General features: G+C 66.0%; 58 protein-coding genes and 4 pseudogenes. 42 read left to right on the plus strand and 20 right to left on the minus strand.

What is annotated here, in order from left to right; genetic code table 11:
* The first annotated feature begins 228 nt into the window (after positions 1-228).
* A pseudogene (locus LRS12_RS00005) lies at positions 229-1,538 on the plus strand (replication-associated recombination protein A).
* 41 nt (positions 1,539-1,579) lie between these two features.
* On the opposite strand, the gene LRS12_RS00010 reads toward LRS12_RS00005, so the two are convergent.
* From LRS12_RS00010 to LRS12_RS00025, 4 genes are all read right to left on the minus strand, one after another.
* Complete coding sequence (locus tag LRS12_RS00010) at positions 1,580-2,587, minus strand: alginate lyase family protein (RefSeq protein WP_257842719.1); 1,008 nt, start codon at positions 2,585-2,587, stop codon at positions 1,580-1,582.
* 232 nt (positions 2,588-2,819) lie between these two features.
* Positions 2,820-5,723, minus strand: coding sequence for a TonB-dependent receptor (locus LRS12_RS00015; protein WP_257842720.1), 2,904 nt, complete (start codon positions 5,721-5,723; stop codon positions 2,820-2,822).
* A gap of 105 nt (positions 5,724-5,828) precedes the next feature.
* On the minus strand, positions 5,829-7,700 hold the full coding sequence (locus LRS12_RS00020; protein ID WP_257842721.1) for a hypothetical protein: 1,872 nt from the start codon (positions 7,698-7,700) through the stop codon (positions 5,829-5,831).
* Complete coding sequence (locus LRS12_RS00025) at positions 7,700-8,869, minus strand: glycoside hydrolase family 105 protein (protein ID WP_257842722.1); 1,170 nt, start codon at positions 8,867-8,869, stop codon at positions 7,700-7,702. The genes LRS12_RS00020 and LRS12_RS00025 overlap by 1 nt, the downstream gene beginning before the upstream one ends.
* A 204-nt stretch (positions 8,870-9,073) precedes the next feature.
* Here LRS12_RS00025 and LRS12_RS00030 point away from each other — a divergent pair, with 204 nt between their 5' ends.
* From LRS12_RS00030 to LRS12_RS00040, 3 genes and pseudogenes are all read left to right on the plus strand, one after another.
* A complete protein-coding gene (locus LRS12_RS00030) occupies positions 9,074-9,949 on the plus strand; it encodes a DUF4861 domain-containing protein (protein ID WP_257842723.1) in 876 nt (291 codons plus the stop codon).
* 4 nt (positions 9,950-9,953) lie between these two features.
* Complete coding sequence (locus tag LRS12_RS00035) at positions 9,954-10,706, plus strand: FadR/GntR family transcriptional regulator (protein WP_257842724.1); 753 nt, start codon at positions 9,954-9,956, stop codon at positions 10,704-10,706.
* Positions 10,707-10,782: 76 nt separating this feature from the next.
* Positions 10,783-11,020, plus strand: a pseudogene (locus LRS12_RS00040) (hypothetical protein).
* A gap of 163 nt (positions 11,021-11,183) precedes the next feature.
* Here LRS12_RS00040 and flgH read toward each other — a convergent pair.
* The 4 genes from flgH to LRS12_RS00060 are packed head-to-tail and all read right to left on the minus strand — an operon-like array spanning position 11,184 to position 14,007.
* Positions 11,184-11,963 (minus strand): flagellar basal body L-ring protein FlgH, encoded by a 780-nt coding sequence (gene flgH, locus LRS12_RS00045; RefSeq protein ID WP_257842725.1) that lies wholly within the window; start codon positions 11,961-11,963, stop codon positions 11,184-11,186.
* 14 nt (positions 11,964-11,977) lie between these two features.
* Complete coding sequence (gene flgA, locus LRS12_RS00050) at positions 11,978-12,457, minus strand: flagellar basal body P-ring formation chaperone FlgA (protein ID WP_257842726.1); 480 nt, start codon at positions 12,455-12,457, stop codon at positions 11,978-11,980.
* Positions 12,457-13,239: a flagellar basal-body rod protein FlgG gene (flgG, locus tag LRS12_RS00055; protein WP_257842727.1), complete on the minus strand. Its 783-nt coding sequence runs from the start codon at positions 13,237-13,239 to the stop codon at positions 12,457-12,459. The genes flgA and flgG overlap by 1 nt, the downstream gene beginning before the upstream one ends.
* Positions 13,240-13,263: 24 nt before the next feature.
* On the minus strand, positions 13,264-14,007 hold the full coding sequence (locus LRS12_RS00060; RefSeq protein ID WP_257845393.1) for a flagellar hook-basal body protein: 744 nt from the start codon (positions 14,005-14,007) through the stop codon (positions 13,264-13,266).
* A gap of 408 nt (positions 14,008-14,415) precedes the next feature.
* Between LRS12_RS00060 and LRS12_RS00065 the strand changes: the two genes are divergently transcribed.
* From LRS12_RS00065 to LRS12_RS00085, 5 genes are all read left to right on the plus strand, one after another.
* On the plus strand, positions 14,416-14,688 hold the full coding sequence (locus LRS12_RS00065) for a flagellar basal body-associated FliL family protein (protein WP_257842728.1): 273 nt from the start codon (positions 14,416-14,418) through the stop codon (positions 14,686-14,688).
* Entirely contained in the window at positions 14,685-15,704 is a 1,020-nt protein-coding gene (fliM, locus tag LRS12_RS00070) for a flagellar motor switch protein FliM (RefSeq protein WP_257842729.1), read from the plus strand. The genes LRS12_RS00065 and fliM overlap by 4 nt, the downstream gene beginning before the upstream one ends.
* Complete coding sequence (locus LRS12_RS00075) at positions 15,701-16,039, plus strand: DUF6468 domain-containing protein (RefSeq protein ID WP_257842730.1); 339 nt, start codon at positions 15,701-15,703, stop codon at positions 16,037-16,039. Before fliM ends, LRS12_RS00075 begins: the two co-directional genes overlap by 4 nt.
* Positions 16,039-16,623 (plus strand): MotE family protein, encoded by a 585-nt coding sequence (locus tag LRS12_RS00080; protein WP_257842732.1) that lies wholly within the window; start codon positions 16,039-16,041, stop codon positions 16,621-16,623. Before LRS12_RS00075 ends, LRS12_RS00080 begins: the two co-directional genes overlap by 1 nt.
* A 93-nt stretch (positions 16,624-16,716) precedes the next feature.
* On the plus strand, positions 16,717-17,367 hold the full coding sequence (locus LRS12_RS00085) for a GAF domain-containing protein (protein WP_257842733.1): 651 nt from the start codon (positions 16,717-16,719) through the stop codon (positions 17,365-17,367).
* On the opposite strand, the gene LRS12_RS00090 is transcribed toward LRS12_RS00085, so the two are convergent.
* Positions 17,364-17,774 (minus strand): hypothetical protein, encoded by a 411-nt coding sequence (locus tag LRS12_RS00090; RefSeq protein ID WP_257842734.1) that lies wholly within the window; start codon positions 17,772-17,774, stop codon positions 17,364-17,366. The two genes, LRS12_RS00085 and LRS12_RS00090, sit on opposite strands and share 4 nt — an antisense overlap.
* Before the next feature lie 102 nt (positions 17,775-17,876).
* Between LRS12_RS00090 and LRS12_RS00095 the strand changes: the two genes are divergently transcribed.
* Together LRS12_RS00095 and LRS12_RS00100 are read left to right on the plus strand one after the other, a co-directional pair.
* Positions 17,877-18,122: a hypothetical protein gene (locus tag LRS12_RS00095; protein WP_257842735.1), complete on the plus strand. Its 246-nt coding sequence runs from the start codon at positions 17,877-17,879 to the stop codon at positions 18,120-18,122.
* Positions 18,119-19,864 carry an endoglucanase gene (locus LRS12_RS00100; protein WP_257842736.1) on the plus strand — a complete coding sequence of 582 codons (1,746 nt, stop codon included), beginning with the start codon at positions 18,119-18,121 and terminating at the stop codon, positions 19,862-19,864. The genes LRS12_RS00095 and LRS12_RS00100 overlap by 4 nt, the downstream gene beginning before the upstream one ends.
* Before the next feature lie 276 nt (positions 19,865-20,140).
* Here LRS12_RS00100 and LRS12_RS00105 read toward each other — a convergent pair whose 3' ends face one another.
* The 6 genes from LRS12_RS00105 to LRS12_RS00125 all read right to left on the minus strand — a co-directional run bounded on the left by LRS12_RS00105 (position 20,141) and on the right by LRS12_RS00125 (position 26,492).
* Positions 20,141-22,075: a methyl-accepting chemotaxis protein gene (locus LRS12_RS00105; protein ID WP_257842737.1), complete on the minus strand. Its 1,935-nt coding sequence runs from the start codon at positions 22,073-22,075 to the stop codon at positions 20,141-20,143.
* 68 nt (positions 22,076-22,143) lie between these two features.
* Positions 22,144-22,629, minus strand: a complete 486-nt coding sequence (locus LRS12_RS00110) for a flagellin (RefSeq protein WP_257842738.1) — start codon at positions 22,627-22,629, stop codon at positions 22,144-22,146.
* The gene (locus tag LRS12_RS00115) at positions 22,626-23,045 is read right to left on the minus strand and encodes a hypothetical protein (RefSeq protein ID WP_257842739.1); all 420 of its coding nucleotides are present in this window, start codon (positions 23,043-23,045) and stop codon (positions 22,626-22,628) included. Before LRS12_RS00115 ends, LRS12_RS00110 begins: the two co-directional genes overlap by 4 nt.
* Before the next feature lie 11 nt (positions 23,046-23,056).
* A complete protein-coding gene (locus LRS12_RS19810; protein ID WP_308222943.1) occupies positions 23,057-23,956 on the minus strand; it encodes a flagellar basal body rod C-terminal domain-containing protein in 900 nt (299 codons plus the stop codon).
* Positions 23,953-25,122 (minus strand): flagellar basal body protein, encoded by a 1,170-nt coding sequence (locus LRS12_RS19815; RefSeq protein ID WP_308222944.1) that lies wholly within the window; start codon positions 25,120-25,122, stop codon positions 23,953-23,955. The genes LRS12_RS19810 and LRS12_RS19815 overlap by 4 nt, the downstream gene beginning before the upstream one ends.
* A gap of 65 nt (positions 25,123-25,187) precedes the next feature.
* The gene (locus LRS12_RS00125; protein WP_257842740.1) at positions 25,188-26,492 is read right to left on the minus strand and encodes a flagellar hook protein FlgE; all 1,305 of its coding nucleotides are present in this window, start codon (positions 26,490-26,492) and stop codon (positions 25,188-25,190) included.
* A gap of 177 nt (positions 26,493-26,669) precedes the next feature.
* Here LRS12_RS00125 and LRS12_RS00130 point away from each other — a divergent pair, with 177 nt between their 5' ends.
* The 11 genes and pseudogenes from LRS12_RS00130 (at position 26,670) to LRS12_RS00180 (ending at position 37,460) form a co-directional block, all read left to right on the plus strand.
* Positions 26,670-27,065 carry a flagellar biosynthesis repressor FlbT gene (locus LRS12_RS00130; RefSeq protein ID WP_257842741.1) on the plus strand — a complete coding sequence of 132 codons (396 nt, stop codon included), beginning with the start codon at positions 26,670-26,672 and terminating at the stop codon, positions 27,063-27,065.
* A gap of 11 nt (positions 27,066-27,076) precedes the next feature.
* Positions 27,077-28,413, plus strand: a pseudogene (fliI, locus tag LRS12_RS00135) (flagellar protein export ATPase FliI).
* Positions 28,397-28,834, plus strand: coding sequence for a hypothetical protein (locus LRS12_RS00140; RefSeq protein WP_257842742.1), 438 nt, complete (start codon positions 28,397-28,399; stop codon positions 28,832-28,834). Before fliI ends, LRS12_RS00140 begins: the two are co-directional and overlap by 17 nt.
* Positions 28,834-29,802, plus strand: a complete 969-nt coding sequence (locus tag LRS12_RS00145; RefSeq protein ID WP_257842743.1) for a peptidoglycan-binding protein — start codon at positions 28,834-28,836, stop codon at positions 29,800-29,802. The genes LRS12_RS00140 and LRS12_RS00145 overlap by 1 nt, the downstream gene beginning before the upstream one ends.
* Before the next feature lie 87 nt (positions 29,803-29,889).
* A pseudogene (locus LRS12_RS00150) lies at positions 29,890-30,369 on the plus strand (protoglobin domain-containing protein); the annotation flags it as partial.
* A 328-nt stretch (positions 30,370-30,697) separates the two neighbouring features.
* Positions 30,698-31,237 (plus strand): methyl-accepting chemotaxis protein, encoded by a 540-nt coding sequence (locus tag LRS12_RS00155; RefSeq protein WP_257842744.1) that lies wholly within the window; start codon positions 30,698-30,700, stop codon positions 31,235-31,237.
* Positions 31,238-31,374: 137 nt separating this feature from the next.
* Positions 31,375-32,406, plus strand: coding sequence for a sigma-70 family RNA polymerase sigma factor (locus LRS12_RS00160; RefSeq protein ID WP_257842745.1), 1,032 nt, complete (start codon positions 31,375-31,377; stop codon positions 32,404-32,406).
* A 28-nt stretch (positions 32,407-32,434) separates the two neighbouring features.
* Entirely contained in the window at positions 32,435-32,911 is a 477-nt protein-coding gene (locus LRS12_RS00165; RefSeq protein WP_257842746.1) for a hypothetical protein, read from the plus strand.
* Positions 32,912-32,988: 77 nt separating this feature from the next.
* Positions 32,989-34,089 (plus strand): helix-turn-helix domain-containing protein, encoded by a 1,101-nt coding sequence (locus LRS12_RS00170; protein ID WP_257842747.1) that lies wholly within the window; start codon positions 32,989-32,991, stop codon positions 34,087-34,089.
* 108 nt (positions 34,090-34,197) lie between these two features.
* Positions 34,198-36,846, plus strand: a complete 2,649-nt coding sequence (locus tag LRS12_RS00175) for a PAS domain S-box protein (protein WP_257842748.1) — start codon at positions 34,198-34,200, stop codon at positions 36,844-36,846.
* Entirely contained in the window at positions 36,846-37,460 is a 615-nt protein-coding gene (locus LRS12_RS00180; protein WP_257842749.1) for a response regulator transcription factor, read from the plus strand. The genes LRS12_RS00175 and LRS12_RS00180 overlap by 1 nt, the downstream gene beginning before the upstream one ends.
* A gap of 46 nt (positions 37,461-37,506) precedes the next feature.
* On the opposite strand, the gene flaF is transcribed toward LRS12_RS00180, so the two are convergent.
* Positions 37,507-37,866 (minus strand): flagellar biosynthesis regulator FlaF, encoded by a 360-nt coding sequence (gene flaF / locus LRS12_RS00185; RefSeq protein ID WP_257842750.1) that lies wholly within the window; start codon positions 37,864-37,866, stop codon positions 37,507-37,509.
* A gap of 170 nt (positions 37,867-38,036) precedes the next feature.
* Between flaF and motA the strand changes: the two genes are divergently transcribed.
* From motA to LRS12_RS00250, 13 genes are read left to right on the plus strand one after another with little or no spacing between them, the layout of a single operon-like run.
* Positions 38,037-38,921: a flagellar motor stator protein MotA gene (motA, locus tag LRS12_RS00190; protein WP_257842751.1), complete on the plus strand. Its 885-nt coding sequence runs from the start codon at positions 38,037-38,039 to the stop codon at positions 38,919-38,921.
* Positions 38,896-39,228, plus strand: a complete 333-nt coding sequence (locus tag LRS12_RS00195) for an STAS domain-containing protein (protein WP_257842752.1) — start codon at positions 38,896-38,898, stop codon at positions 39,226-39,228. The genes motA and LRS12_RS00195 overlap by 26 nt, the downstream gene beginning before the upstream one ends.
* Complete coding sequence (locus tag LRS12_RS00200) at positions 39,225-39,590, plus strand: response regulator (protein ID WP_257842753.1); 366 nt, start codon at positions 39,225-39,227, stop codon at positions 39,588-39,590. The genes LRS12_RS00195 and LRS12_RS00200 overlap by 4 nt, the downstream gene beginning before the upstream one ends.
* A complete protein-coding gene (locus tag LRS12_RS00205) occupies positions 39,587-41,743 on the plus strand; it encodes a chemotaxis protein CheA (RefSeq protein ID WP_257842754.1) in 2,157 nt (718 codons plus the stop codon). Before LRS12_RS00200 ends, LRS12_RS00205 begins: the two co-directional genes overlap by 4 nt.
* Positions 41,740-42,231, plus strand: a complete 492-nt coding sequence (locus LRS12_RS00210) for a chemotaxis protein CheW (RefSeq protein WP_257842755.1) — start codon at positions 41,740-41,742, stop codon at positions 42,229-42,231. Before LRS12_RS00205 ends, LRS12_RS00210 begins: the two co-directional genes overlap by 4 nt.
* A gap of 1 nt (position 42,232) precedes the next feature.
* Positions 42,233-43,111 carry a protein-glutamate O-methyltransferase CheR gene (locus LRS12_RS00215; protein WP_257842756.1) on the plus strand — a complete coding sequence of 293 codons (879 nt, stop codon included), beginning with the start codon at positions 42,233-42,235 and terminating at the stop codon, positions 43,109-43,111.
* On the plus strand, positions 43,108-44,160 hold the full coding sequence (locus LRS12_RS00220) for a chemotaxis response regulator protein-glutamate methylesterase (RefSeq protein WP_257842757.1): 1,053 nt from the start codon (positions 43,108-43,110) through the stop codon (positions 44,158-44,160). The genes LRS12_RS00215 and LRS12_RS00220 overlap by 4 nt, the downstream gene beginning before the upstream one ends.
* Positions 44,161-44,550: a response regulator gene (locus LRS12_RS00225; protein ID WP_257842758.1), complete on the plus strand. Its 390-nt coding sequence runs from the start codon at positions 44,161-44,163 to the stop codon at positions 44,548-44,550.
* Positions 44,547-45,080 carry a chemotaxis protein CheD gene (locus LRS12_RS00230; RefSeq protein WP_257842759.1) on the plus strand — a complete coding sequence of 178 codons (534 nt, stop codon included), beginning with the start codon at positions 44,547-44,549 and terminating at the stop codon, positions 45,078-45,080. The genes LRS12_RS00225 and LRS12_RS00230 overlap by 4 nt, the downstream gene beginning before the upstream one ends.
* 11 nt (positions 45,081-45,091) lie before the next feature.
* Positions 45,092-45,409, plus strand: a complete 318-nt coding sequence (locus tag LRS12_RS00235) for a hypothetical protein (RefSeq protein ID WP_257842760.1) — start codon at positions 45,092-45,094, stop codon at positions 45,407-45,409.
* A gap of 2 nt (positions 45,410-45,411) precedes the next feature.
* The gene (locus LRS12_RS00240; RefSeq protein WP_257842761.1) at positions 45,412-46,263 is read left to right on the plus strand and encodes a flagellar motor protein MotB; all 852 of its coding nucleotides are present in this window, start codon (positions 45,412-45,414) and stop codon (positions 46,261-46,263) included.
* Between the two features lie 10 nt (positions 46,264-46,273).
* The gene (locus LRS12_RS00245) at positions 46,274-46,723 is read left to right on the plus strand and encodes a hypothetical protein (RefSeq protein ID WP_257842762.1); all 450 of its coding nucleotides are present in this window, start codon (positions 46,274-46,276) and stop codon (positions 46,721-46,723) included.
* Complete coding sequence (locus tag LRS12_RS00250; protein ID WP_257842763.1) at positions 46,720-47,361, plus strand: PilZ domain-containing protein; 642 nt, start codon at positions 46,720-46,722, stop codon at positions 47,359-47,361. The genes LRS12_RS00245 and LRS12_RS00250 overlap by 4 nt, the downstream gene beginning before the upstream one ends.
* 160 nt (positions 47,362-47,521) lie before the next feature.
* On the opposite strand, the gene fliP is transcribed toward LRS12_RS00250, so the two are convergent.
* From fliP to LRS12_RS00265, 3 genes are read right to left on the minus strand one after another with little or no spacing between them, the layout of a single operon-like run.
* Complete coding sequence (gene fliP, locus LRS12_RS00255; RefSeq protein WP_257842764.1) at positions 47,522-48,268, minus strand: flagellar type III secretion system pore protein FliP; 747 nt, start codon at positions 48,266-48,268, stop codon at positions 47,522-47,524.
* Positions 48,261-48,728, minus strand: a complete 468-nt coding sequence (locus LRS12_RS00260; RefSeq protein ID WP_257842765.1) for a flagellar biosynthetic protein FliO — start codon at positions 48,726-48,728, stop codon at positions 48,261-48,263. The genes fliP and LRS12_RS00260 overlap by 8 nt, the downstream gene beginning before the upstream one ends.
* Positions 48,725-48,982, minus strand: coding sequence for a FliM/FliN family flagellar motor switch protein (locus LRS12_RS00265; RefSeq protein WP_257842766.1), 258 nt, complete (start codon positions 48,980-48,982; stop codon positions 48,725-48,727). The genes LRS12_RS00260 and LRS12_RS00265 overlap by 4 nt, the downstream gene beginning before the upstream one ends.
* A 110-nt stretch (positions 48,983-49,092) precedes the next feature.
* On the opposite strand from LRS12_RS00265, the gene flgC reads away from it, so the two are divergent.
* From flgC to flhB, 5 genes are read left to right on the plus strand one after another with little or no spacing between them, the layout of a single operon-like run.
* On the plus strand, positions 49,093-49,500 hold the full coding sequence (gene flgC / locus LRS12_RS00270; protein WP_257842767.1) for a flagellar basal body rod protein FlgC: 408 nt from the start codon (positions 49,093-49,095) through the stop codon (positions 49,498-49,500).
* A gap of 11 nt (positions 49,501-49,511) precedes the next feature.
* A complete protein-coding gene (locus LRS12_RS00275) occupies positions 49,512-49,841 on the plus strand; it encodes a flagellar hook-basal body complex protein FliE (protein ID WP_257842768.1) in 330 nt (109 codons plus the stop codon).
* Positions 49,841-50,107, plus strand: a complete 267-nt coding sequence (locus tag LRS12_RS00280) for a flagellar biosynthetic protein FliQ (RefSeq protein WP_257842769.1) — start codon at positions 49,841-49,843, stop codon at positions 50,105-50,107. Before LRS12_RS00275 ends, LRS12_RS00280 begins: the two co-directional genes overlap by 1 nt.
* Before the next feature lie 7 nt (positions 50,108-50,114).
* A complete protein-coding gene (gene fliR, locus LRS12_RS00285) occupies positions 50,115-50,873 on the plus strand; it encodes a flagellar biosynthetic protein FliR (protein WP_257842770.1) in 759 nt (252 codons plus the stop codon).
* A gap of 4 nt (positions 50,874-50,877) precedes the next feature.
* Positions 50,878-51,957 carry a flagellar biosynthesis protein FlhB gene (flhB, locus tag LRS12_RS00290; RefSeq protein ID WP_257842771.1) on the plus strand — a complete coding sequence of 360 codons (1,080 nt, stop codon included), beginning with the start codon at positions 50,878-50,880 and terminating at the stop codon, positions 51,955-51,957.
* Between the two features lie 84 nt (positions 51,958-52,041).
* Here the strand turns inward: flhB and LRS12_RS00295 are convergent, their stop codons facing one another.
* Positions 52,042-52,467, minus strand: coding sequence for a flagellar assembly protein FliX (locus LRS12_RS00295; RefSeq protein ID WP_257842772.1), 426 nt, complete (start codon positions 52,465-52,467; stop codon positions 52,042-52,044).
* A gap of 105 nt (positions 52,468-52,572) precedes the next feature.
* Between LRS12_RS00295 and LRS12_RS00300 the strand changes: the two genes are divergently transcribed.
* The gene (locus LRS12_RS00300) at positions 52,573-53,658 is read left to right on the plus strand and encodes a flagellar basal body P-ring protein FlgI (protein WP_257842773.1); all 1,086 of its coding nucleotides are present in this window, start codon (positions 52,573-52,575) and stop codon (positions 53,656-53,658) included.
* Positions 53,658-54,365, plus strand: coding sequence for a rod-binding protein (locus tag LRS12_RS20205; RefSeq protein ID WP_374579974.1), 708 nt, complete (start codon positions 53,658-53,660; stop codon positions 54,363-54,365). The genes LRS12_RS00300 and LRS12_RS20205 overlap by 1 nt, the downstream gene beginning before the upstream one ends.
* Positions 54,366-54,430 lie beyond the last annotated feature (65 nt).

The raw sequence follows: 54,430 nt of genomic DNA on the forward strand, positions 1-54,430 counted from the left end.
CGACCGCGCCCGCCCATCGCCTCTGCGTTGATATCCCATTCGACCGTGAACGGGCCCCATTGGCGGCGTCCGCGGCTGGCATGCATCCCGTGCGGCCCGAAGCCGCGATGATGTCTTCCAAACATTCTTGATCCTTCATATCCGAGTCGTGATGCGTCTAAGATATATCTTGAATGCATTTTGACAAGCCCCTTCGCGACTCCGGCCGAAGTTCCTATATCGTTCCGCATGACCGATCTGTTCGGCGGGACCGAACCCGCCGCCTCCCCATCCGAAATTTCCGCGTCCGCGCCGCTGGCCGACCGACTGCGCCCGGCGCGGCTGGAGGAGGTGGTGGGCCAGGAGCATCTGACCGGGGCAGAGGGCGCGATCGGGCGGATGGTGGCGGCGGGGAAGCTGTCGTCGATCATCCTGTGGGGACCGCCGGGGACGGGCAAGACGACGACCGCGCGGCTGCTCGCCGATGCGGTGGGATTGCGCTTCGTCGCGATCAGCGCGGTGTTTTCGGGCGTCGCGGACCTCAAAAGGTGTTTGCCGAAGCGAAGGAATTCGCCCGTATCGGCCAGCGCACCTTGTTGTTCGTGGACGAGATCCACCGCTTCAACCGCGCGCAGCAGGACGGGTTTCTGCCGTTCGTCGAGGACGGGACGGTGACGCTGGTCGGCGCGACGACCGAAAATCCGTCGTTCGAACTGAATGCGGCTTTGCTCAGCCGGGCGCAGGTGCTGATCCTGCGACGGCTCGACCATCAAGCGCTGAGCCAGTTGCTCGACCGCGCCGAGGCGATCGAGGGCCGCCCCCTCCCCCTCACCCCCGAGGCGCGCGACGCGCTGGTGGCGAGTGCGGATGGCGACGGGCGCTTCCTGCTCAATCAGGCGGAGACGCTCTACTCGGTCAGCTTCGACGCGCCGCTCGACCCTGCGGGGCTGTCGGCGTTCCTCCAGCGCCGGGTCGCGGTGTACGACAAGGATCGCGAGGGGCATTACAACCTCATCTCCGCGCTGCACAAATCGCTGCGCGGGAGCGATCCGCAGGCGGCGCTCTATTATCTCGCACGGATGCTGGTAGCGGGTGAGGAGCCGCTCTACGTGCTGCGCCGGCTGGTGCGGTTCGCGAGCGAGGATATCGGCCTCGCCGACCCGCAGGCTTTGGTCCAGTGCCTCGCCGCCAAGGACAGCTACGAGTTTCTCGGCTCACCTGAGGGCGAGTTGGCGATCGTGCAGGCTTGCCTCTATTGCGCGACCGCGCCCAAATCGAACGCGGCTTATATGGCGATGAAGTCGGCGTGGCGCTCGGCCAAGGAGACCGGGTCGCTGATGCCGCCGCAGAACATCCTCAATGCGCCGACCAGGCTGATGAAGGAGATCGGCTATGGCAAGGACTATGCCTATGACCATGATGCCGAAGGCGGGTTCAGTGGCGCCAACTACTGGCCCGAGGAGATGACGCCGCAGACCTTCTATACGCCGACCGATCGCGGGCTGGAGAGGCGCATCGCCGAGCGGCTGGCGTGGTGGGACGAGCGGCGGGGGCGGTAGCCCTACCTCCCCTCCCTGAAAGGGAGGGGTAACAAATGGGGTCAGCGCACCCGATAGCGCAGCACGACATCGCCTTCACTGCGGCGTTCCCACACGCTCGGCCAGGCAACATCTGCGCGAACCAGTAGCGCGTCGAGCTCCTCCGCCGGCCACTTCATCTCCTTGTACGGCCACGCCTCGGCACGCCCACGATAGGCGGCGATGAAGTCGGTGGCGGCGCGGAGCGAGCGGCCCTTGCCGTCGGCCCAGCTGTAGAGATCGACACCGAGGCACGCGGCGGTGTCGGCGACGTGGTACGCGGGCTCGATCGCGTAGATCGAATAATGCGCGCTGCGGGTGCGGGCGAGTTCGTCGGGCAGCGCGCCGCCCGGCTGCATCTGCTTCTCGATGCGCCTTTTCGGGAAGTCGGCGACGATCTTGCGCGCGAGATCGGGGCGGCGCGCGAACAGCGCGAAACGGCTGACCTGGGCGTCGTACCAGATGCCGTGATTGTTGTTCTTCGCGCCCTCGCCCTTCCCGTTCGCGCTGGACAGCATCCAGTCGAGATAGCGGGAGAACCAGCCCTCCAGCGCCCTGACCTCATCCGGCGACAGCGCGCCCGAGGGACCGGCCAGCCCGACCGCGTCGATCACCCCGATGAACGTACTGGTGTCGAGCACGCCTTCGGGACGTCCGTTCGAGCGGCCGGGGACCATCTGGGCATAGTTCATGTTCGGGTTCATCGCCGTCGCGGGGTCGAGGAACCAGGCGCGGACGATCGCCGCCAGCTTGTCGGCATAGCGGCGGTCGCCGGTGTAATAATAGGCAAGGCCGAGCAGATCGGCGTCACTGCCCATGCGGCCGAGCGCGGTGCGGTCGAAGCGGTTGGTGTTGCGTTCCGGGTTCACCTCGCCGTCACGGCGGACATAGGGGCCGGTCGGGTTGGCGGGATCGGGCCACCAATAGGGGGCGAGGCTGATATAATCCTTGCGGTCGTTGGACGGCGGGATAGTGCGCTTGTCGAGCACGCTGCCGGGCTTGCGCGCGACCGCGGCGTCGGCGCGCTTCACCAGCGCGGCGAGTTCCCCCTTCGCTTTCGCGTCGCTCGGCAGTGCCGCCTTGATCGCGGTCAGTTCGGACGGGCGCAGCGTGAAGGTGCGGCGCCCTTCGAACGCAGCGGCATAGCCGTCGACGCCCGCGCACTGTTGCGTGGATGAAAGGCCGCCGCCGGGGGTGGAGACCCCGCGGCGGCGACGGTGGCAAGGACCGAGAGAGGGATGGCCCAGCCGAGGTTGCGTGCGCTCACAGGCGGACCCGGAAGCCGAAGAAATATTGCGTGCCGCTGTTCGAGACCTCGGCGATATTGTCGTACGTACCCTTGTACATGATGTCCGGTTCACCGGTGACGTTGAGCGCCTGCAGCTTGATCTGGACGTTCTTGGTCAGGTTATATTGGGCCGACAGATTGAGATAGGTACCGGGCCGGATGTAGCGGTTGGTGCCGCCATTGGGCTTGTAATAGTCAGAGCGGTGGCGGACGTTCGCGCGCAGCGACATCCCCCATTTCTCGAACCACACCGATCCGCTGGCGGTCCACTTGGACAGGCCGATCAGGTTCGCGTCGTCGACATAGGCCGCGATCGGCGAGGTATCGGGATATTCGAAATTGGCGAAGGCGCGGTTGACCGATCCCTGAATTCCGAAGCCGTCGAGCGGGTCGGGCAGCCAGGTCAGGACATGGCTGAACGTCGCCTCCACGCCATAAAGGTGGCGCGTTTCCAGATCGTTGGCCGGGCCGACCGGCTCGATTTCGAACGTCTCGGTCGTCGGCGCACCGCCGTCTCGGATGGTGGTGACGGTGATGTCGGTCGGCACCGGCTCCGACCGCCCGATGACCGTGCCCTTGGCCCATTTGTAATAGCCCGCGACCGACAGCAACGTGTCCTTCGACGCATAGAGTTCGACGCTGGCATCTAGATTCCAGGCGCGCAGCGGCTTGAGGTTTGGGTTCCCGGTCGTCGCGTTGAAGATGATGTTGTCGAGACCGGTGCCCGCCGAGGGGTTCAAGTTGATCCCCGCGCCGAAGCTCTCGATCCCCGATCGCGCAATGGCGCGATAGGCGGCGAGGCGCAGCTTCAGCTGGTCGCTGAGGTCGAACGCGATGTTCGCGCTGGGCAGCAGATATTCGTATTTGCCCTTGAGCGTGTTGGTCTGGAGCTGCCCCGCCGGATCGACGCTGACGGCGTAGCTGTCGCCCGGCGTGTCGATCACGATGCGATAGGCCTGGCGATAGCCGATCGAGGTGATGTCGGTGCGCACATAGCGCAGGCCGACATTGCCGCTGAACGGCAACGCGCCCTCATCCTGGCGGAAATTGGCCATGGCATAGGCCGACCAGATCCGCTCCCGCACATCGATGTCGCTCGGATCGCGGCCATCGGCGGGGATCGGAAGCGCGTCGTCGCTGCCGGTGAAGGTGCGGAACAGGCAGTCATTGTCGAACGTCGCCCAGCGCGTGACGTTGCCGCCCATGCCCGACATGTAGCTGCTGGTCGTGAACGGCACGCGGCATTGCTGGTTGGCCAGCGTGATGCGCGCCGCCACCTCTGCAGTGGTGCCGGGGATCGTGTTCAGATCGTTGTTGCGCGCATTGTCGTTGGTGCGGTGGTGGTCGGAGAAGCGACCGCCGATTTTCACCGAGGTGATGAACCCGTCCAGCTCACGCTCGACGTCGAAGCGCGCGGCCCAGATTTCGTCCTGCCGGTCGGTGACGAAGCGGTTGCGCGCATACACGGCGGTGTTGCCGGTCGCGAGGAAATTGGCGTGGTTGGTGATGTCGAACGTGCCGAAATCGACGGTCGGCACGACATTGTCGCCGTCATAGGTCAGCGTGTACGGCACGCGCGTTGTCGAGCGCATGCGCGTCTGCTTCTGCGTTTCGGTGCGGTGGCTGCGCGAATATGAGCCGTCGAGCGCGATGTTCCAGCGGTCGGGCGACCAGATCAGGTTGAGGCCGCCGCCCAGATACTCCTCATTCCGCTGGCGCGTTTCGAGCTGGTTTTCGAGGTTGGAGTTGCCGCGATAGCTGAGCAGCGCGCCGGGGCGGTCGCCATTGGCGCCATCGCTGATCACGAGCGGCTGGACGCCGCGAAGGCCCTCGGTGATGCCCAGAACGTTACGGTCCTCAAGGCTGGCGCGGTTCGAATACTGGCCGTCGATCGCCACCTCGAAATCGCTGTGCGGCCGCCATTGCAGCGCGCCGATGATGCCGTCGCGGATTTCCGACGTCTGCTGGGTGCGGAAGCTGCGCGAGCTGTTGGCGAAATAGGCGTCGCCGCGTGTTTCGCCGATCACCGTGCCGCTAACGGTACGCGGGCCGGTGGCGTTGGTGCAGTTCTGCCCAGCCCCTGCCGCGTTCAGGGCGGCGGCGTTGCCGGTCAGAAGCCACGGATTGTTTGCCGAGGTATTGCACAGCTGGAAGGTCGAGTTCGCGTTGTAATAATCTTCCGGCGCAGTCGTATCCTGGCGCTGATAGCCGATCGAGATGCCGATATCGCCCAGCCCGGTCGAGAACTGGTCGGTGTAGGAGAAATTGGCGCGATAGCCGAGGCCGTCATGCTGATAGACGTCATCGTCCTTGGGCTGGAAATCGCCGCGGATCTCGAACTGGATGCGCCGTTTCCCGTAATCGAGCGGCTTCATCGACCGCAGCTCGATCACCCCGCCGACGCCGCCTTCGAGGAAATCGGCGCGCTGCGATTTATAGACCAGCACGCCGTTGACCAGCTCCGACGGGAATTGCTGGAAGGCAACCGAGCGGTCGGGGCCGGCGGTCGACACCTCGCGCCCGTTGAAGGTCGAAAAGCTGAGTGTGGGGCCAAGGCCGCGCACCGACAGTTCGTTCGCGTTGCCCTTGAACCGGTCGGCCGAGACGCCGACGATCCGCTCCAGCGTGTCGCCGACGCTGTTGTCCGGCGTCGCGCCGATCTCGTCGCTGACCAGTCCGTCAACGACGACGTCGGCGTTGCGCTTGAACTCGATCGATGTGCGCTGAGTCGCGCGAGAGCCGGTGACGAGGATTTCATCTTCGTCGGACTGAGCGGCAGTCGCAGGCGCATCTTCCTGCGCCACAGCCGGCGCGCATACCGCCAGAGCCGCCGATGCCAGCAGCGACCCGCGAATCGCGATGGCCGAAATCTTCCTCATCCCAACTCTCCCCGATTGCGGGATATCAGAATCCCGGCCCGGCTGATACCGGTGTCAACGATGTGTATGACAACTAGCCCAATGCGCGTCAACTCCCCTTTCGGACTAGTTGTATGACAAAGACCAAACCGTCGCTATGGCGCGCGAGTCTATTTCAGCTGCGAAACGGCTGCATTTGACGACGGTAGAGAAGGGTCCGGTCGGCGACCGATACACCGGGTCCGACGCCGGTTGGGCATCGCAATCGCCATAGCCGGAGGCGACGAAGCGCTGCACCGCGCCGCGCGCGAACCGCACCCCGCCCGGCTGCTTTGCCGGATCGCCGGAGAAGGTCGCAAACTCCATGTCGATGCGGCCGATTTTCACGCCCTCCGCCGGGACGATGCGGTCGCGCCGCTCGATCTTGCCGGGCGAAAAGCGATAGTGCGTTTCGATGGACACCCGCGTGTCGAGTTGCGCATCATTGCCCCCCATCCGGTCGAGCGCAGTCTGGTGCCAGCGGACCTCGGTCACCGCGCCACGCCGCGTCACCCGCACATCCTTGAAGAAGGCGAGCGGCATCAGCACGGTGCCGTCGCCCAGGGTGACGCGCGGCAGCAGCTGCGGGAAGGCCGCGTCCGCCGACCCGGCGAGCATGCCGGGCGAGAAGGGGATCGGGAAATAGGGGTTGTTCATATGCTGCCCCTCTGCCCCGTTGATGATCGGCAACGAGATCATCCGATTGCCGTCGCGGATCGTCACCAGCCCGCGATCGTGCAGCCCGCGCGCGAACCAGGTCGTGGTCGAGCGCGGCAGCGTGCCCAACCAGCGCCCGAATCCCGGATCGGGCGCCTGACCGCGATAGCCGAGCCGGTTCCAGATCGCGTTGGTGTAGATATGCTGGCGCGCGAGGCTGAAATTCTCCCCCAGGATGCGCGCTTCGCCGCGATAGACATCGGTGCGCCGCCCCTGCCCCCACGCCGTGCGACCCCACATGTCGACCGATCCGCTGACGGGGTCGATCCAGAAATCCATGTAGCGCGCCGTCACCCGGCTGGAGAAGGCATAGGCCATGCGCTCTTCCACCGGGGTCATCACCTTGAGCAAGGCGGCGGCGGTCAGCACCTCCAGGAACGCGGTGTCGCCATAAGTGCCGATGCTGCGGCCATATTCGAACCCCTCGCCATGCAGGTTGAAGCGCAGGAGCAGCAGGTCGACCGACTTGCGCAGCCACGCCTTGACCTCGTCGCTCGGCGTCATCCCGGTTTCGAGCAGGCGGTGCGCGATCTCGCCGATCAGCAGCACCGAATAACGGTCGAACCGCCCCTTCCCTTCGGTCTCGTCGGCAAAGCCATACTCGCCCGAATATTTCCGATAATGGTCGATCATCCGCGCGAGCAGCTGGTCGCCCGCGCTGGCATCCTCCCAGCCAAGCAAATGGCGAAAACGCGCGATCGAGAAGGCAACGCCGTAATAATTGTTGGGCAGGTTGATCAGGCTGAGATCGGGCCGCACGAAGCGGCGCCAGTCGAGCCGTTGGCGCAGCGTCGCGAGGGTCGCCGGGCGAACGGCGCGCTCGAGCAGGCCGCGCGCGTGCAGGTCGTGTAGGGCGTTGATATAGTAATAGAGGCCCCAGCTCTCATTGTCGTTGGCGAGCGTCAGCTCGGCCATGTCGGCGAACTCGCGCAGACGCTGGTCGAGCCGGGGGTCGTTGGCGTCGAGCGCGACGATGCGGTGCGCCATGGTCGCGGCGATCTTGCCGGGGAGGAACTTGTCCCCGCCCCCGAACACCGCGACGCCGTCGATCTTCGTCGCCTTGCCGTCGCGCAGCAGCTGTTCGACCAGCGCCTCGACCTGCGGCATCAGGCGGGTGGTGACGGTCGCGTCCATCGGCGCAACGCTGTCGGTATAGATCGGCCCGGCGGGAGCCTCGGCTCGGCGATCGGCGGCCTGAGCCGAAAGCGGCGCGGCGAGCGCGAGCAGCAACAACGCCCGCATCAGTGCGCCTCCTTTCGCGCGAGATCCGCCATCGCGGTACCGGCGAGGATGAACGCGCCCGATCCGTAGAATTGCGTTTCCTTCGCCGACACGCTGTCGGGCCGGTCGCCGACCTGCTGGACCCAGCCGAGCATCCCGTCGGGCTGTACCGCACGGACGATCGCATTCCAGCCGCGCACCGCGGCGGCCTGATAGGTCGCACGGTCGAGCAGGCCCGCGTCGATCCCCCAGGCGAAGGCATAGGTGTAGAAGGCAGTCCCGCTGGTCTCGGTCGGGGTCGACGGATCGGTGTCGAGCAGAGACGGCGACCAATAGCCGTCCGCTTTTTGCAGCGTCAGCAACTTCGCCGCCATGTCGCGGAACAGCCCTTCATAGTAAGCGCGCTTGGGGTCCTTGCGCGGCATCGCGTCGAGCATGCGGACCATGCCGCCCATCACCCAGCCATTGCCCCGGCTCCAGAATTGCTTGCGCCCCTTCGCATCGCGCGTGTCGAAGAAACGGCTGTCGCGGAAATAGAGCTTCTCGACCGGGTCGTAGAGATAGTCGGTTGTCGCCTTGAACTCTTCATGCGCGAAGTCGGCATAGCGCTGGTCGCCGGTCTGGCGGGCGAGCTGGAGCAAAGTCGGCGGCGCCATGAAGATCGCGTCGCACCAGCACCAGCGATCGGTGCATTTCGACCAGCCCGCGCCGGGCGCGCCGGGGATGAACTCCAGGCTGCCGGTCGGGCGGTTGGCGAGTACGTTATCGAAATAGGCGATGGTCGGGGCGAGTGCCTCCCTGCCCGCGCCGTTACGTGCCGCCCAGATCCATGCCTGACCGATCAGCTGGTCGTCGGCGTGAAAGGGGTTGTCGCCCAGTTTCCACGCCATCTCACGGCCCAGCTCCATCAGCGGCGGGGCGTAGCGCGCATCGCGCTTGGCAAGTTCGGTCAGTGCGATCCAGAAGGTCGCCTGCTGCCAGTCGCGCGGGTTCTGCACGCTTTTGCGCGCGAGCGGCATCGTCGCCCAATTGGTCTTGTTCGCCAGCTGCCAGTCAGCGACACGACGCACCTGCGCCAGGATCGCGTCGGGCTTGGGCAGTTGCGCGCGCGTCTCGGCCGCCGGGACGGTCGCAATCGGGGCGGACGCAGCGGGAAGCGCTCCGGCAAGGGCAAGCAGAATCAACGACATCTCATTTCCTTCCGGGCATGGCGCGAGCCGTGACGGTCGCAGCCCCTCTCCTGACGGTCCGGCGCATCATGGTTGTTGACACCGGTGCCATAATCTTTCCAATTGACGAATGGCTGTCAATAAGGTTGTCACACAACTAAGCCGCGAAGTCGAGAGGATGGGATGCCGAAACCGCGAATGGCCCGAATGCCGCTCTATGCCGCGATGATCACGGCGCTTGTCGCGGGCGCGGCCTGGGCGCAGCAGCACAAACCGCTGCGCACCGCGACTGCCGAGGAACAGAAGGCGCGCGCTGCGGTGTCGATTGCCGACTATCGATTCGGCGACCTGTTGTTCGAGAACGACCGCATTGCCTTCCGCATCTACGGTCGTCCGCTCGAAGCCGCCGAGCCCCCCTCCTCCTCCGGCATCGACGCCTGGGGCAAGCGGGTGCGATGGCCGTTCATGGACCGCCAGCTGCGCACCGGCGACCAGCATCAGGACCAGGGCGAGGGCGTCGATTTCTACAATGTCGGTACCGGACGCGGGGTCGGCGGCCTGGGCATCTGGCACGACAACAAGCTGTGGACGTCGCGCAACTATGTGAACCCGCGGATCGCTGTGGCGGGGCCGGAGCGTGCGGCGTTCAGCGTCGACTATCCCGCCTGGCCGGTCGATACCGCGCGCACCGTCGCCGAGACACGGCAGTTCGCACTGGCACCGGGTAGCAACTTTATCCGCATGACATCGACCATCGCGTCGAGCAGCAGCCAACCGCTGACTGTCGCGATCGGCATTTCGAAGCGCCCGACCGGCACCGCGCTGGGCAGCATCCTCAAGGATGCGGACAAGGCGCGGCTGGTGTGGTGGGGGCCGGACACGCCCGACAAGGGCGCAATGGCGGCGGCGGTGATGGTCGATCCTGCGGCGTTTGCCGGATTTGCCGAGGATGCCGACAATTACCTGATCCTCGTCCGGGTCACGCCGGGCAAGCCTTTCGTCTATCATGCCGGCGCAGCGTGGAGCGGCGGTCCCGATTTCAAGCGCGAACCCGATTGGCAAGCCTATGTCCAGCAGCAGCAGCCCGATTTCAATCCCTAGTCATATGGCCACGGGCAATGCTATCCGTCCCGTGATGACGGTGACCAAGGCGGCATCGCTGGCCGACGATCTCGTCCAGCGGTTCGAGGAACAGATCGAACGCGGGGAGATGCCCCCGGGGTCGCGCTTTCCGACCGAAAAGGCGATTACCGAGAGCTTTGGCGTCAGTCGCACCGTCGTGCGGGAAGCCTATTCGCGCCTCGCCGCGCGCGGGCTGCTGGTGTCGCGGCGCGGATCGGGTGCCTATGTCGCGGAGGGGGCGCAATATCGTGCGTTTCAGGTGACCCCGGACGAGGTCAGCGCGATCGACGACGTGCTGCGCCTGCTCGAAATGCGCATGGGGTTCGAGGCGGAGATGGCCGATCTTGCCGCGCAACGCCGCACCGACGCCGATCTGAAGGACATCCGCGCCGCGCTCGCGGCGATGGATGCGAGCACCGAGGCGGAGGGATCGGTCGCCGCCGACGCGGCCTTCCACGCCGCGATCGCGCGCGCGACCGGCAACGCCTATTTCGTACGCTTTACACAGTTTCTCGGCGTGCGGCTGGTGCCATCGCGCAAGCTGTATCTGCAGGGCAACGACCCGAAAAAGCACCAGCGCTACGCCCGCATGATCAACCGCGACCATGAGGCGATCTACGCGGCGATCGCGGCGGGCGACCCGGCGGCGGCGCGGCGCGCGGCGCGGCGGCATATCCAGAAGTCGATCGACCGGCATGAAGCGCTGAAGGCGGGACGGAGTGCTGGCGAAGACTAGAGCTGACGCCTATCCGCAACCGCCTGAACTAACACGGGTTTCATCCGTTACGGCTGTCCAACTCAGGACGACCGGCATGTTCACGCAACTCAATCCCCCTATCCCGCTCAACGTGCTCGGCAAGGGTGAAGGCTATGCGATCGGCATGATCGATTATGGCCAGGAACATAATCTGATCTGGGTCACGGCGATCAATGAGACGGGGGGAGATTTGGTGCGCCCCAAATCCATCCGTTCGACTGACCAAGAACTGGACGATGGGGCGGCCTTCACCGAAGCTGCCAAGCGCGTCGGGCGAGCGCGCTTTCGCCTGACGCAGGATTTCGAACAACAAAAAAGGGGGAGGGTTTCTCCCTCCCCCTCTTTGGAATGGCGGCGCTTCTGCGCCTCCCTTCCCTTTCCACGGCCCCCGGCTGGGAAAGGGGCTGCCCGTCCACGGCCCCCCGGCTGGGACGGGCAATCCTGTTGACTGCCCGCTTAGAACGGGAACAGCGCGTCGTAGATCTGTTGGCCCCAGCGTGCCTGCTGCGCGTCGGACAGCTGGCCGCGGCCGCCATAGCTGATCCGCGCTTCGGCGATCTGGCTGTGGCGCACCGAATTGTCGCGGCCGATATCCTGCGGGCGGACCACGCCGCTCACCACCAGTTCGCGCAATTCGTTGTTCACGCGCACTTCCTGACGGCCGCGGATGCCCAGATTGCCGTTGGGGAAAACGTTGGTGACGATCGCCGACATGGTCATGTTGATCGTTTCGGAACGGCTGATATTGCCACCGCCGCCCGACTGCGACTTGCTGTCGGTGCTGGCGAGGTTCGCCGGATTGAGCGCCTTGGGCAGCAGCTTTTCAAGGCCGAGCAGCGAGGCGATGCTGGCGCTTTCCGAACCGGTGCGGACGCGCGAGGTGTTGTTGCCCACCTCCGCCTTGTCGGCGATGTTGATCTTGATCGTCAGAATGTCGCCCATCCGGGCCGCGCGCTGATCGCTGAAGAACGCGCCCGCACCGGCGCGAAACAGCGACGCCGAGGCTGCGGGCGCCTGAACCGGAACGACTCCGGGTGCTGCCGGGGTGCCCGCGACGGCAGCGACCTGCGCCCCGCTGCGCAGGCCAGGGGTGCCAAGCGAGCGTTCGCCGCCGGGCATCGCCATCTCTTCAGGCGCGGTCATCTTGGGTGCCTTGCCGATGCGGCCAAGGCGTTCGACGCTGCCGCAGCCGGAAAGCAGGGACGCGGTGGTGATGGCGAGAACGATCTTCTTCATGGGTTTCTACTCCCTCAGTAAGCGATTCGGACCAGCCCGTTGCCGGCGACGAAACCGTCGAGCGTGCGCTGGGTGGCGGTGGCGACGACGCGGACCGGTTCTCCCGCCCCCGCGCTGGCCAGGGCGCGGCCCTGGGTGGTGATGGTGAGTGCGCCGGTCTTGTAGGCGATCAGCACCGGCTCGCCGCGACGGACCAGTCGCGGGGCGATGACGTCGCTGACCCGGACGATCGATCCGGGCGAGAGCGGGCGCACCGCTTCCAAGCCCTTGGCAGCCTCCGCCTCGATCGCGCCGCGGCCCATGTTGGGTGAGCGCTTCTCATAGACGAAGTCGTCGGCGGACAGGATCTCGCCACGCTGCACGGCGCGCGCAAGCACGGCGACCTCGACCTGAGCGGGTGCGACGCGCACCGGAGCGGGCGTCGGCGCAGCCGTCTGGGCGGGGGCCGGAACCGGCACCAGCGCCAGTGCCACAAAAGCGATGCGGTAAACCATCAGCGCAGCTGGCTGGTCGTGGCCAGCATCTCGTCCGCGGTCTTCACGACGCGGCTGTTCATTTCATAGGCGCGTTGCGCGGTGATCAGCGCGGTGATTTCGGCCACCGGATTGACGTTCGACGCTTCGACAAAGCCCTGCTGGAGTACGCCGAAGCCCGGCTCGCCCGGATTGGCGATGGTCGGCTGGCCCGATGCTGCGGTTTCGAGGAAGAGGTTGCCGCCCTGTGCCTCAAGCCCGGCCTCGTTGATGAAGGTCGCGAGCTGGAGCTGGCCGACATTCTGCGGCTCGGGCTGGCCGGCGAGGATCACCTGGACCTCGCCCGTCTTCGAGATGGTGACGTCGATCGCCTCGGCGGGAATCGTGATCCCGGGCTGAACCGGGAAGCCGTCGGCGTTGACCAGTTCACCCTGGTCGGACAGCTGGAACGATCCATCGCGGGTATAGGCGGTCTCACCCGACGGCAGGGTAATCGCGAAATAGCCACGGCCCTGGATTGCCGTGTCGTAGCGATTGTCGGTCTGGGTCATCGCGCCCTGGGTCGCGATGCGATAGACGCCGCCGGTCTTGACGCCTGCGCCGATCTGGATGCCGGTCGGCACGCGGCTGTCGGGACCGGACGAACCACCGGGACGGGTCACCTGCTGATAGAGCAGGTCCTGAAACTCGGCACGCTGGCGCTTGTACGCCGTCGTGTTCATGTTCGCGATATTGTTCGAGATGACATCGACATTGGTCTGCTGCGCGAGCATGCCCGTGCCGGCGATGGAGAGGGTACGCATGGATCAGTCTCCGTGGAAATGGGGTCAGCCGAAGCGGCCAAGCTTGTCGATCGCGGTCTTGCGCATGTCGCCCAGCGCCTCCGACATCTTCATGCTCGTCTGATAGGCGCGCAGGATCTCGACCATGTTGGTGGTCTCGACGATTGCCTGGACGTTCGATCCTTCGACGCCGCCGGATTTGAGTTTGGTCTGCTCCGCGCCGAGCTCGCGCCCGCCGGTGCCGGCAAAGGTGCCGTCGCCGCGCGGGTCGACCATGCGCTCGTCGTCGAACACCGTTACCGCGACGCGCCCGACCTGCGCGTCGCCCGCGCTGACGGTGCCGTCCTTGCCGATGCTGACCTGCCCCGCCTGTTCAGGGGGAATGGCGATCGGGCGACCGCCCTCGCCGAGCAGGGTCAGCCCGCCCGCAGTCTGCAGCGTGCCGTCCTCGCCGACCTTCAGATATCCGGCGCGCGTGTAGGCGATGCCGCCCTCGGGCGTTTCCACGGCCAGATAGCCGGGCCCGTCGATCATCACGTCGAGCGAGTTGCCGGTGACGGTGAACGCGCCCGCGCTCTGGTCATGCACCGCGCCATAGTCGAGCACCATCGACGTCGTCTTGACGGGCGCGTCCGCGCCGCCCCCGGCCTGCTCCACATACTCGCGGAACACCGGTGCCTCGCGCTTGAACCCGGCCGTCGAGATATTGGCCATATTATTCGCGCTCACGTCGAGACGACGCCTTAGCGCCTGCTCGTGACTCAGCAGCACATAGGATGAGATATCCATCGCCACCGCCCCTTCAAAAAATTCGTCCAATTTTTTGCGGCTAGGCAAATGTTGCCGACCCGCCCCTCTATAATAGGAACATTCCGCCGGTCCGGTCGCGGATGGGCAAAGAGATTGGGGCACAGACAATGAGCGACGAAATCATCGTCGAGGCCACGGACGGAACGGCTCCCGCCAAGGGGAAGATGGGCAAGAAGAAGCTGCTCATCATCGCTGGCGCAGCCCTGCTCGTGCTGGGCGGCGGCGGCGGCGGAGCGGCCTGGTTCCTGCTCGGGTCCGACGACGCGGCGGCAAAAACTGCCGGGGGGCGAAGAGGCCGAGACGGACGAAGGCGCCAAGGAAGAGGGCAAGGGCGGCGAGAAGAAGGACGGCAAGTCCGGCAACTACCTCGACGTCCCCCCGCTGGTCGTGAACCTGCGCAGCGCGGACGGTGCCGCGCGGTTCCTCAAGATCCATTTCGTGCTGGTTCCCGGTCCCGCCGGTTCGGTCGACAAGCTGCAGGAAAAGCTCCCGCTCGTCATCGACGCCTATCAGCCCTTCCTGCGCGAGCTGCGCCCCGAAGACCTCAACGGGTCGGGCGCGGTCTATCGCGTGAAAGAAGAGCTGCTGATCCGCGCCACCCAGATCCTGGGGCACGATCAGGTGAAGGACGTCCTCATCCAGGACTTGGTTCAGCAATGAGCGACGATTTCGAAGATTTCGATCTGCCCGAGCCGCCGCGGCTCGATCCGGGCGCGGACGCACTGCTTGACCAGGCGGGGATCGACGCGCTGTTCGGCCAGGTGGGCGGGTTCAGCCAGCCCAAGGAGGGGCTGCGCGCGGTCATCGAATCCAACGTCATCAGCCGCGAGCGGCTGCCGATGCTGGAGGTGGTGTTCGACCGCATGGTCCGGATCTTCGCGACGTCGATGCGCAACCTCACCTCAGACGCGATCGACGTCAGCCTTGAGGAAGTGACCTCGATCCGCTTCGGCGACTATCTCAACCACATCATGCTCCCCGCGATGATCGGCGTGTTCCGCGTCGAAGAGTGGGAAAATTACGGCCTGGTCTCGGTCGACTCGAGCCTGATCTATGCCGTGGTCGACGCGCTGCTCGGCGGGCGTCGCGGCGGGGGCGATCAGGTGATGATCGACGGGCGTGGCTTTACCACGATCGAGACCGACCTTGTCTCGCGCATGCTGGGCCATGTGCTCAACGACCTGTCGATCTCGATGGCGCCGATCACCCCGACCACGATCGAGCTGGAGCGTGTCGAGAGCAGCCCGCGCTTCGTCGCGATCGCCGGCACCACCAACGTCTGCGCCGTCGCGACCTTCCGCGTCAGCATGGACGAGCGCGGCGGATGTTTCAGCATCCTGCTGCCCTATGCGACGATCGAGCCCGTTCGCCACCTGCTCAACCAGCGGTTCATGGGCGAAAAGCTGGGCCGTGACACGATCTGGGAAGTCCATATGGCGTCGGAGGTCCGCAAGGTCGACGTGACGCTCGACGTGGTACTGGGCGAGCGCGACATGCCGCTGGGCGCGGTGCGCGACTTCAAGGTCGGGCAGACGATCCCGCTGTTCGCCGACCCCGACCAGCCGCTCGACATGCAATGCAGCGGCGTGACCATCGGTCGCGCCCAGATCGGCCAGCGGTCGAACAAGATCGCGGTGCGGCTGGTGTCCGACATCGCCAAGGAGAAGCGCGCATGACCTATTCGCTGATCGCGAACGTGCTGACGATGCTGTTCTGCACGGTGACCATCATCCAGAGCATTCGCATGATGCGCGCGCTCAACGCGCTCAAGAAGAACGATCTGGGACAGGTCGTCTCGACGCTGGACCAGGCGACGGTGCAGGCGCGGCTGGTGCTGTCCGAACTGAAGGGCACGCTTACGCAATATGCTCGCGGCACGCATGACGCGGCGCGCGCCAAGGCGGTGGCGGACGAGCTGAAAATGATGATCGAGATCGCGGACTCGACCGCCGAACGGCTGGTCGATGTCGCCGCCGCCGCGCGGCGAGCCGAGCTGGTGGATCGTTACTGATGCGCGTCCCCTTCCTGCTTCTCACCGCCGCCGCCGCCACGCTTGGCGCGGTGGCAAACGGCGTTGATGCAGCGGTCACGGTCGGTGAGTCCGCCGTCCCCAAGACCCGGCTGGGCAGCCAGATCGAAGGCGAACTGAACGACGCCCAGCGCAAGGAGGCAGAACGCCGCCGCGCGCTGGACCTGCGCGAACAGGCGCTGAAGGCGGCGCGGCTGCGGCTGAAGCGCCAGCAGGCAGAGGCGGAAGCCAAGGCTGCAGCGGAAGGCAAACCGGCAGCGGGCGCGCCCGCCCCGGGTGCGCCAGCTGGCCAGCCACCCGCCGAGGAAAAGCGCTACAGCGACCTCGCCCGCATCTTCCAGTCGATGAAGCCGGCCAAGGCCGCGCCGGTGTTCGAGAAGCTGAGCCCCGACGTCCAGTTCCAGGTGGCGCAGCGGATGCGCGACCGCAACGCCGCGCTGATGATGCAGGCGATGTCGCCCGAAGCCGCCGCCGCGCTGGGAATGGCGCTGGCCAGAGGCGGATCGCAACAGGCAAAAGGTGCCGCAGCGGCCCCGGCCCGGGGCACGCGACCCGCCGCAAGATGATATCGGGACAGCCTACTGTAGTTCTACAATACTGACAGACCCGCTCCGCGAAGACCAATCTGCAACAAGCGGGGTTCTTGAGCGGAGAATGCAGTGACGGTCCCCGACGCGGACGACGTCCCCTTGTCGAGCGAAGATGCGCTGCGCCGCGCTGCGCTGTTCGCATCGGGATTGCTCGCGCTGCGGGAATCACCGCAATTTGCGGAACTGCTGGAAGAACTGACCGAAGCGCTGGACGCGCCGATTGGTGGCGTCAGCCTGATCGACCGTGGCTATTGCTGGCTTCCGGTTCTTCGCGGCATCGAACTCGACGCCGTCCCGCTTGCGGACTCGCTATGTGTCGAGGTGGTCGAAACGCTGGTCCCGATGGCCGAGCCCGACCTGCCCGCCAATCCACAATTCGCGCACAATCGCTTCGTTGCCGGACCGCTCGCGCTTCGTGCTTATGCCGCCGTTCCCCTCTGTGGGGTGCAGGGCGCGAAGCTCGGCACATTGTTCGTCGCGGATCGCCGCGTGCGACGTGACTTTGCCGATCATGCGATCCCGCGCCTTGAGCGCACGGCGTTGCGGATCCTGGATGAGGCGGCTGCACCGCACCATATGCGCCGCGTCGGTCGCACGACCGTCGAAGGACTGGAGGCGCTGATCCGACGCGCTACCCGGGACGGCGACGACGGGCTGGTTACCGCGATCGACCGATTGATGCGCGATATATTGCCGCTGACCGGTGTCCGGGAGAGTTAGGGAGCGCTTGGGGCCGTACTGGTCCGTACTTCCAGGATAAGGACGTTTCCGGCATGGGGGTCGGCGGCGTGAGCAGCTGTGTTCAATGCCTGGGCCAGCGCCTCGGCGTCGACTGCGACACGGGGTGACGCGCGCAGCTGCGCAAAATCCAGCAATGCCGACAACATCGCCGCGCGTAGTGCCGGTTGGGCGCTGCCGAGTTGGGCCGGATCGGCGCCCTCGGCTGGCGTGATCGCGAGGTCGAGTTCGAGATTCCCGTCCAGGCGTCCGGCGTCGATGATCGGCACCCGGAACTTGCCCAGTGGAACCACCGAGGAATCACCACTGCCCCCGCCAGCGGCCCTTGCAGGCGCAGCCACGGCCAGCAGGGCGGCGGCGGCGGTGAGTCGGGCAGCGGATCGGCGCATGGGATCTCCGTCAAAGGCAGGTGGCGCGGACCGCACATGGCCTCGCCCTCCTATAATAGAGGCAAAACCCCGTGTTGGGACTTGCCCCCCGTTGGGAATTGAATGAGCTACGATCAAAAACCAGCGCGGGTGCGCGTCGTCGCCGGTAACCCAGCGGATCGCGGCCGCAGTCCGGCGGGAGGACCGCTCAACGGCGGCTTTGCCGCTGGTCCCGCGCCGCGTCGCCCTGGTCGCGCGCGCACGGCAGGGGCGAACCAAGGGATCGGGCGGACAATGATCGCCATCCTCTTTCTTTCCGCCGCGCTGATCGGCGGCGCGGTGCAGGCATGGCTGCTGCTGCGCCCATGACCCGTTCCGCGCGTCTGCTCGCCACGCTTCTGCTCGCCGGAACCGCCAGTGCCGCGGTGGCGGCCGGCGATGGCCGGACAAGCGCACCCGCCGCGCCGACCGGCGCGGTCGCCAAACCGCCACCCTTCGCCGCACAGCTCGCCGAGATGCCGCGTGCTGCGCCGGGCGCACATCCCGCAGTCGATGTCCCGCTCGCCTGGTCGATCATCGCGCGCAGCACGGCCAAGACGCGGCAGGCCGCGCGCTGGAAACTGGCCACGGCACTGCTTTCGGAGCGGCGCGGCGCGGAAGCGCTCGGCGTCCTGGAAACGATGCAGCGCGACGATAATGCGCTCGACATGGTCCCTGCCTGGCGTCTCGCGATCGGCAAGGCGAACGTCATGGCCGCGCGCGGCAACGCTGCGCTGACCTGGTTCAACGCGCCCGAACTGATGGCCGATCCTGAAGCCTGTGCCTGGCGAATCCGCGCCGGTGCGGCGATCGACGGTGCGGCGGGCAGCGCACTGCTGAAATGTGCGGTGCCGGGTATTCTGGCGCATCGCGGGGCGGAGCGCGCAGCGTTCCTGCTCGACACAGCGACCGGCCTGAACCGGGCGGGGCACCATGGCCGCGCGTTGAAATTTCTGGCTGCGCTTCCCGACCAGCATTCCGCCGCCAACTTGCAGCGCGGGATCGCGTTGATCGCGACTGGGCAGCAGGATGCGGGCAAGCTGCGGCTTGAACGGGTGATGTTGTCGGGAACCGCCGCCGAGCGGGCCGCCGCCGAACTGACGCTGATCCGCGACGGGTTTGAGCGCGGAGCTCTGAAGCCCGCTGCGGCAGCCAAGCGGCTGGACACGCTTACCTTTCGCTGGCGCGGTGGCGAGGTCGAGCGCACGGCGCTTGAGCTGAAATGGCAGATTGCCGAGCGCGCGCATGACCCGGTGATGGCGCTGGTCGCATCGGCCACCTTGTTCCGTCATTTCGACCTCGGCGCACAGACCGGTCCGACGCTGACGCGGATTCAGGCCGGACTGCTGGCGCTGGTCAACGACGCCAAGCGCCCGATCGCGCAATCGGCCGGGCTGTTCTGGGAGTATCGCGACCTGTCACCGACGGGAGCGCCGGGCGACCTGCTGGTCAGCAACCTTGCCGACCGGCTGTCCGCCGCCGGGCTCCACGTCCGAGCCGCCGAATTGCTGCAGCACCAGATGCAGAACCGCGCGATCGACATCGCCAAGGGGCCGCTGTCGGTGCGCATCGCCCGACTGCTGCTGCTTGCCGACAAGCCCGATCAGGTGCTGGCAATCCTGCGCCGCAGCGACGGGCCGGATTATCCCGCACCGATCGCACAGGATCGGCGGCGCATGCAGGTCATCGCGACCTGGCGCATGGGCCGACGCGAAGATGCGCTGGCGATGCTCGACCATGTCGACGGAGCTGCGGACCTTCGCGCCGAAATGCTGTGGCAGGCGCGCGACTGGAAGCGGTTCGTCGAGGCCAATCGCGATGTCATTGCCCCGGCACGAAAGGGCGCGGTGCTGCGTCAGGCGGTTGCGCTGGTGATGCTGGGCGACGAGCCGGGCCTCGCCGCGTTGCGCCAGCGATACCTCCCCGCGTTGAAGGGGACAAAGGCCGGCGAGGCGCTGGGGGCGCTTGCCTCGCCGAACGGCGCGGCCAACCCCGCCGCACTTGATGCAGCGATGGCCGGCGTGTCCGAGACCACCGCCGACGGCGACCTGCTGCTGCTCGCGCGCGGGTAAGCTTCCTGTAATTCCGCCCTGCCCCACAGGGAGGTATCAGCCTAGCTGAGGGTAAGGGCGGCCGCGGCAAGCGGCGGAATTTTAGCGAGTCGCTCACGGCCGTCTGCGCGGCCGCCCCTCCACCACTCGCTGCGCGAGCGGTCCCCCTCCCCTGCTGCGCAGGGGAGGAATTCCATCACCACACAAAGAAAAGCGGCGGCGCCCACAGGGCACCGCCGCGAGGTCAAACCGTCCGGGAGGAAGCGACCGGTCGGCTCGGGGATCAGCGTTCGCGGATCAGAATTCATCCCAGTCGTCGTTGCGGCGCACCAGCGACGCGACCGCAGCGGCCGGGAGTGGCTTGATCGGCGACTGATAGACGCGCTCGCTGGGCTGGGGCACAGCCTTGACCTCGATCTTCGGTGCGGGCGCGGCGGCCTTTACCGGGGCCTTGGAGACCGGCTTTGCGACGCGGACCGGCGCGGCTGGCGCAGCACCGCCGACGGTGCGGAAGCTGTCGGCACGTTCGCCGAGCACGCGGACTTCGGAGTTCAGGCTGCGCGCGGCGGCCGAGGTCTGTTCGACCATCGCCGCGTTCTGCTGCGTCGATTCATCCATGGTGCCGATTGCCGACGCGATCTGCTGGACCGCCGCGGCCTGGGCCTGGTTGTCCTGCGCCATCGCGCTCAGGAGCTCATGCACCGCCGACACGTCGGACGAGATGCCGACAAGCGCGCCATCGACGCGCTCGACCGCACCGACCGCGAGTTCGACATCGTTCTGGGTGGTGGTCAGCTGTTCGCGGGCGCGCTTGGCCTCTTCTTCCGAGCGCATCGCGAGCTGACCGACCAAGTCGGCGACGACCGCAAAGCCACGGCCCGCCTCACCGGCGCGGCCGGCCTCGACCGCCGCGTTCATCGCCAGGACGCGGGTCTGGAAGGCAATCTTGTCGAGCCCTTCGATCACGCTGTCGATGCCCTTGGCGCTGTCGGCGACGCGGCCCATCGCGGCAACCGCTTCCTCGGCGGTGCCACGACCGGTGCCGACGGTGACCATCGCCTGATCGGCGCGACCCACGGTCTGGGTCGCGGATTCGGCACCATTGCGCAGACGATCGTTGATCTGGGCGACAGCGGCCGAGGTTTCCTCGAGCGAAGCGGCAGCGCTTTCGGTGCGGCGCGCCAGGTCTTCTGAAGCCGCCTCGATCTCGCCCGAACCGGCACCGATCGAACGGACGCTTTCCTTGACCGACTGGATCAGCGTGCTGAGCGAGGACAGCGCGCCATTAAAATTGTCCTTGAGCGCGACATAGGCACCGCTGAACTGCGCGTCGATCGGACGGGTCAAGTCGCCCTGCGCCAGCGATTCAAGATGCGAGGAGACGGTATCGATCACCATCTTCTGCTCTGCATCTGCGGCGGCCTTCGCGGCGGTCAGGCGCTCCTGCTCCTGCGCGGCGTCGCGGAAGACGAGCACGGCCTTGGCCATGCCGCCCACTTCGTCGATGCGATCGGTGCCGGCAACATCGACCTTATTGTTGCCGCCCGCGAGGGCGCGCATCGTGCCTTCAAGGCCGAGCAGCGGCGCGATGATCGTCTTGCGCGCGACCAAGATGCCGATGCCGACAGCGAACACCACGCCGAGCACGCCGATCACCAGCATGGTGGTGATGGTGGTGGCGGTGGTCGCGGAGAGATTCTCGGTCTCGGCAGTCGCAGCTTCGGCGCGAGCGATCGTCACTTTGCGCAGTTCAGCGCGGACCTCGTTCGCCTTGGCATCAGCGGGCACCATCGCCGCGCGCGCCTCGTCATTGCGGTTGGCCAGGCCGAACTTGAACGACTCACCGACAAGGGCGTGGAGCTCATCCAGCTTCTGAATCGCCGGCTCGATCGCCCCCTTGGTGTCGGGCTCTGCCTTGACGATATCCTCAAGGCGCTTGCGCGCCGTCACGTGCGCCTCTTTCTCGCGCTCCACCGCCGCGCGTGCCTCAGCACTATGCGCCGGGTAGGCGGTCAGCTGATAACCCGAATAGACCATATCGATCACGCCCTGGTTGGTGCGCGCGAGTTCGGTGTTGTTGGGCAGCACGGTACCGGCGAGGTGCGAATAGTCCTTGTCGACCTTGCTCAGCGAAACGGTGCCGTTGATGGCAATCGCGAGCGTCACGGCGCCGAGCATCAGCATCAGCGCGGCGATCTTGTAGGCGATCTTGAGGTTGGTGAAGGCGTTCATGCGAGTAGCACTTTCTATTTTTTCTGAGTGCGGGTCAGTGAAAGGCGAAGGGGCGCGCATGCGCCGCCTCACCGCAGATAGTTGAGCAGGCTGAGCTCATTGAGCTGGGTGAAGACCGAGTAGCTGGCCTCCAACGTCGTCTTATGCATCGCCAGGTCCATCGCGACCTGGGCGAGATCGGCGTCTTCGTTACGGCTGATGATATCCTTAAGCACCAGCGCGCGCTCGTTGGAGCGATCCACCAGCGTCTCCGCCTGGGCGAGGCGGCGGCCATTCTCCGCATTCACGGTACGGATACCGGTGACGGCGTCGTCAAGCTGGTCCTTGATACTCGTCAGCGCGGTCTTCTGCGCGTCGGTCAAGCGGTCGCCATATGGACCGGCCTCAACCAGCTGGCGGTAGATGTCGGTCATTGCGAGCCCGATCTCGCTCGCGGTGATCCCGTAATTGAGGTCGAGCCCGTCGCCAACACGCGCACGCGCAATCGCGTCGCCATCGTCGAAATGGTCCGCCGCAGCGGTCCCGGAGAGTTGGTCGATCGTCGTCGCGGTCACCGGCGAGGTGGCGATCCCGCCGCCAAAGAGTGGCAGCCCCCCTCGGTCGTGTTGAGCATCGCGCGAAACTGGTCGAACGCTGCCGAAATTGCCTCGCCCAGACCTGCGGATTCGCCGGTGCCTACCGCAGTGGCGAGCCGCGTGCCGAGGTCCATCGATCCGTTCTCGATCGCGGTGATCGAGGTTTCGTACAGCGTCAGCGTGGTGCCGAGCCGGGTCGCGGTTTCGGCATGCGCCTCCTGCTTGGCGAGCAAGGTATGCGCAGAAAGGGTGCGAACGGCCTCGCTGCCCAGGGCGGCGAGGTCGGGTGCCTTCTTGCCAGTCGACAGCTGCGCCTGGGTGACCGCGAGCTTTTGCTGCGCGCGCTGAATCGAGATCGCAGTGGTCTGCTGCAGGGGAATAGTGGCGACGCGCATCTATACGATCCTCATCTCACGGTCCCGAGCAGGGCCTGGTACATTTCGTCCGCGACGCGCACGACGCGCGCGGCGGCGGAATAGCTGTTCTGCAGGACGATCATCAGCGAGAGTTCCTCGTCGATGTTGACGCCCGAATAGGAGTCGCGACGATTGATCGCGTCCTGGCTGCGCGCCGAAGCGTCCTCGTACCGCGTCTGCGCATTGGCCGCGTTGGTGCCCGTCTCGCCCAAGATCAGCGAAGCGTAGCGCTCCAGCGAGACATTTCCCTCCTTGCCGAGGTCGTTCACCTTGCCGAAGCTGTCGACATAGAATTGCGCGGCGCGTGTATCGGTCGGTAGCAGTCCCCGCTCGCCCACGACCGCGCTAGTGTCGAAGAGAGCGAGGGGAAGGCGCCCAGGGCTGTTGCGCAGCTCTGGCTTGATCTCACCATGCGCCAGCCCGTTCGCGCCACCCGTCAGACCCGACAGCGCAGTAAAGGTGATGCCGGTGCCGTGGCGGCTGGTGGAATCGGCGGGGATCGAGATCGTCGTTCCACTGACCCCAGCCGCCTGGTCGAAGCGGAAGCGGCCTGCGGAATCAATCGAGAAGGTGCCGAAGCTGCCGATCTCGCTGGCGTTGAGCTGGGTGACGAGGTCGCCCATCGTTCCGCCAGCCGCCGCAGTCATCGTGGTCCGCGCGATCACTCGACCCGATGAATCGCGCAACATGATGTCGGAGGTGCTGCCGGCGTCGAAGCCGTGCTGATCGCCGCTTGAAAATCCGGCGGGACTGAGCAGCGCCCCCTCGGTCTGGACGATGTCATTGAGACCGAAATACTGACTGAAGCCAACGCCGCCGCGGTTGCTGGGCGCAGCCGGATCGTCTGCGACCACAACGCCGCGTCCGGTGGCACCCGCAGTGATTGTCATGCGACCGTCGGCGAAGCTCGCCGTGCCTGTCCCTCCAAGCCCCGCATTGATCGCCGCAAGCGCATCATCAACAGTAGCCCCCGGCCCCATCGCATCAAAGTCGATGCGCGTGCGCGCGAGGATCGTACCACTTGAGTCGGTAATGGCGAAAATCGTGGCGCCGGTGAAACCGAGCCGGTCGGTGGTCGCAAGCGCGGTTGTCGACCCGTCCAGTCGCGACGGCGCGGGAACCGCACTCGCCGCGTTCGATGCGCCGTTGAGCGCGCGGGCGAGGCCGCCGAACAAGGTTCCAAGCTGGTCGCGAAAGCCCGGCAGCGCGCGGTCGCGCAGGTCGAGCAGGCCGCCAAGCTTTGCGCCCACCGCCGAGGATCGATGCGGTCACCGGTCGCTGCACCCGGCTCGCCCGCGTCGGTCGCAAAGCGGATGTCGATGCCGGGATATTCAGCAAGCGCAGCACCCGACCCGGATTTGGAGGTCGGATAGGACAGCAACCGCATCCGCGTGTCGAGCAACGGCGCACCGCCCGCGGTCTCGATCATCAACCGGCCATTGGGCTGTTCGCGCACGGTGATCGCGATCAGGCTGCTGAGTTCCTGCACCGCGTTGTTGCGCTGATCGGCGGTGCCCGCCGCGCTGCGGCCGAGGCCGTCAAGCCGCGAGACCGCGTCATTGAGCGAATGGACCTGCTTGAGCAGCGCATTGATCCGCTCGACGGTCAGACCGATCTCGGCATCGGCATCGGCGGCAAGCGTCGCGATATCGGTGTCGAGCCGCTGGATTGTGCCGATCGCGTCGGTCGCGCGGGCGACGAAGTCCGATGCATTCTGCTCGACCCCCAGCGCGCCCGACATCGCGATCGCCGCGCTGGTGATCGCGTCGAGCCGGGTGGGCAGCGACGATTCACCACTTGGCGAACCGAGCAGCGCCTGCATCCGATCGAGATAATTGGCCTGGACTTCGGACATGCCAAGGTCTTGCGCGCGGCGGTAGACTGCAGCTTCCAGGAACTTGTCGGCGATGCGGGTCGGTTCGCCGACCAGCACGCCGCTGACTCCGCCATTGTGAACGGCGGCGGACTGGTTCGCGCGTTCCCGAGCATAACCGGGGGTGCCGACGTTCGCGATGTTCGTCGACACGGTCTTGAGCCCGGCCTGCGCCGCGCTCATGCCCGATACGGCAGCCCCCCAGAATCTCGGTAATCGACACGTCAGTCCCCCCGCCCGGTCAGTTATCAGCGCTTGAGGTTGCTGACTTCCGCCAGCATGTCGTCCACCGTGGTGATGATCTTCGACGCGGCGCTGTAGGCGCGCTGGAAGCGGATCATGTTACTGAACTCCTGCGCCAGATCGACGGTGGAGGCTTCCAGCGTGCTCGACCGGATCGTGCCTGCGCCAAGCGCGCCCGCAACGTCGATCGATGCGTTGCCCGACTTGTCCGACAGCAGATAGGCGTTGCCCGAAATGCGCGTCAGGCCATCCGGGTTGGGGAAGGTCGCAACCGGAAGCTGGAACACCGGGCGCGTCACGCCATTGTCGAACACAGCGCTGAGCAGTCCCGCCTCCGACACCTGGATTGACGCGATGTTGCCTAACACGCCGCCGTCGGTGGTAGCGGCGATCATCGCCGATTCCGACCCGAACTGGCTGAGACCGCTGATCGTGCCATTCTCGCCCAGACCCAGACGGATCGGCACCGAACCGGCCGCGTTGCTCCAGGTCACGTCGACCGGATCAAACAAGTCCGAAGTATAAACCGCGTCGTCGCGGATCAGGCTGCCGTCAGGGTTGAAGCGCAGTTCGCCGCTGGCCAGCACGCCGTTCGGGGTGGTGACGTCGGTGGCCGGCTCGGCATACAGCTCGCCCTGCCAGGTGTTCGGGCCGGTGCGGACATAGGCCATTGTCACGCGGTGCGACGTGCCCTGCGCATCGAAAATATCGAACGAGCGGCTGAAGCTCGGGGTGACGACGCCGGTCGCCATGTCGCCCGAGTTGTAGACGCCGGTGAACGCAGTCGCGGTCGACTGAAGATTGGCGCGGACGTCGATCTTGGTCGTCGGCGCGGCCGCACCGGTCAGATCGCTGACGCGGACCGGTGTCAGCGCCTGGACGTTGCCGGTGTTGGTGAACTCGCCGAAGCTGTCGAGACGCCAGCCCTGAAGATACATCCCCGACGCATTGCGCAGAAAGCCAAATTCGTCGGGTCGGAAGGAGCCCGCACGGGTGAAGGCGACGTCGTCCCCGTCCAGCGATTGGCGCACTACGAAAAAGCCGCCGCCCTCGATGCCGAGGTCGGTGGTGTTGCTCGAGGCCTGAAGCAGGCCCTGCTTCGAGATCAGCGCCTGAGGCGCGGCCATCACACCGCCTGCGGTATAGGTCGACTTGGCGCGACCGTCGCTGACCAGGGTGCGGAACTGGATGTCGTTCCCCTTGTAGCCAATGGTGTTGATGTTACTGATGTTGTCGGCGACGACGGCCATAGCAGTCGCTTCGGCGCCGAGACCTGCAACACCGGCATAAAGTGCGGAATAAAGGCTCAAGGACTGTCTCCGGTTCGCGCCCAATGGGGCAATTCATGGCCATCATAGGAGAGCGCCCGACCCGCCGGTCTGCACGGCTGCGCAAAATTTGCTGGGCGGCAATTTTTTCCGGGTGCGGGACCGCGCACGTCGCCGCCTTCCTATGAAAGCAGCAACGCACAATACGAGGACGTGACGATGCTGCGAATTTCCCTGCGCGATGGAGAGGCTCTGGTGGTCAATGGCGCCATGTTGCGCGCCAAGGGTCGCACCGAGCTGGTGATCGAGAACAAGGTCGCGCTGCTGCGCGGTCGCGAGATCATGTCGGCCGAGGAAGCCACCACCACCGCACGCCGCCTCTATCACGCGACGATGATGGCATATCTGGGCGACGAGCCTGAGGCGCACAAGAACCAGGTGATCGACGAGCTGACGCTGCTGATTCCCGCGATGGCGACCGACGAAGGCCGCGCGGCGTGCGTGCGCTTTGCCCGACAGGTCGCCGAGGGCAGCTATTATCGCGGGCTCGGCACATGCCGCACGCTGATCGAACTTGAGGATGCGGCCGCCGCTCCGGCAGACGAAGCCGCCTGAGACCTCGGGCAATGCACAGCCTGTCCTCCGCCGCCCGCACGATCGCCGCACTGCCGCTGGAAAAGCGGCACGGGCGCGTGACCGCCGTGCGTGGCGCGCTGATCGAGGTCGAGGGCCTTGCGGGTGCCGCGCAGATCGGCGCGCGGATCGATATCGAGACGCCGGAGGGGATGATCCCTTCGGAAGTGACCGGAATCGAGGCCGGCCTTGCCCAGTGCATGCCGTTCCGCGAGCCACAGGGATTGCGGTCTGGCACCATAGCCTGGCTCCACCCCGGCGCGCTGTCGCTCCGTCCGTGCGACGCCTGGCTCGGCCGGATGGTCGATGGGCTGGGCCGCCCGGTCGATGGCAAGGGCGAGTTGCCACTGGGCGCGACGCGCCAGCCGATCAAGGCCCCCCGCCCCCCGCCGCATCGCGCGCCCGCGTTGGCGACCGGATCGAGACCGGGGTACGTGCGCTGGACCTGTTCGTACCGCTTTGCACTGGCCAGCGGCTGGGTCTTTTCGCAGGCTCGGGTGTCGGAAAGTCGGTGCTGCTCTCGATGCTCGCCCGCTGGACGGAATGCGATGTCGCGATCATCGGCCTGATCGGCGAGCGTGGCCGCGAAGTGCAGGAATTCGTCGAGGACGATCTGGGGCCGGAAGGACTTGCCCGCAGCATTGTCGTCGTCGCGACGTCGGACGAACCCGCGCTGATGCGCCGTCAGGCCGCCTGGACCACCCTCGCGCTTGCCGAACATTTCCGCGACCGGGGCTTGCGCGTGCTGTGCCTGATGGACTCGGTCACGCGCTTTGCGATGGCACAGCGCGAGATCGGTCTGGCCAATGGTGAGCCGCCCGCGACGCGCGGCTATACCCCCACCGTCTTTGCCGAGCTGCCCCGGCTGCTCGAACGCGCCGGTCCCGGCCTGCCCGGACAAGGGTCGATCACCGGGCTGTTCACCGTGCTGGTCGATGGCGACGATCATAACGAGCCGGTCGCCGATGCGGTGCGCGGCATCCTTGACGGTCACGTCGTCATCACCCGGCGCATTGCCGAGCGCGGACGCTATCCCGCGATCGACCTGCTCAAGTCAGTGTCGCGGACCCTGCCCCGCTGTTTGAACGAGGATCAGAACTCGACCCGGCTCGCCGCGCGGCGCGTGCTCGGCACCTATGCCGATATGGAAGAGATCGTGCGGCTCGGCGCGTACAAGGCCGGGTCGAACCCCGAGGTCGACCGCGCCGTCGCGATCGCGCCGCAGATTGAGGCACTGCTGACCCAAAGCAAGGGCGATCGCGGCCACGCCGATCAGGCCTTTGCCGATCTGAACGCACTGGTGGAGGAAGCGCATGCGCACGCCCTATGACGCCGCGCTTCGCGCGCTCGACCGCGACATGGATGCCCTCAAGGGGCTGATCGCCGACGCGACGATCCGGCTCGACGAGATGCAGTCGCTGCACGAGGCGCTGAGTGCCAAGATCGTGCGCGAACGCCAGCTGAGCGCAATCGACTGGCAACTTTATGCCGACGCCTATCTCGAACGCGCCCGCGCCGAGCGCCGTCGGCTGGAGCAATTGCGCCACGATGCCGAAGTCGAGCTTGCCATGCTGCGCCGTCAGGCCGCGCAGCAATATGCGTCGATGAAAGCGATCGGCAATGCCGCCGACCAGTACAAGGCCGAGGCCGAGCGCGTCGCTCAGACCGCCGAGCAGACGATGCTCGACGATCTGACCGCCGCCCGCTTTGTCCGGCGCGCGCGCGAAATGCGCAGGAGCATCCGTCGATGATGACGATCCACACCCGTCCGCTCGGCTCGCCCGACACCGCCGCGACCGCCGCCGCAATCCACCGCAACGCGCTGGGATCGGCCCAGAAGCGGCTGTGGCAGGCGGCGATGGGCACGGTGATGCCCGACGCCGAGGCGAAGGTGCCGCAGAACCCCGACATGGAGAAGCTCGACCTCGACGCTCTGCTCGAACTGGCGGGCCGTGCGACCCAGCCACGTCCGATGGCGGCGGTGCTGCACAGCCCCGACTACCGCTCCCAAATCCGCGACCCCGACTTGCGATCGGTCGAGGCGAGCACGCCCGTCATGGGCGAAATCGCGCTCGATCCCGCACGGCTCGGTGCCAATGCCCGGCACGCACCCGCGCTCGAGCGCGCGGCGGACCGCACCGGCATTCCGGCCACTGCGCTCGCTGCGATCGTCAATGCCGAAGCGGCGAAGGACAGTGCGGGTCAGTGGAATATCTATTCGCGCAACAGCCGCTCGTCAGCGGCTGGCCTTGGCCAGTTCCTCAGCCGCACCTGGGAAGGGATGGCCGAGACGCGCGGCACCTGGCTCAACCAGACGGCGCAGGCAAAGGGCTGGCTCGACCGGTCCGGCCAGGTTCGCCCCGCCGCGCGCGCCGAGTTGCTTCAGCTGCGCTACAATGCGACGGCGTCGATCGAGACGACCGCCGACTATGCGCGGGCAAATCTGAAGACGCTCGAGCGGTCGGGGGTCGCCACCGGCGAGGATGCCTCCGCTGTCGCTCGCACCGCGTATCTCGCCCATCATCTGGGCCCTGGCGACGCGATCAAATACCTCAAGACCGGATTGACCGACGAACGCGCAGGGCTGTTGCTACGCGCCCAGATCGGCGGCGGGCGCGCCAGCCAAGCGATCGCGCGCACCGGCGACGCCAGCGCGGCGCACCGCGCCTGGCTGGACAATTATGTCGGCAGCCGGGTGCGGCCGGAGCGCTTTGCTTAACAGCTAAGTAAGAACGCGGATGCCGACCGGGCGACCGGGGATTCTCCTATATGGGTAGGAACTCCGTCGGGATGAAAGGGTCCTGAAATGTCCGTCAGCGCCGAACTTGTCGAACGTCTAGCCTTTGCCGGTTTCACCGATTCGCAGCGCGCCGCGCTGACCAAGTTCATGCCGACGCTGGAGCGCGAGCTTCCGGGCATCCTCGACAAATTCTACGCAAACCTGCGCGGCTGGCCCCAGCTCGCGGCGATGTTCAAGGGCGCCGAGGCCATGCCGCGCGCCGCGAACGCCCAGGCGGCACACTGGAAGATGCTGTTCAGCGGCCGGTTCGACGACGCCTATGTTGTGTCGGTCAAGAAGATAGGCCTGATGCACAGCAAGATCGGGCTCGACCCGCGCTGGTATATCGGCGGCTACACCTTCATCCTGCGCCATCTGTTCGACCTCGCCGCACGCAGCACCTGTCGCTCGCTGAGCGGCGCCGGAGCGGCGCGTACGGCGGACCTGTGCACCGCGATCAACATGGCGGTGATGATCGACATGGATCTCGCCATCTCCTGCTATATCGCCGAGAACAAGGTCGCCTATGACCAGAAGCTCGCCGCGCTCGCGGAGGACTTCCAGGCACAGGTCGCAGGACTTGTCGACCAGTTGAGCGTCGCGTCGAACGAGCTGGAAGCCAGCGCCCAGTCGATGACCGCCAATACCGGCGAGGCAAACAACCGTGCGCTTGCCGTCGCGGCCGCCGCCGAACAGGCCAGCGCCGGGGTGCAGACCGTCGCATCGGCCGCCGAGCAGTTGTCGGCATCGATCCAGATGATCGCGGCGCAGGTTACCAGAATCGACCCACACCACGCAGCGGGCCGTGACCGACGCCGAGCAGACCGACCAGGTCGTGCGCGCGCTCGACGAAGCTGCGGAGCGCATCGGCACCGTGGTCGGTCTGATCGGGCAAATTGCCGGCAAGACCAACATGCTGGCGCTCAACGCCTCGATCGAGGCGGCGCGTGCGGGTGAGGCCGGCAAGGCGTTCGAGGTCGTGGCAGCCGAAGTGAAGGCGCTGGCAAGCCAGACCGAACGGATGACGGAGGATGTCGAGGGCCAGGTCCGCGAGATCCAGGACGCGACTCGGCGCGCGGTTGCGGGACTTGGAAATATTACCGCGACCATCGGTCAGGTCGCCGAAATCAGCACCAGTATCGCAAGCGCGGTTAACCAGCAGAATAGCGCCACCGCCGATATCAGCCGCAACATCCAGCAAACCGCCCAGGCGGCGCATGAGGTGTCCGCCAACATCGTCGGGGTCAGCCAGGCGTCGGAAGCCACTGGAACCGCGGCAAATCAGGTCTTCTCCTCCGCGAGCTCGCTGTCGGGCCAGGCCAGCACCCTCTCCGCCCAGGTTCACCGTTTCGTCAGCCAGGTGCGCGCCGCCTGAACGAATATGGTTACCGTATTTCTACTTATTGTGGAATTACGTATAGGAGTGGTTTACTCCTATTTACCGCAATCGGCGATCATTCCCCTGTAGCCGGAGCAAGCACTGCACTGGCGAAGACGATCGAGGGGACGATCATGTCGAACACCACTGCCGCGCTCGAAGTTGCTGTTGCCGCTGTCATCGAGAACATGGCCAAGGACGGCCAGACGCAGACCAACCGCCAGCGCGTCTATGGCGAGCGGGCCTTTGCCCAGGTGCTCAAGCTGCTCGCCCCGCGCATCCGCCACTTCATCCGCCAGTATGGCCTTGCCGGCCACTGGGACGATGCCGAGCAGTGCTGCGCGATCGGTGTTCACCGTGCGATCCAGGCCTATGACTCCGAGCGCGCCCAGTTCACGACCTTCGTCAACTGGCAGCTGCGCGGCGAGCTGCAGAGCCTCCGCTTCCGCGTCATGACCGACCAGCGCCCCTCGGCGAAGAAGGTCGAAGCCACCACCGTCTCGCTGCATGCGATGAGCCTGGGTGCCGAGGGCGAGGCCAATACGCTGGAGAGCATGGTCGAGGACGAATACGCCCTTGAGCGCACCGAGGCCGCAGCCGGCGAGCACCTCGCGATCAAGACCCGTGAAGCGCTGCTCGACGCCTATGTCGATCATCTGCGCGGCGTCGCGATGGAGCAGCTCAGGCGCCGCGCCCGCAATACCCGGTCGGTGCAGGTTCAGGATCCGCGCCTTCCCCGTTATCGCGCCGGTGCCGCGATCATCGATCCGGCTGAAATCGCCGAGCTCGAGGAGAAGCTGGAAGCGCAGCGCCGCACCGTCGCGCGCCGCCTGTCCGACGATGCCGCCGATATCGAGGTGGAGGCCGATCCGCAGGAGCGTGAGCGTCAGCGTCAGGTCGCCAAGCGCGCCGCCAAGACGATCGCAGACATCGCCGCCAACGATCCGCGCTTCGGCGGCATGTTCGAACGCCCCGCCGCGACGCCGCGCCGCCGCGCGAGCGACAAGGTCGAGACGCCCGCCGTCAGCGTCCTTCCCGATCACAATGCGCCGCACAACCGGCTCAGCCGCGTGATCGCGGTCACCCCGACACCTCAGGAGGCCCCAGCCGTCGAGCTGGACGAGCGCGAAATCGCGCTGGTCCCCGGCAGCACCCGTTCGCGCTGAGTCGAAATCCGTGATCCGCGAGAGCACTATGACCGCTCAGGGCAGCGCCGACGGCCTCATGCCGTTCATCGATCCGGGCCTGGACGACCTGTCCCGGGAATTTTGTCACAACGCCCGCTACTGGCTTGACCATTCGGGGCACCTGATTGCGATCTGGGGCATTGGCACCAACGGCAATTTCGGCGCGAGCTGGGATCGCTGGCTGAAGCGTCACGACATCGCCGCCCAACGCAATGCGCGGTCGTGCGAACGGCTCGCCCGGCAATTGCTGGAACGTGTCCGCCAACGCTGGCCAGTTGGAATGGCTCCCAACAGCATCGGCCTGATCACCGACGGCACCGGCGTCGCGGTAGCACCGGAAGATCCCTGGCCGCTCGCGCCGGGCTGGCTCGACCGTCGTATCGCCCGCCCGGGGAGCCTCGTCGCGCTGCGTCGCTTTGACCCCTCCGGCAATTGGGCACTGATCTCGCACCCGCCTCGCTCGACCGCGCGTCAGGCCGGATAGTTCTTTCAATTCAATATGCTTGGAAGCGTCTGGGATGCCTGCTATCCTATATCCATCGGGATATAGGAGACCGAGATATGGACGCGCCCGTCAAGCTTTTGGCTGCGACCGGTCCGGCCAATGTGCCGGTCGACCCCTATCGTGGCTTCGTCTTTCCCAACCATATCCGCGACTATCGCCGCCGTGCAGGCCACCAGAAGCTGATCGGCCTGTCCCACCGGCTGCCCGGTATCACCTATATCCGCCTGTCCAAGATCGAGCGCGGCGAGGTGACGGCGCGGGCGCATGAGCTGGTCGAAATCGCCAACGTCCTCGGCGTCGCGCCCGACGCACTGCTGGTCGACGTCGACGCCGACGGGTTCTCGATCGAAAGTTGGGCGACCCCGTTCGTCAACATGCCGATGCTGGATCTGGAGCGCGAACGCTTCGCGGTCCTGCTCGCCGCTGCGGTTCGGCACTTGCGCTCAACCGATCGTGGGCTGACGATCCAGATGATCGCCGAGCGGTACGAGATCGCGCCGGTGAACCTGTCGCGCATCGAGAACGCTCAGCGCAGCTTCGAGGAATGGAACGCGCCCACGCGCCAGGCAATCGCCGCCCTGTTCGACACCGCGAACGAAACGGCGCTGCGGGCGCGGATCGATCAGTTGCACCGTGCCGGCGATCTCGACCCCTGGATGTCCTCGGTCAGCGACCCAGCGGAGCGCATGCGCCGCACGCGCGAGCGGATCGCAGCTTTGCGCGCCGAACTTCGCGGCGAGGCCGTCACCCCGGAGGCCTCTGCCCCGCCTCATCCGGGGGCCATGCCCGACAGCATGGCGACAATCCCGGTGCGTGGCCTTGCCGGCGCGGACGGGCTGATCCTCGATCAGGAGACTGGCGAGCGGGTTCAGGTACCGCCAGGGTGTGGCGCGCACGTCATCGCGTTGCGGCTATGCCGCGCAACATTGGGCGCGGGGCTGCCCGGTCAGGCGATTCTCTTCATCGACCCTGATCGCTATCCGATCGCCGGCGGCCTGGCCGCAGTGCGCGAGCCCGGCGGCTTTCGTATCCTGGCGGTTGCGACCGGAATGGATGGCACCTTGACGGGACACAGCCTGTTTCCACAAAAATCCCTTCATATCAGTGAGTTAAATCAAGACACAGCCCATGCTGTCGTCGCCGCACGCTTTGTGTAAGCGGTTGTAACCTCATCCATTATGGGTAAGACTGTAGGCCTGAACCGCGTTGAGGCTGTAATGGGGGAAGCGTGACGCCAAACGGTCTCTGGTTCCCAAGGGGGGTCGTTGCGCGGCCGCGTGGCTGCGGGCTGTTTCGTCGCGGCGGGCTTGATCTGCATCATCGGCATATTGGGGTGGGCACTGGACGTACCGGTGATGCGCTCGCCCCTGCCCGGCTTCGCTGCAGCCTGGCCTCCTGCGCTGGCCACCAATCTATTGCTTGCCGCCACGTTGCTTGCGCTCAGCGTGCGCAATCGCGACTGGGTGCCGCCGACGCGCGCCGGAGCGGTGGGCATCGCGGTGACGCTGCTCGCGCTGCAACTGCTCGCGCTGTCCCTGTTTACGGACATCGGCGGCAGCCCGGTGTCCTGCATGCTGATCCTTCTGCTCGGCGTGGCGACGATCATCCTGTTCCGCAATGATCGCGAAGGCGCGCCGATCGCCGCCCTTGTCGCGGCGCTGGTCATCAGCTTTGCATTGCTGTTGCTGGCCGGACAGATCCTGGCGACCGAAGTCCGCGGCGGTCTGGTCCAGCCCTGGCATATTCCGATCCTGACCAATGTCGCCGAACTGCTGCTGGGTGTCGGGCTGCTGCTCACCGCCACCGATCGGGCGCTGTCCGGCTATCAGGCGGGGAGCGACGAGGAGTGGCCGATGCCGCTGCGCGCGGTCCCGGCGCTGATGGTTGCGCCCGCACTTGTGCTTGCCGTGGACCTGGTCTTTTTCGGCGACCGCGACTTCCCCGAAAGTGCCGAAATCTGGGGAATGCTCGCCAATACGCTGATCGTCGGATCCGTGCTGCTATGGGCAATCGCGCGGCTGACCCGCCAACGATCGACGCTGCGCATCTATGCCCAGACGCTGGATGCCCAGCCGATCGCGATGCTCGACGCCGACGGTCGCATCATCCATTGGTCGAAGGGGTGCGAGGCGCTGTACGGGTTCACCGAAGACGAAGCGATCGGCCGGATCAAGACGGACCTGCTCCACAGCCGCGCGGCGGAAGGTGCCGATGCCGGCGCGACACCTGACCCCGGCGCAGGCGCGTGGCCCCAACGTCGTCTGGTCCAGATCACCCGGGACGGGCGCGAGCTTCAGGTTCTGGAACATGAGCAGCAGGTCGAGGACCGCCTGCGCGGCAGCGTCACCGTCCTGTCGGCTACCGACCTGAGCCCATTGTTGCGTGCGGAGAGTGCAACGGCAGAGAGCGACGTGCGGCTGCTGCTCGCGGCCGAGGCGCACAAGATCGGTATCTTCGAATGGGAGGTCGCAACCGGCAAGCTGAACTGGTTCGCCGATACCGAGCCGCTTCTGGGCCTGCCTTCCGGGACACTCGGCGATTATGACAGCTGGCAGCAGGCGATCCTGCCCGAGGACCGCGACCTGTTCGCCAAGCGCCTCGACGCGGCGGTATGGGCGAAGGCGGACCAGATCAGTTTCTTCTATCGCCTGCGCCTGCCGGACGGACTGGTGCGCGCGATCGAGGGGTCGGCGCGCTGCTTCTATGACGACGACGGTCACCTTGCCCGCATCGTCGGCGTCAATATCGACGTCACCGATCGCGTGCAGCAGACGACGCAACTCGCCGCGCGTGAGGCGCAAATGCGATCGATCCTGGAAACCGTTCCCAGCGCAATGCTGGTGATCGACATTCATGGACGGATACTGAGCTTCAGCCCGGCCGCGGAACGGCTGTTCGGCCATGCCGCGAACGATGTGATCGGCTCTAACGTGTCGATCCTGATGAACGACGATTTCGGCCTTCGGCACAACTCGTTCCTCGAACGCTATCTGTGCACGGGCGAGCGTCGGATCATCGGGCGGCCGCGCATCCTGACCGCCTTGCACGCCGATGGCAGCGAGTTCCCGATCGAGCTGCATGTCGGAGAAGCGGTGTATGAGGACAATCGCGTCTTCACCGGATTCATCACCGACCTGTCCGAACGGTTGCGCGGCGAGGAGCGGCTGGAGCAACTGGCGAACGAACTGACGCAGATCGGGCGGATCAACGCGATGGGCGAGCTTGCCGCCGCGCTTGCGCACGAAATCAACCAGCCGCTCGCCGCCATCGCCAACCATATCGCAACCGCCGAAGTCATCCTGGAAAGCGATGAGGTTCCCGACCCGATCTATGAACGCCTCCTCGCCCAGCTCTGCACGACGCGCGAGCAGACGTTGCGCGCGGGCGAGATCATTCGGCGGCTGCGCGATTTCGTATCGCGCCGCGATGTCGACCTGCGCGTAGAAGCGGTCGAAACTGCAATTCGCGAGGCCAGCGCTTTGGTACTTGTGGGAACGCAGCGATTGGACGTATCGGTAGCCTATGATCTTGCACCAGAGGCGCCGTACATGTTCGCCGACAAGATCCAGATCCAACAGGTTCTGGTCAATCTGATGCGCAACGCGCTGGAGGCGTTACGCGCAACCGCGGCAGACCAGCGCAGCATTCGCGTCGCGACCCGTAAGCTGGACGGCGACCGTATCGAGTTTTCGGTGTCCGACAATGGACCAGGTCTGGCGAAACCGATTCTCGAACAGATGTTTCTTCCGTTCAATTCCACCAAGGGTGAGGGCAGTATGGGTATTGGCCTGCTGATCTGTCGCAGGATCGTGGAAGCGCACGGGGGAACGATGTCGGCGCAGAATAACGACCAGGGCGGCGCCACATTCCGCTTTACAGTCCCGGGTATCGAGCGGAGTTTGGGGGAGGAGTGATGCAGAGCGTATATATCGTCGACGACGACCAGGCCGTCCGTCAATCGCTGCACGGATTGCTGTCCGAACGCCCCAATCTGGTGATCCGCGTTTTCGCATCGGGCGATGCGTTTCTCGACAATATCGAACCGAGCGACGGCGGCGTGCTGCTGCTCGACTTCCAGATGCCGGGACGCAACGGGATTGAGGTCATGCGCGAGCTGCAGGACCGCACCGCCAAGTTCCTCACGATCATGTTGACCGGCCAGGGTGACATTTCGCTCGCGGTCCAGGCAATGAAGGCGGGCGCGACCGACTTTCTCGAAAAGCCCTATGACCCCCATCATCTCCTCAATCTGCTGGATGAGGCGTTCGCGCGGTTCAGCGAGACCAGTGGCATCGCCGAGCGGCGCGAACAGGCGCGCGAGCGGATCGCCCGTTTGTCACCGCGCGAGCATGAAGTGCTGATGGGCCTGATCGAAGGGCGACCGAACAAGGTGATCGCACATCAGCTCGACCTGTCACCGCGCACGGTGGAAATCTATCGCGCCAACATGATGGAAAAGCTGGACGTCAGCAGCCTGTCCGAAGCGCTGCGCCTCGCTTATGCTGCGGAGGTTGCTGCACCGGTGTAGCGTTCGATCAACTCAGCCGCTTCGACACCGGCCCGCTAAAGGCGGATCACGCCGCCATCCGGCCTTCGCCGAGTCCTTCGAGCAGCGAGCGGTTGACCTCGATCAAAGGCTCGATCGACTCGCGACCCTTCATCACTTCGCTCGCATGGCGATTGACCCACAGAGCGATCGAAATGATCGACGCCCGCAGCGCATCGGGAAGTCCGTTGCCGGGCGCGCCACAGGCGCTGGCGAACGTGTCCCACATCTCGCGGTTCCAGTGCAGCACGTCCATCAGCTTGCCACCGGCATAGCCCAGGTCGCGCGCCTCCATCAGCGCCGCGGTAACGTCACGGATCAATCTTTGTTCGGTGGCGCGGGGAGTTTCGACGAGCGTGCGGGCACGTTGATAGGCGCTAAGCGACATGCAGATTCCTCGTTCGCGTTTGCCTCTATCTAGAAGCTTTGCTGCCGCTTCGGTCGCGCTCGAGACATTGCGTGTGGTAAATACGTAAAAGATCACAGCTGCGTCCGCCGCCCCTGCCCCCGGCCTATAATCCACGGGAACATCGAACACGGCAGGGGACCGCCAACGTCATGATTAACGGCGTCGGATTCATCATCATCATGATCTGCGTCTTCGGCAGCTACATCATGGCTGGCGGCAAGATGGAGGTTATCCTCCACGCGCTGCCCCACGAGATGATGGCGATCGGGGGCGCTTCGATCGGTGCATTTCTGGTGGCCAACCAGATGTCCGTGGTCAAGGCCGCGGGCAAGGGCATCGGCAAGGCGTTCAAGGGCAGTCGCTGGAAGGACAGCGACTATCGCGACCTGCTGACGCTGATGTTCGGCTTGCTGTCGGCGTTCAAGAAGGGCGGCGCGACCGCGATCGAGCCGCATCTGGATTCGCCTAAGGACAGCCCGATCTTCAGCCGGTTCCCGCGCCTGATCGCCGACCATCACCTGACCGAGTTCATCTGCGACTATCTGCGCATGATGACGGTGAATTTCGAGGATCCGCACCAGATCGCCGAGGCGATGGAAAACGATATCGAGGCGCACCACCATCACGAGATGCACCCGCAGCATGCGCTGCAGCAGATGGCCGACGGCCTGCCCGCGATCGGCATCGTCGCCGCAGTGCTGGGCGTCATCAAGACGATGGGGTCGATCGACCAGCCGGTCGAGATCCTGGGTGCGATGATCGGCGGTGCGCTGGTCGGCACTTTCCTCGGCGTGCTGCTGTCCTACTGCTTCGTTGGCCCGCTGGCCTCCAAGCTGGGTCAGGTGATCGAGGCCGACTGCAAACCCTTCACCATCGCCAAGACCGCCATCGTCGCGCACGCCCAGGGCATGCCGACCCAGGTGGCGATCGAAATCGCCCGTCGCGCGACGCCTTCGGACAAGGCGCCGAGCTTCCAGCAACTTGAAACCGCGCTTGAGGAGGCAAAGAGTGACTTCGCAGCCCAACCAGCTTGAACTCGCCCCGTCGCCGGGCGGGGTCGTCGAACTGCCCGTACATGGCGTCACCGTCACCGCCGAGGAGCTGAGGGTCCGCCTCGTGCTCGCCGCCGATTTCGGCGACGGCGTCATCGTCGACGCGAGCGCCGTGGAAAGCGTCGGCCAGGCCGTGCTGCAGCTGTTGCTGGCCGCGCGTGCCGAGGCCGAAGCGGACGGGAACCGCTTCCACATCCTGAACCCCAGCCCCGCTTTCCTGGCCCGGATCGAGGCGCTTGGTCTGAGCGACCGATTGGGCCTGAGCAAGACAGAGGAAATGCAATCGTGAGCAAGCTGATTCTTACCGTCGACGATTCCGCCAGCATGCGCATGCTGCTCAAGGCATCGCTCAGCGCACAGGGGTTCAAGATCGAGGCCGCCAACGATGGTCGCCACGGTCTGGAGCGGATGCAGGAGGTCAAGCCCGACCTGCTCATCACCGACATCAACATGCCCGAAATGGACGGCTTCGAGCTGATCGAAGCGGTGCGTGGCCTGCCCGAATTCCGTGGCACGCCGATCCTGGTCCTCTCGACCGAATTCTCGGACGAGAAGAAGGCACGCGCCCGCTCAGCCGGAGCCACCGGCTGGATCACCAAGCCGTTCGAGGCCGAAAAGCTGGGAGCGGCGATCCGCCGCGTCTGCCCATGAGCGACGATATGGACGATATCCAGGCGATCTTCTTTGAAGAATGCGCCGAGGGGCTGGCTGCCGCCGAACAGGGGCTGTCGGCGATGCAGGCGGGCGACGTGTCGCCCGGCACGATCGCGGCGGTGTTCCGCGCGGTCCACTCGATCAAGGGTGGCGCGGGTGCATTCGGCCATGTCGCGCTGACCGCCTTTGCGCACAAATTCGAAAACCTGCTCGACGAAGTGCGCGCGGGCCGGATCGACCCGACCCCGGGAACCGTCGGCGTGATGCTGTCGGCGCTCGATGTCCTGTCCGACCATGTCGGTGCGTCGCAGGGCACGGTGCCGCTGCCCGATGACGCTGCGTCGCTGGATGCGATCCAGGCGATCCTCGATGGTGAGGCCGCGCCCGCCGCGACCGCGCCCGCGCCGGTCGAAGTTGCGCCCGTCGTCGAGGCCGCGCCGATGGATGTCGATCCGTTCGGCTTCGAGCCCGTCGCGGTTGCGCTCGACTTCGACTTCGATGCTGCCGAGGAAGCCCCGGCCACGCCGGAAGCCGCCGCGGCCGAAGCCGTTTGGCGCGTCGAATTCGGCCCGTCGCGCGACGCGATGGCCGCTGGTGCCGAGCCGATCCTGGTCATCCGCGAACTCGAGGACAATGGCGGCCGCGTCGTCGGCGTGGACAGCAGCGCGCTGCCCAGCCTGCGCGACCTCGACCCCGAAATGGCCTATCTGCGCTGGACGATCGAGCTGCCCGGCTGGACCGAGGAAGCCCGTATCAACGATGCGTTCGACTTTGTCGCACCGGATTCGCACATCGCGATCTCGCGGGTCGAGCCGCCCATGGTCGAGGCTGCTCCGCAGGTCGAAGCCCGCACCGAGCGACTGGACGATGCGCGCGCGCTGATCGAGCAGGTCGCTGCCGCCACCGCCGCTGCGCCGACGCTGGCCGTCGTGCCCGCCGCGCCCCCGCCCGCCGGGGACTCGGGCTCGCAGACGATCCGCGTCGACCTGGTCAAGCTCGACATGCTGCTCAACCTGGTCGGTGAGCTGGTCATCCGCAACTCGATCCTGTCCGATCGCTTGAGCGCGAAGGATCAGGAGCGGGTCGAACTGCCCGAACTCGCCCGTCTGACGCGCGAGATTCAGGACAATGTGATGAGCCTGCGCGCGCAGCCGATCAAACAGGCGTTCAGCCGCGTGCCGCGGATGCTGCGCGACCTGATGGCCGAGACCGGCAAGCAGGTGAATTTGCAGACGTTCGGCGAGATGACCGAAGTCGACAAGGGCGTGATCGAGAAGATCGGCGACCCGTTGACGCACCTCATCCGCAACGCGGTCGATCACGGGCTGGAAAGCACGGAGGAGCGTCTGCGCGCCGGCAAGTCGGCCCAGGGTACGATCGTCCTGTCCGCCGAACAGAAGGGTGCTCGGATCATCGTCACCGTGTCAGACGACGGCAAGGGCATCGATCGCGCCCGGGTCCGCGCCAAGGCAATCGAAAAGGGTATTGTCCCCCCCGATGCGGTACTGACCGACGAGGAAATCGATCAGCTGATCTGCGCCCCCGGTTTCTCCACCGCGGCGACGATCTCGAACATTTCGGGTCGCGGCGTGGGCATGGACGTTGTCCGCTCGAACGTCGAGGCGCTGGGTGGCCGGGTCGAGATCGCTTCGGTTCCGGGCAAGGGAACCAGCTTTACGCTGGTCCTCCCGCTGACCCTCGCAATCCTCGACGGCATGGTCGTTCGCCTTGCCGGACAGCGCTTCGTGCTCCCGCTCGCCACCGTGATCGAGGCAATCCGCCCCGAGCCGGGCCAGGTCAGCGCGACCACGCCGGGCAGCGAAGTGATCGAGATCCGTGGCGACTATCTCCCGGTGCGCCGCCTGACCCAGGTGTTCGGGCTGCACGCCAACGAAGATCGACCGGTGCACGAAAGCCTGGTCATCATCGTCGAGAGCGAGAGCGCCGGCCGCGTCGGCCTGCTCGTCGACACGATCGACGACCGCCGCGAGGTGGTGATCAAGAGCCTCGAACAGAATCTCCACCCGATCCGCGGTCTGGGCGGCGCCACCATCCTGGGTGACGGTTCGATCGCACTCATCCTCGACGTCGAGGCGCTCGTCGCCCCGGCCGGCCAGACCCGCAACCTCCTGAGAGGACTCGCAGCATGAACGACCAAGAAACCCCTGCCGACGAGATCAAGATCGTCACCTTCACCCTGGGCAACCGCGCGTTCGGCATCGACATGCGCTCGCTGATCGAAATCCGCGAATGGGCCGAGCCGACGCCGCTGCCCGGCGTTCCCGGCTACATCCTGGGCGTCACCAACCTGCGCGGCACCGTGGTGCCGGTGGTCGGTCTTGCCGAGCGCCTCGGCTGGACCCCGAGCGAGATCCACGCGCGTTCGTGCGTGCTGGTCGTCAACATCGCGGGCAAGCAGGCCGGATTCCTGGTGGACGAGGTCGATGACATCGTCGCGATCCAGGAAAGCGCGATTCAGGCGGCACCCGATGTCGAACTGCAGGAATCGAACGTGATCTCGGGCCTGGTCCAGATCACCGCCCGCGCCCGCGATGGAAGCGAGCCGAGCGCCCAGATGGTGCTGCTGCTCGATCTCGACGCGCTGTCGATCACCCGTCACCTGGACCTGGCTGCCTGATATGAGCACGTCGCTGGCGCCTGCGCCCATGAACCCGCTGCTGTCCGACGGTGCTCCGCCGCTGGGCGACAGCGAGTTCGCGGCAATCGCGCGGATCATGATGACCGAGGCACGCATCAGCCTGCCATCGACGAAGAAGGTGCTGGTGCACTCGCGCCTGTCGCGCCGCCTTCGCGAACGCGGACTGGCGTCGTTCAAGGACTATATCGCCTTTGCCGAGAAGGATGCGGAGGAACTGCGGCTGCTGGTGACGGCGCTGACGACGAACCACACGCATTTCTTCCGTGAGAGCCATCACTTCGACCATCTGCGCGATGTGCTGGTGCCGAAGCTGAAGAGCGATCCGAGCCGCGCGCCCGTGCGGATCTGGTCGGCCGGCTGCTCGAGCGGCGAGGAAGTCTATACGCTGGCCATGACGCTGATGGGCACCGACCGTGCCCAGGCGGAATGGATGCGCAACCGCGACATCCGTCTGCTGGCGACGGATATCTCGGAGCCGGTAGTCAACGCCTGTGCCGAAGGCTTCTATGCCGCGCAGGGCGTGGACGGCGTACCCGAAGCCTATCGCAAGGCGTGGATGGTGCCCGAAGGCAGCGGCTATCGCATGGCAGAGGCGGCGCGTGCGCTGGTGACGGCGCGGGTGCTCAACCTGTTCGGCGAATGGCCGATGCGGCAGCGCTACGATGCTATTTTTTGCCGCAACGTGATGATCTATTTCGACGATACTGCGAAGGCGGAGCTTGAGGCGCGCCTGGTCGAGCTGCTCAAGCCCGGCGGCTATTTGTACATCGGTCACAGCGAGCGGCTGATCGGCCCGGCGGTGGCGCGGATGAAAAGCTGTGGCAACACGATCTATCAGCGCACGGACGGTGCCGCATGAACCGGGTCCGTGCACTGATCGTCGACGACAGCGCGTCGATGCGGGCGGCATTGACGCGCATCCTGTCCGGTGACCCCGAGATCGAGGTGATCGGGGCGGCCCCCGAGCCGCACACGGCGCGTGAGATGATCAAGGAGCTCAACCCCGACGTGCTGACACTGGACGTCGAAATGCCGGGGATGGACGGACTGTCGTTCCTTGAGCGGATCATGCGGCTGCGCCCGATGCCGGTTGTCATGTGCTCGTCCCTGACGGCGGCGGGTGCCGAGGTCACGATCGAGGCACTGCGCCTCGGCGCGGTCGACTGCATCGCCAAGCCAGCGGGCGGCCCGGTCGAGTTGGCGCTGGGCGCGGAGCAACTGCGCGCGACGGTGAAGGGTGCCGCACGCTCGCAAGCGCGCCGCGGCCAGCCCGCGCCCGCCGCGACGCGCCAGCCCCCTGCCCCGGCCCCGGGCCAGCCGCCGTTCCGCGATGTCGTGATTGCGATCGGCGCTTCGACCGGGGGCGTAGAAGCGCTGTTCCACGTTCTGGGCGAACTGCCGCAGGACTGCCCGCCGGTGCTCGTCGTCCAGCATATGCCGGCTGCATTCACCGCCAGCTTCGCCGCCCGGCTTGACCGCGGCTGCGCGGTGCGGGTGGTCGAGGCTACCGACGGTGCGCAGCTCCAGCGCGGCACGGTTTATATCGCGCCGGGCGGGTCGCATCACATGGTGCTCGACGGCGGCACACGCGGCCGCATCAAGCTGGTCGCAGCCGATCCGGTCAACGGCCACCGCCCGTCGGTGGACATGCTGTTCGATTCGGTTGCCAAGCTGGGCAGGTCGGCGGTCGCCGCGATCCTGACCGGCATGGGCAGCGATGGCGCGAACGGCATGCTGGCGATGCGCCAGGCCGGTGCGCGCACCTTTGGCCAGTCCCGAGACGATTGCGTCGTGTGGGGAATGCCGCGTGCGGCGCTCCTGACCGGCGCAGTCGAAACCGAAACCAGCCTGTCCTCTATGGCAGGTGCCATCCTCGCCGCTTCGCGCGGCAAGCATCAGGAGCGTTAAATGCCCGCCGCGTCAGCTATCCGAGTCATGGTCGTTGACGACCAGACGAGTATGCGCGCGATGATTCGTCGCGCCCTTCAGGATTTTGGGTTCAAGGACATCCGCGACAAGGGGACCGCGCCCGAAGCGCTGTCCGCGATGCGCGCCGATCGCGTTCACCTCATCATCTCGGACTATAACATGCCCGAGATGGACGGCCTCGAATTCCTCGAGACCGTCCGCAACGACGCGGTCCTCGCCAAGACCGTGTTCATCATGCTCACCGGATCGTCCGACCGTGAGGTCGTGGCGAAGGCGGCGGCATTGGGGGTCAACAATTATCTCGTGAAGCCCTTTGCGCCGGCAGCGCTGAAGGAAAAGATCGAGCGCGTGTTCGGCGATCTGACATGACCGTCGCGACCGCCAGCAAGATCACGATCATTCAGGGCGAGTTTGCGGTCATCTCCAAACCGGAGACCGTGATCTCGACCCTGTTGGGATCGTGCATCGCCGTATGCCTGCACGACGCCCGTGCACGCATCGGCGGGATGAATCATTTCCTGCTGGGGGAGCCGAGTCCGGATCACAAGGTCAGCCAGTCCGAGCTGCAACGCTATGGCGTGCATGCGATGGAACTGCTCATCAACGGGATGATGAAGGCCGGGTCGGAACGGTCGCAGTTGCGCGCGCACCTCTATGGCGGCGCAAACATCATCGCCGGCCTGGGCGGGATCGGGACGGCCAACGCCGCCTTCGCGCTGCGCTTTCTGCAGACCGAAGGGATCGCCATCGGCCTCAATGACACTGGCGGCACACAGCCGCGCAAGGTGGAGTTCCGGCCCTATGACGGGAAGATCCGGTGCACCTATGTCGCCGAGCCGCCGCCCGTCACCCTGCCGCCCAAAATGCCCGCTCATGGCGGCGAAATCGACCTCTTCTGAAGGGTTTAGCAATGCACGACCAGAGCAAGATCCCCGGCACCGGCCAAGACCGGCTGATCAGCGCGCTGCACGGCGCGGTGGCCGGCGAGCTGCGCCATGTGCGGGTGCTGATCGAGGAACTTGCCGAGGCGCTGGTTTCCGACGAGCATTTCGTCGACCGCTACCTCGACAAGCTCCAGGCGTTCGACCTGCTGGTCCAGTGTACCGAGGAAAGCGCTGCGGTGCTCGACCGGCTGGCTGCGGGCGCCTGTACCCAGAGCGCGATCGCACCCGTTCGGCTCGGCCAGATCCATGAACGGCTCCAGGCCGCTCTGCACGCGGCGCACTGATCATGGCGAGCTACGCCCCCAATACCCGACCGATCGTCATCCGAAAGGTCAAGAAGGTGGTCGGCGGCCATCATGGTGGCGCGTGGAAAGTTGCCTATGCCGATTTCGTGACCGCGATGATGGCGTTCTTCATGCTGTTGTGGCTGATCAGCACCCCCGAAAAGGAAAAGCTGAAGGGGCTGGCCGAGTATTTCTCGCCCGGTCCGCCGATGGTGGGCAGCGCAGGCAGCGCTGCAGGCGGCGCGCAGTCGGGATCGGGCGGGCATGGCCGCGCCAGGAACGCCGACCAGGCCAAGGCGGCCGGCGTCCCGGCGATGGAGGCCCAGAGCATCGGCACCGCGCGCGGCGGCACCGCGACGATCCCCGACGCGACGATGCGCGTGCTTGCGCAGGAACTGCGCATCTCGCTCGACGCCATCGCAAGCGATGAAAGCGCCCAGCAAAAGATCGAGTCGGACGAGGACGGGTTGCGCATCACGCTGATGGACAGCGTGCGCCAGCCGATGTTTCGCCCGGGCACCGCCCAGCTCAACGATTTTGCCCGCCGTCAGCTCGGCGCGGTCGCCGACAAGCTGGTCAAGTCCGGCGCTCGGCTGACGATCGAGGGGCATACCGACGGCGCAGGCGGCGACAATGAGGCCAATTGGCGGCTGTCGGGCGAGCGTGCGCTGGCGGCGCGCACGGTGCTGCTCGGCGGCGGGATCACCGCAGACCGCATCGCGGGCGTGATGGCGCGCGGCGCAAGCCAGCCCATCTATCCGGGGGAGCCAGGTCGCGCCGAAAACCGCCGCATCACGATCATCGTCAAGGGCGAGTCCCCCGCCACCCCTGCCGATTCAAGTTTCAAGCTGTGAGCCGAGGACAATGAAGAAGATCCTGTTCCCCCTCGTCCTGTTGATCACGGGCGGCGCGATCGGCGCCGGAAGCGGCTATGCCACCAACTTTCTTCTCGGCACCCCGGCCGGGGCGACCACGGCCAAGCCGGAGCCGGTAGTGGAAGAGCCGGGCACGTTCGTCGCGCTGCCGCCGATGACCGCACCGCTCGTTCTGAAGGACGGCAAGCTGTCGGGCTATGCGACGTTCGAGGTCCAGCTCGAAGTCGGCGAGGGCGAGGCCGAGGCGGTAACCGCACGCCTCCCCTTCCTGCAGCATGCGATCAACCTGCGCACCTTCAAGGTTCCCCTGGCTGCGGGCGCCGACGGCATGCTGCCCGATCTGGACAATTTCCGGCGCGTCGTCATCGAAGCCGCGCGCGAAGCAGTCGGCCCGGGCAAGATCCGCAAGGTCGCGATCACCAAGGCGGAGCCGGCATGATGTACAGCGACAGTCCGCAATCCTGGGAAGCCGATTCCGCCGCGGTCAATGACCGCCGCAGCGGCGGCGATACACGCCTCGTCACCACGCTGCTCGTCGGGCGGCTGGTAACCCCGCGCGGTGACGTGGTGTGCCGCGTCCGCAACATCTCCGAAAATGGCGCGCGCGTCGAATGCGCGTTGCCGCTGTCGCGTGACGACAAGGTGCAACTGGAGCTGCGCGGGGCCGAACTGCTTGAGGCCGAAGTCGCCTGGGCACAGGGCGGTGCTTGCGGGCTGCGGTTTCTGTCACCGGTTCCGGCGGAGCTGATCCTGAAGCCGTCGCCACAGGAAAAGGGCTGGCACAACCGCTTGCCGCGGCTGGAGACCGAATGCGCGGTGCTGGTGACATGCGACGGGCGTCGCCTGTCCGCGACGCTGCGCGACATCAATCAGCTCGGGATGCGGGTCGAGGGACTCAACCGTCCGCTGACCCAGGGGACGCTGTCGGTCCACATCCCGGAGCTGGGGACGGTCAACGCCGCGATCCGCTGGCAGCGCGAGGACGCCGCAGGGTTGCAGTTCCTGACCCCGCTGCGGTTCGAGACGCTGTCGGCCTGGCTGATCAATCCCGCGAGCCGGTTCGGGCGGCGGGACTAGCTCTATCCCCCTCCCTGCGTGCTGGGAGGGGTCGGGGAGTGGCTGCGCGCGCCTGCGCGCCGAACAGACTTGGTGCCTTGACGGCAAAGCGGCGGACGAGGCATCGAGCTTCGTCCGCCGCAAACCCACCCCTAGCCGCTCCCTTCCAGGGAGAGGAACTCTACCCCGACCCGAAACTTCGGATCAGGCTGCCCGCGACCAGTGCCCAGCCATCGACCAGCACGAAGAAGATGATCTTGCACGGCAAGGCAATCGTCGTTGGTGGCAGCATCATCATGCCCATCGCCATCAGGACCGCCGCAACGGCAAGGTCGATGACGAGGAAGGGCAACAGTAGAAGGAAGCCAATTTCGAACGCGCGCCGCAGTTCGGAGATCATGAAGGCGGGGATCAGCGTACCGAGCGGCACCTCCGCGCGGGTTTTGGCGGGTTCGGCGGCAAGACCGTTGAACAACGCGATATCGTCGTCGCGAACCTGACTCAGCATGAACTTGCGGAACGGCGCGGCGGTCTTTTCGAACGCCACGTCCTCGCTGATCTTGCCTTCGGTATAAGGCTTGATCCCCGCTGTCCATGCCGACTCCAGAGTTGGCGTCATCACGAACATCGACAGGAACAGCGCTAGGCTGATGATCACCGGGTTCGGCGGCACGCCCTGTGCGCCAAGGCCCGTACGCAGCAGCGACAGCGCGACGACGATGCGGGTGAACGAGGTCACCGTCATCAGGATGCCGGGCGCGAGGCTGAGCACGGTGAGCAGCGCGACCATGCCGATCGCCTTACCGCTCATCGACCCGCCCGCCAGATCCAGAGGCGAGCCGCCGGCCCCCGCGCCCGCTGCAGCGGCGGCAGTGGCAGGGGCGAGCAGCAGGACCGCCGCGATGCCGTAGCGCAGCAGCTTAGGCATGTCCGGCGATCCGAGCGTTCGCGAAGCTCTGGAAGCGTTCGAGGTTGCTGAGGAACGCGGTCGATCCGGCATCGTCACCGCCGTCGCGGGCTGCGTCGAACATCGGGGTCATCGCCACCGGCGCGGCCTCGACCGACGCGGCAATGACAGGCTGGGGTGCCGGCGCGTCGAGCAGGCGCAGCGCGGGCGCGTCGGTGCGCGCCTCATGCAGCACGACGTTGCCCTCAGGTGCCATCAGTACGAGATGCTCGACATTGTCGCGGCGCACGAGCAGCAGCGAGCGCTTTGGATCGACGGTCAGCCGCTCCACCACTTCGAGGCGCTTGTCCGGCGTGCCGCCCGTTCCGAGCCGTCCGGGCAGGCGGATGTCGAAGCGACGCACCGCCCACAGCGCACCACCAAGCAGGCCGAGCACCATGGCGAGCGCACCGAACATGCGCAGCAGGGCGAGCGCGGTCATGCGACTGCACTCGCGGGGAGGACTTCGGAAATCTCGATCGACATGTGCTCGCCGCTCACGATCACCCGCCCCCGCGCGACCAGCGTGTCGTTGACGTAGATCAGCGTCGGATCGGCGTCGGTGCTGTCGAGCGCAACGATCGCGCCGCGGCTCATCTTGAGCACCTCGCGGATCGGCAGCCGGGTGGACCCCAGCACGATCGACAGTTCGACCATGATATCGTTGAGCACGGCATTCCCCTGCGTGTTCGTCATGCGATGTTTATAGGCGGCAGAAATTGCCCCCGGTCCGACCGACCCGGAAAAACTTGCCTATAAGGAAAGCGTCGGGGGCAATTCCTGCCCGCCGCGCCGGATTTGGGAACATGGACCTCAAAAGTGCCGTCTCGGTCTCCGCCTCGGGCCTGCGTGCCCAGTCGCTGCGGATGCGCGTGATCGCCGAGAACCTCGCCAACCAGAGCTCGGTGTCGCAGACCCCGGGCGGCGACCCCTATCGCCGTCGCGTGGCAACTTTTGCCGCCGAGGTGGATCGCGCGACCGGCGCGACCAAGGTATCGGTCAAGGGGGTCGCGACCGACAAGTCCGCGTTCCAGCGCGTCTATCAGCCGGGCAACCCCGCTGCCGACGCCAAGGGCTATGTGAACATGCCCAACGTCAACGGGCTCGTCGAGACCGCCGACCTCAAGGCCGCACAACGCTCTTACGAAGCCAATCTCAGCGCCATCGAAGCCGCCAAGGGCATGACGATGCGCACCATCGACCTGCTGAAATAAGGATCGCAGCCATGTCCATCGGAGCACTCGACGCCGCCAGCGCCTATGGCCGTGCCGCCGGCATCTCGCCGCTCTCGCGCGGCCCCGGCATCGGCGGTCCCGGCGCGGCCGACGCCCCCGTCGCGGGTGGCTTTGGCCAACTCGTTCAGGGCATGGTCGGCGATGCGACATCGAGCCTCAAGGCCGCCGAGACCGCATCGGCGCGCCAGATCGCAGGCAAGGGCGACCTGATCGACGTGGTGACCGCGATGGGCGCCGCCGAAGTCGCGCTCGACACCGTGGTCGCGGTGCGCGACCGTGTCGTGAACGCCTATTCCGAAATCATGCGGATGCAGATCTAGTGGACGCGAACGCCGCCATCGAGATCGGGCGCGCCGCGCTGATCCTGACGCTGACCGTCGCCGGGCCGTTGCTGTTCGCCGCGCTGTTCACCGGCGTCGCGATCGGCTTGCTCCAGGCGCTGACCCAGATCCAGGAACAGACGCTGACCTTCGTGCCCAAGATTATCATCATGGGGATCACCCTGCTGCTCAGCTTTCCGATGATCGGCTCCGCGCTCGGCGACTTCATGCACGTGCTGGGCGACAAGATCGTCCAGGGCGGCTGACGCGCCGATGATCGAAGACCTGCCGCTGCACGCCACCGCCTTCCTCATCCTGTTCGCGCGGGTCGGGTCGGTACTGATGCTGCTGCCGGTCTTTTCCGAAGACGCCGTCCCCGCGCAGATCCGCCTGTTCGCGGGAATGGGCATGACGCTGGGCCTGTGGGGTTTTCTGTCGGCCAAGGTCATCCCGATGGCGGCGGTCACCGATCTTCAGCTTGCCGCGATCCTTGTCGCCGAGTTGCTGGTCGGCATTGGCCTCGGCCTTATCATGCGGATGATGTACCAGGCGATCTCGATCGCCGGGTCGCTGATCAGCCTTCAGATCGGACTGACCTCAGCGATAGTGTTCGACCCCGGCCAGTCGGGGCAGGCACCGTTGCTGTCGCGGTTCGTGGGTGTCGCCGCAGCGGTCGTCTGCTTCGCGATGGCGGTCCACCATTTGTGGATCGGTGCGCTGATCAAGTCATACGGCCTGTTCCCGATCGGGGCCATTCCCAACAGCCAGGATTTCGCTGACCTTGCGGTGCGCGTCGCGGGCAATTCGCTCGCGCTCGGCGTCTCGCTCGCCGCGCCGCTGCTGGTCTATGGCATCGTGTTCAACACCGTTCTCGGCCTCGTCGCGCGCGTCGCGCCGGCGTTGCAGGTCTTCTTCATCGCGCAGCCGCTCAACCTGCTGCTCGGCATCACCATTACCGCCGCGACCTTGGGGGCGACGCTCGTCACCTTCGCGAACAGCATCGCGGCGTGGATGAACATGGGCTGGAGCTGACGCGATGGCCGGTGGATCGGAGTCGGAAGACAAGGACTCGAAAACATTCGCCCCCAGTCAGAAGCGCATCGACGATGCGCGGAAAAAGGGCGATGTGCCGATGGCACCGGAGATGCGCCAGGCCGCGATGTTCGCCGGGCTGGTCGTCGTCACCGGAGGACTCGGCGCGCACGCGATCTCCAACCTCGCCGGATCGCTCGCGCGCATCTGGGGCCGCGCCGACAGCTTTCTGTTCGAGCCCCAGGGAGCGCAGGCGTTCGGCGGCTTCATTCTCGGCGAGGTCGCCATGGGCATCCTTCCGCTGCTCGGGGCCCTGTTCGGCTTCGCGCTGCTGGGAGGTCTGATGTCCGGGCGCCCGATGATCAGCTTCAGCCGGATTGCGCCCAAATGGTCGAAGATCAATCCGATCTCCGGTTTCGGGCGCATGTTCGGGATGAAGGGGCTGGTCGAGTTCGCCAAGACGCTCGCCAAGCTGATCGCTGTCGCCGGGATCGGCGGGCTGATCCTCTGGCCCTTTCTACCCGGTTTCGAAAAGATGGTCGGGATCGGCCCCGGCACGATCATCGACCTGGCGCAGACCATGGTGTGGAATGTTCTCGTCATCGTCGTCGTGCTGGTCGCAGCGATCGCCGGATTCGACTTTATCTACCAGCGGCACAACTGGACCAAGCAGAAGATGATGTCCCTCAAGGACATGAAGGACGAGCACAAGGAACAGGAGGGCGATCCCAAGGTCAAGGGCAGGATGCGCCAGATCGGGATGAAGCGGTCGCGCCAGCGGATGATGCAGGCGGTCCCTACCGCCACTGTCGTCATCACCAACCCGACCCATTATGCGGTCGCGCTGCGTTACGATCACGGCGCGATGAACGCGCCGATCGTGGTGGCCAAGGGCACCGACGCCATCGCGCTCAAGATCCGCGAGATCGCCACCGCCAACGGGGTTCCGCTGGTCGAAAACCGCCCGCTTGCCCGCGCGCTGCACGCCAGCGCCGAGATCGACCACCCGATCCCGCTGGAGCATTATCAGGCGGTGGCCGAGGTCATCAGCTATGTGATGAAGCTGGCACGGGGTGGAGCGTAGCTTTGTACGACATTCAATGTCCCCTCCGTTGGAGGGAGGTGAGCCAGCAGATCACCCGTTAACCATCTCTCTTGAGATTCGGGGTCAGACCGTGCGGTCGTGCTTCGCCAGCTCGACGCGGACGCGCAGCTCGATTTCGCGGGCGATGTCGGCGAGCGCTGGGTCTTCGGGCATCTCGAACGCGGCCGCCCATTGAGCGAGCGCATCGAGTGCTTTTTCCTCGGGCACGCCCTTCACCCCCGCAGCATGAAGCTGGTCGAGAATCTCGAGCCCGCGTGCGGCCGGGCGCGCCTCGCGGCGGCGCTTTTCCTGCGGGGTTTCCAATGCGGTGGCTGCGGCGAGCAGGACATGGACCGTGGTCGATGCCTGCAAGGTCGGGGCGGCCTGCTGCCCCTGCTGGGGCGCTTCGGGCATCTCCATTTTCGGGAGCGTCAGGCGCAGGGCGGCGTCGGACTTCGACAGTGCATTGAGCACCATCTGGACCGGCATCGGGACACCCTCGATACGCACTGCTTCTGTTCTCCGCGAAGACCGGAAGGGCCTTTCCCTTTCTATAAGAAGATTAACGCGGTTCCGGAGACGATGGACAGGTTTATGCGCATTTTGACACTCCTGATGCTGGCCCTCGCGCTCGCGGTGCCCGGCACTGCCGCTGCGAACAGCACGCACCGGATCAAGGACATCGTCGATATCGAGAATGTCCGCCCCAACCAGCTGGTCGGATATGGCCTCGTCGTCGGCCTCGCCGGCACTGGCGACCGCACGCGAAACACCCCCTTCACCGAGGAATCGATGCAGGCGATGCTGGAGCGGATGGGTGTCAATGTGCGCGGATCGCAGCTCAAGACGATGAACGTCGCGGCGGTATCGATCACCGCGACCATGCCGCCCTTCGCGCGCGCTGGATCGCGGATCGACGTCACCGTATCCGCAATCGGCGATTCCACCAGTCTTCAGGGCGGGACGCTGATCGCCTCGTCGCTCCGTGCACTCGACGGCGAAATCTACGCGGTCGCGCAGGGCCAGGTCTCGGTCTCCGGCTTCAAGGCACAGGGCGCGGCGGCGAGCATCAGCCGTGGCGTCTCCACCTCTGCCCGAATCGCGGATGGCGCGATCATCGAGCGCGAAGTACCCTTTGCGCTGCGCAGCTCGACCAGCCTCAAGCTGGCGCTCAAGAATCCCGATTTCACCACCGCGAACATGATTGCGGGCACGATCAACGGGGCCTTTGCGGGGACCGCCGAGGTGCTCGACCCCGCGACGGTCGAAATCAAGCCCGGCCCCGGCTTTCCCGGATCGGTGGTCGACCTGGTCGCGCGGATCGAAAACCTGCCGGTCCGTGTCGATCAGCCGGCGAAGGTGATTGTCAACGAAGCCTCGGGCACGGTGGTGATGGGCGCCAATGTCCGCGTCAGCCCGGTCGCGATCGCGCAGGGCGGCTTGACCATCAGCGTCGCGGAATCGCCGCAAGTGTCGCAGCCCGCGCCGCTGTCACAGGGCCAGACCCAGGTCGTGCCGCGCACCCAGGTCACGGTCGATGACGGCACCGGTCGTTCGCTCGGAACGCTGGGCGGCGAAACCTCTCTCGCCGCGCTGGTTGCGGGCCTCAACGCGCTCGGCGTCAGCCCCCGCGACCTGATTACCATCCTTCAGGCTATCAAGAGCGCCGGCGCGCTCCAGGCCGACATCGAGGTGCAATGATGAGCCCCCTTTCCACACCCGCCGCCGCGACCACCGGCACCGCGCCCAGCGTCCCCAAACCCAAGAGCAAGGAGACCGCGCAGGCGTTCGAAGCGGTGTTCATCGGCCAGATGACCCAGTTGATGCTCGAAAGCGTCGAGGAGGGCGAGTTTTCCGGCGGGCATGGCGAACAGATGTTCCGCGGCGTGCTCGCCGAGAACCTGGGGACCGCGATCGCCGCCAAGGGCGGCATCGGCCTCGCGCCCGCAGTCATGGACCAGATCATCAAGCTCCAGGGGGCAATCCGGATGGAAACTGAACTCCTCGACCTGTTCCGCTCACTGGCGTCGATCAGCGCGGAGGAAACATTGCTGCTTCAGCATGGCCGTCGCGGCGAAATCGCCGAGCTGGTCCAGGCCAAGTCCCGCCTGGTCGGCGCGGTCGACACAGAAGTCGCACGGCTCGACCGGACCAACCCCGCCTGGCGCGAGGCGCTGGACGCTGACACCCGCGCCGAGCTGGCAACGCTCGCCGGGCAGCTGCGCGATATTTGCGCCACCAACGGCGCGACGCTCAAGCGCCAGATCGACCTGTCGAACGAAATGATGGGGGAAATCGCCGCCGACGCCCGCCGCCGCCACGGTAGCGGCAGCGCCGCCTATGGCGCGTCGGGCGCGATGACGGGAACCGGGGTGGCGGTGCCGATCTCGGTCAACGCCAGCTTTTGAAGCCCGGTCTGATCGCCGCGCTGGCGGTGCCGCTCGCAGTTCCGTTGATCGCCACGGCCGCTCCC

Source organism: Sphingomonas sp. J344 (assembly GCF_024700005.1).
Taxonomy (GTDB): domain Bacteria; phylum Pseudomonadota; class Alphaproteobacteria; order Sphingomonadales; family Sphingomonadaceae; genus Sphingomonas.

Bases quoted from the DNA above. Each gene is read 5' to 3' on its own strand.
- flgA (WP_257842726.1), bottom strand. From the start codon at position 12,457: ATGGTTTACCGCATCGCTTTTGTGGCACTGGCGCTGGTGCCGGTTCCG.
- fliR (WP_257842770.1), top strand. From the start codon at position 50,115: ATGATCGAAGACCTGCCGCTGCACGCCACCGCCTTCCTCATCCTGTTC.
- LRS12_RS00275 (WP_257842768.1), top strand. From the start codon at position 49,512: ATGTCCATCGGAGCACTCGACGCCGCCAGCGCCTATGGCCGTGCCGCC.
- flgG (WP_257842727.1), bottom strand. From the start codon at position 13,239: ATGCGTACCCTCTCCATCGCCGGCACGGGCATGCTCGCGCAGCAGACC.
- LRS12_RS00160 (WP_257842745.1), top strand. From the start codon at position 31,375: ATGTCGAACACCACTGCCGCGCTCGAAGTTGCTGTTGCCGCTGTCATC.
- LRS12_RS00035 (WP_257842724.1), top strand. From the start codon at position 9,954: ATGGCCACGGGCAATGCTATCCGTCCCGTGATGACGGTGACCAAGGCG.
- LRS12_RS00080 (WP_257842732.1), top strand. From the start codon at position 16,039: ATGCGCGTCCCCTTCCTGCTTCTCACCGCCGCCGCCGCCACGCTTGGC.
- flgH (WP_257842725.1), bottom strand. From the start codon at position 11,963: ATGAAGAAGATCGTTCTCGCCATCACCACCGCGTCCCTGCTTTCCGGC.
- LRS12_RS00030 (WP_257842723.1), top strand. From the start codon at position 9,074: ATGATCACGGCGCTTGTCGCGGGCGCGGCCTGGGCGCAGCAGCACAAA.
- LRS12_RS00265 (WP_257842766.1), bottom strand. From the start codon at position 48,982: ATGACGAACACGCAGGGGAATGCCGTGCTCAACGATATCATGGTCGAA.
- LRS12_RS00105 (WP_257842737.1), bottom strand. From the start codon at position 22,075: ATGAACGCCTTCACCAACCTCAAGATCGCCTACAAGATCGCCGCGCTG.
- LRS12_RS19810 (WP_308222943.1), bottom strand. From the start codon at position 23,956: ATGACAATCACTGCGGGTGCCACCGGACGCGGCGTTGTGGTCGCAGAC.
- LRS12_RS00025 (WP_257842722.1), bottom strand. From the start codon at position 8,869: ATGTCGTTGATTCTGCTTGCCCTTGCCGGAGCGCTTCCCGCTGCGTCC.
- flaF (WP_257842750.1), bottom strand. From the start codon at position 37,866: ATGTCGCTTAGCGCCTATCAACGTGCCCGCACGCTCGTCGAAACTCCC.
- LRS12_RS00215 (WP_257842756.1), top strand. From the start codon at position 42,233: ATGAGCACGTCGCTGGCGCCTGCGCCCATGAACCCGCTGCTGTCCGAC.
- LRS12_RS00260 (WP_257842765.1), bottom strand. From the start codon at position 48,728: ATGACCGCGCTCGCCCTGCTGCGCATGTTCGGTGCGCTCGCCATGGTG.
- motA (WP_257842751.1), top strand. From the start codon at position 38,037: ATGATTAACGGCGTCGGATTCATCATCATCATGATCTGCGTCTTCGGC.
- LRS12_RS00015 (WP_257842720.1), bottom strand. From the start codon at position 5,723: ATGAGGAAGATTTCGGCCATCGCGATTCGCGGGTCGCTGCTGGCATCG.
- LRS12_RS00165 (WP_257842746.1), top strand. From the start codon at position 32,435: ATGACCGCTCAGGGCAGCGCCGACGGCCTCATGCCGTTCATCGATCCG.
- flgC (WP_257842767.1), top strand. From the start codon at position 49,093: ATGGACCTCAAAAGTGCCGTCTCGGTCTCCGCCTCGGGCCTGCGTGCC.
- LRS12_RS00130 (WP_257842741.1), top strand. From the start codon at position 26,670: ATGCTGCGAATTTCCCTGCGCGATGGAGAGGCTCTGGTGGTCAATGGC.
- LRS12_RS00180 (WP_257842749.1), top strand. From the start codon at position 36,846: ATGCAGAGCGTATATATCGTCGACGACGACCAGGCCGTCCGTCAATCG.
- LRS12_RS00245 (WP_257842762.1), top strand. From the start codon at position 46,274: ATGAAGAAGATCCTGTTCCCCCTCGTCCTGTTGATCACGGGCGGCGCG.
- LRS12_RS19815 (WP_308222944.1), bottom strand. From the start codon at position 25,122: ATGAGCGCGGCGCAGGCCGGGCTCAAGACCGTGTCGACGAACATCGCG.
- LRS12_RS00140 (WP_257842742.1), top strand. From the start codon at position 28,397: ATGCGCACGCCCTATGACGCCGCGCTTCGCGCGCTCGACCGCGACATG.
- LRS12_RS00100 (WP_257842736.1), top strand. From the start codon at position 18,119: ATGACCCGTTCCGCGCGTCTGCTCGCCACGCTTCTGCTCGCCGGAACC.
- LRS12_RS00115 (WP_257842739.1), bottom strand. From the start codon at position 23,045: ATGCGCGTCGCCACTATTCCCCTGCAGCAGACCACTGCGATCTCGATT.
- LRS12_RS00240 (WP_257842761.1), top strand. From the start codon at position 45,412: ATGGCGAGCTACGCCCCCAATACCCGACCGATCGTCATCCGAAAGGTC.
- LRS12_RS20205 (WP_374579974.1), top strand. From the start codon at position 53,658: ATGAGCCCCCTTTCCACACCCGCCGCCGCGACCACCGGCACCGCGCCC.
- LRS12_RS00210 (WP_257842755.1), top strand. From the start codon at position 41,740: ATGAACGACCAAGAAACCCCTGCCGACGAGATCAAGATCGTCACCTTC.
- LRS12_RS00075 (WP_257842730.1), top strand. From the start codon at position 15,701: ATGACCTATTCGCTGATCGCGAACGTGCTGACGATGCTGTTCTGCACG.
- flhB (WP_257842771.1), top strand. From the start codon at position 50,878: ATGGCCGGTGGATCGGAGTCGGAAGACAAGGACTCGAAAACATTCGCC.
- LRS12_RS00090 (WP_257842734.1), bottom strand. From the start codon at position 17,774: ATGCGCCGATCCGCTGCCCGACTCACCGCCGCCGCCGCCCTGCTGGCC.
- LRS12_RS00220 (WP_257842757.1), top strand. From the start codon at position 43,108: ATGAACCGGGTCCGTGCACTGATCGTCGACGACAGCGCGTCGATGCGG.
- LRS12_RS00225 (WP_257842758.1), top strand. From the start codon at position 44,161: ATGCCCGCCGCGTCAGCTATCCGAGTCATGGTCGTTGACGACCAGACG.
- LRS12_RS00020 (WP_257842721.1), bottom strand. From the start codon at position 7,700: ATGCGGGCGTTGTTGCTGCTCGCGCTCGCCGCGCCGCTTTCGGCTCAG.
- LRS12_RS00235 (WP_257842760.1), top strand. From the start codon at position 45,092: ATGCACGACCAGAGCAAGATCCCCGGCACCGGCCAAGACCGGCTGATC.
- LRS12_RS00205 (WP_257842754.1), top strand. From the start codon at position 39,587: ATGAGCGACGATATGGACGATATCCAGGCGATCTTCTTTGAAGAATGC.
- LRS12_RS00230 (WP_257842759.1), top strand. From the start codon at position 44,547: ATGACCGTCGCGACCGCCAGCAAGATCACGATCATTCAGGGCGAGTTT.
- LRS12_RS00250 (WP_257842763.1), top strand. From the start codon at position 46,720: ATGATGTACAGCGACAGTCCGCAATCCTGGGAAGCCGATTCCGCCGCG.
- LRS12_RS00300 (WP_257842773.1), top strand. From the start codon at position 52,573: ATGCTGGCCCTCGCGCTCGCGGTGCCCGGCACTGCCGCTGCGAACAGC.
- LRS12_RS00095 (WP_257842735.1), top strand. From the start codon at position 17,877: ATGAGCTACGATCAAAAACCAGCGCGGGTGCGCGTCGTCGCCGGTAAC.
- LRS12_RS00170 (WP_257842747.1), top strand. From the start codon at position 32,989: ATGGACGCGCCCGTCAAGCTTTTGGCTGCGACCGGTCCGGCCAATGTG.
- fliM (WP_257842729.1), top strand. From the start codon at position 14,685: ATGAGCGACGATTTCGAAGATTTCGATCTGCCCGAGCCGCCGCGGCTC.
- LRS12_RS00145 (WP_257842743.1), top strand. From the start codon at position 28,834: ATGACGATCCACACCCGTCCGCTCGGCTCGCCCGACACCGCCGCGACC.
- fliP (WP_257842764.1), bottom strand. From the start codon at position 48,268: ATGCCTAAGCTGCTGCGCTACGGCATCGCGGCGGTCCTGCTGCTCGCC.
- LRS12_RS00060 (WP_257845393.1), bottom strand. From the start codon at position 14,007: ATGGATATCTCATCCTATGTGCTGCTGAGTCACGAGCAGGCGCTAAGG.